Origin of the sequence: Burkholderia sp. 9777_1386, assembly GCF_015712265.1 — a bacterium.
Taxonomy (GTDB): Bacteria; Pseudomonadota; Gammaproteobacteria; order Burkholderiales; family Burkholderiaceae; genus Burkholderia; species Burkholderia cenocepacia.
Window position 1 is genome coordinate 57,035 of the sequence record NZ_JACCQB010000015.1, and the last position, 56,335, is coordinate 113,369.

The window sequence follows — 56,335 nt, forward strand, 5'->3', positions numbered from 1 at the left end:
CCGCGCCGGGATGATCGGCGCCCGCGCGCGGCGGTCGCCGCGAAGCCGGCGGCACCGATCAGCAGCGCGGCCACCGCGACCCACAGCGCAGGCGTAAACGACCCGAAGCGCGCGGCCAGCGGCGCCGCGACGAGCGGCCCGAGGATCTGCCCGACGCCATACGAGGCGGTCGCGTAACCCATCAGCCCGGCCGCGCGCTCGCCGTGCAGGCGCCGCGCCTCGCGCATCGCGAACAGCGTGATCGCGGTGAACGGCAGGCCGAGCAACGCGCTGCCGATCGAGAAGCCGGCCGCGTTCGGCCACACGATCCCGGCCGCGATGCCGAGCGCCTGCGTCGCGCAGCCGGCCGCCAGCAGCAGCCGGTTGTCCCAGTGGCCAGGTAGCCGCGCGGCGGTGATCGCGCCGACGATCAGCGCCGCGCCGAACATCGGCCAGAACAGGTCGGGCCACGGCGAACCGGCCGGCAGCGCGGCGCGCGCGATCACCGGCAGGAACGTCGCGGTGATGATGTAGCCGAAGCCCGGTGCGCCGTACAGCACGACGAGCCACGCGGCGTCCGCGCGACGGCTTCGCGGGGCGGCCCGCGCCGCCGGGGCGACCGGCGCACCGGTGGCCGCATGTGGCGCGGCAGCGGGCGACGTTGGCTGCGCGTGCGCCACGGCCGGCGCCGCACCGAACGTGCGCCAGATCGCGACCGACAGGACGGCCGACAACGCCGCGAAACCCAGCCAGCCCAGCGCCGCATGCTGGCCGGCCAGCGCACTGCCGATCAGCCCCGTCACCACGATGCCGACGCCCGGCCCCGCGTAGATCACCCCGCTCCATTCGGGCGCAGCCAGCTCGGCCAGACGCCGCAACCCCCATTGCGACATGAACACGAACGTCCATGCGCTGACGACGCCCGCGACGAAACGCACGACGAGCCACGCCGGCAGCCAGTGACCGATGCCCATCGCGGCGGTCAGCAGCACGGTCGCCGCGAGCCCGAAGCGCACCATCCGCGCCGGCGCGACGTGCAGCGCCGCGCAACTGGCCGCGCCGACGAAGTAGCCCGCATAGTTTGCGGACGCAAGCCAGCCGCCGGCTTTCAGGCCGATCGAGCCGTCCGCGAGCATCAGCGGCAACAGCGGCGTGAACGCGAAACGGCCGACGCCGAGCACGACGGCGAGCCCGACCATGCAGGCGAGCGCGGCCGCGCGGGCGCGGCGGTCGGCCTGGTCGGACGAAGGCACGCGGGCGGCGGCAGGCGGAGCATCGAAGCGGGACATGGCGGCATGGGCCGGCGCTTCGCGCGCGCCAGCCGGATCGGAAATCGGAATGGGTCCATCCTAGCTTGACCAACCATTCTCGAAAAATGAATAATTAAGAATCGACTCATCCCTCGGAGAGAATCATGGACCTGGCGGCGCTGGCGATTTTCCGGGCGGTCGTGCGCGAGAACGGCGTGACGCGCGCGGCGGCCAAGCTCAATCGCGTGCAGTCGAACGTCACGACGCGCATCAAGCAGCTGGAGGAGGAACTCGGCGCGGCGCTGTTCGTGCGCGACGGCCGCCGACTCGTGCTGACGCCGGCCGGGCAAACGCTGCTGCCGTACGCGGAGCGCCTGCTCGCGCTCGCCGACGAGGCGCGCGACGCGGTGCGCGAGGACACGCCGCGCGGGCGGCTGCGGCTCGGCACGATGGAAAGCACGGCCGCGAGCCGGCTGCCGACCATCCTCGCGCGCTATCACCACGCGTGGCCCGACGTGTCGCTCGAATTGCTGACGGGCACGACGGGCTGGCTGATCGACCGCGTGCGCGACTTCGAGGTCGACGCCGCGCTGTTCGCGCGCCCGCCCGAGCCGGACATGCTGCCCGACACGTTCGAGACCGTGCCGATCTTCCGCGAGGATCTCGTGCTGCTCACGCCGCGCGGCCATCCGCCGGTGCGCACGCCACGCGACGTGATCCTACCGACGCTGATCGCGTTCGAGCGCGGCTGCACGTATCGCAAGTACGTCGAGCAGTGGTACGCGGCGCACGGCGTGAAGCCGGCCCGCGTGCTCGAGCTCGGCTCGTATCACGCGATCGTCGCGTGCGTCGCGGCCGGCGCGGGCATCGCGGTCGCGCCGCGTTCGGTGCTCGATCTGCAGCCCGAGACCGGCAACATCGCCGCGCACAGGATTCCCGAACTCGGAGGGATCGACACGCTGCTCGCGTGGCGGCGGGGCTATGCGTCGGCGGCGCTCGCCGCGCTGCGCGATGCGCTCACCGACACCGCGCGGCAGCCCGGCGACGTGACGAAGCCGACGGTGACCGTACCGGCCTGACCCGTGCCCGCGCGTCGCCGCATCGATCGACACGCCTCGACCGCACAAACGAAACGACCCGACCGGCGCCTGCCGATCGGGTCGTTTTTCGATTCACGCGATGCCGTCAGGGCGACGGCATCGCATCGGTCATGCAACGATCAGAGCCGTTCCTCGACCCAGCCCTTCACGCCGGCCAGCGCGCCCGGCAGGTTCGCCGGCTCGGTGCCGCCTGCCTGCGCCATGTCCGGACGGCCGCCGCCCTTGCCGCCGACCTGCTGCGCGACGAAGTTCACGAGCTCGCCGGCCTTGACCTTCTTGCTCGCGTCCGGCGTGACGCCCGCGATCAGGCTGACCTTGCCGCCTTCGACGGCCGCGAGCACGATCGCCGCGCTCTTCAGCTTGTCCTTCAGCTTGTCGACCGTTTCGCGCAGCGTCTTCGCGTCGGCGCCGTCGAGCGTCGCGGCCAGCACGTACACGCCGCCGATCTCGACGGCCTGCTGCGCGAGCTCGTCGCCCTGGCTCGACGCGAGCTTCGACTTCAGCGCGCCCAGTTCCTTCTCGAGCGACTTCACCTGGTCCTGCACCTGCGCGATGCGCTGCGTGAGTTCCGACGGCTGCGCCTTCAGCGCCGCGGCCGCTTCGTTCACGCGTGCGTCGAGTTCCTGCACATAGCGCACCGCGTTGTCGCCGGTGATCGCCTCGACCCGGCGGATGCCGGCCGCGACGCCGCCTTCGACGACGATCTTGAACAGGCCGATGTCGCCGGTGCGGTGCACGTGCGTGCCGCCGCACAGTTCGCGCGAGAAGCCGAGGTCGAGCACGCGCACTTCGTCGCCGTACTTCTCGCCGAACAGCGCCATCGCGCCGCCCTTCACCGCTTCGTCGTACGGCATCACGCGCACGATGCCCGGCGCGTTCGCCAGGATCTCGTTGTTGACGATCTGCTCGACGCGACGGATTTCGTCGTCGGTCATCGGTGCGTTGTGCGCGAAGTCGAAGCGGGTCTTTTCCGCGTCGACGAGCGAACCCTTCTGCTGCACGTGTGCGCCGAGCACTTCGCGCAGCGCCTTGTGCATCAGGTGGGTGGCCGAGTGGTTGCGCTGCGTGCGCGCGCGGCGCTGCGCGTCGATTTCCGCGCGCAGCACGTCGCCGACCTTCAGCGTGCCCTGCTCCAGCGTGCCGTGATGGCCGATCACGTCGGCCTGCACCTTCAGCGTGTCGGCCACCGCGAAGCGCGTCGCGGCGTTCGCGAGCACGCCCTGGTCGCCGACCTGACCGCCCGATTCCGCGTAGAACGGTGTGTGGTCGAGCACGACGACCGCATCCTGGCCGGCCTTCACTTCGTTGACGGCCGAGCCGTCGACGTACAGCGCGACGACCTTCGCGTCGTCGAACGCGATTTCCTCGTAACCGTGGAAGGTGGTCTTCGCGCCCGAGTATTCGAGGCCCTGCGTGGCCTTGAACTTGCCGGCCGCGCGCGCCTGCTCGCGCTGACGCGCCATCGCGTCGTCGAACGCCGGCTCGTCGACCGTCATCCCGCGCTCACGGCACACGTCGGCCGTCAGGTCCAGCGGGAAGCCGTAGGTATCGTGCAGCTTGAACGCGAGTTCGCCGTCGAGCACCTTGCCGCCCTTCGCGTCGACGTCGGCCAGCGCGGCCTCGAGGATCGACATGCCGTGCTCGATCGTCTCGAAGAAGCGCTCCTCTTCCTGGCGCAGCACGTCGGTCACGCGCTGTTCGGCTTCCTTCAGCTCCGGGTAGGCGGTGCCCATCTCGGCGACGAGGTCGGCCACCAGCTTGTGGAAGAACGCGCCCTTGCGGCCCAGCTTGTAGCCGTGGCGGATCGCGCGGCGCACGATCCGGCGCAGCACGTAGCCGCGGCCTTCGTTGCCGGGGATCACGCCGTCGACGATCAGGAACGAGCACGCGCGGATGTGATCGGCGATCACCTTCAGCGAGTTGTTCGTGAGGTCGCTGATCTCGGTCACGCGCGCGGCGGCCTTGATCAGGTTCTGGAACAGGTCGATCTCGTAGTTGCTGTGCACGTGCTGCAGCACCGCGGCGAGACGCTCGAGGCCCATGCCGGTGTCGACCGACTGCTTCGGCAGGCGCGTCATGTTGCCCTGCGCGTCGCGGTTGAACTGCATGAACACGAGGTTCCAGATCTCGATGTAGCGGTCGCCGTCTTCCTCGGGCGACCCCGGCGGCCCGCCCCACACGTCCGGGCCGTGGTCGTAGAAGATCTCGGTACACGGACCGCACGGGCCGGTGTCGCCCATCGTCCAGAAGTTGTCCGATGCGTAGCGCGCGCCCTTGTTGTCGCCGATCCGGATGATCCGCTCGGTCGGCACGCCGACTTCCTTCGCCCAGATGTCGTATGCCTCGTCGTCTTCCTGGTAGACGGTGACCCACAGTTTTTCCTTCGGCAGCTGGTAGACCGTGGTCAGCAGCTCCCACGCGAACTTGATCGCGTCGTGCTTGAAGTAGTCGCCGAACGAGAAGTTGCCGAGCATCTCGAAGAACGTGTGGTGGCGCGCCGTGTAGCCGACGTTCTCGAGGTCGTTGTGCTTGCCGCCCGCGCGCACGCTGCGCTGCGCCGTCGTGGCGCGCGAGTACGGGCGCGGGTCCGTGCCGAGGAAGACGTCCTTGAACTGGACCATGCCCGAGTTCGTGAACATCAGCGTGGGGTCGTTACCGGGCACGAGGCTCGACGAGCGGACGATCGTGTGGCCCTTCGATTCGAAGAATTTGAGGAATTTCTCGCGGATTTCGGCAGCTTTCATGGCGTGCGGGGACAGTCTGGCAAAGACGGCTTCAAACGCCGGCGCCCCAGGCGGGGCGCGCGGCGGCATGGATTCGGAAACGATCGATTATACGATACAGACTGCCCGCCCAAGCGGCGGCGGCCCGCTGCGCCGGACGACCGGCCTGGGCCACCCGCGCGGCCGATTCGCCTTAAGATGCTCGGCATGCCAATCGGCCTTGCCCGGCAAGGCAGGCCAGCCATGAAAGGAGACGATTCGACGATGGGTGCCCTGAGCCATATCCGCGTGCTGGACCTCACCCGCGTGCTCGCGGGCCCGTGGTGCGCGCAGACCCTTGCCGATTTCGGCGCGGACGTGATCAAGGTCGAGCGCCCGGGCGCCGGCGACGACACGCGCCACTGGGGGCCGCCGTACCTGAAGGACGCGGACGGCGCGGATACCGCCGAGGCCGCGTACTACCTCGCGGCGAACCGCAACAAGCGCTCGGTGACGATCGACATCGCGACGCCCGAGGGCCAGCGGATCGTGCGCGAGCTCGCCGCGCAGAGCGACGTCGTGCTCGAGAACTACAAGGTCGGCCAGTTGAAGAAATACGGGCTCGACTACGACGCGCTGCGCGCGGTGAAGCCCGATCTCGTCTACTGCTCGGTCACCGGCTTCGGCCAGACCGGCCCGTACGCGCACCGCGCGGGCTACGACTTCATCGTGCAGGGAATCGGCGGCTTCATGAGCATCACCGGCGAGCGCGACGGCGAGCCGGGCGGCGGCCCGCAGAAGGCCGGCGTCGCGATCGCCGATCTCGCGACCGGCCTCTATTCGACGATCGCCGTGCTCGCCGCGCTCGCGCACCGCGACCGCACGGGCGAAGGCCAGTACATCGACATGGCGCTGCTCGACGTGCAGGTCGCGCTGCTCGCGAACATGAACACCAACTTCCTCGCGAGCGGCAAGCCGCCGGTGCGCTGGGGCAACGCGCATCCGAACATCGTGCCGTACCAGACGTTCCAGACGAGCGACGGCTGGATCATCGTCGCGGTCGGCAACGACGGACAGTTCCGCAAGTTCGTCGAGGCCGGCGGCCGGCCCGAGCTGGCCGACGACGAGCGCTTCGCGACGAACCCGTCGCGCGTGCGCCATCGCGACACGCTGGTGCCGATCCTCGCGGAAATGGTGAAGGCGCGCGGCAAGGCCGACTGGATCGGCGCGCTCGAAGCGGCCGGCGTGCCGTGCGGGCCGATCAACGATCTCGACGAGGTGTTCGACAACGAGCAGGTGGTCGCGCGCGGGATGCAGGTAGCGCTGCCGCACCCGTGCGGCGCGGACGTGAAGCTCGTGCGCAACCCGATCCGGATGAGCGCGACGCCGCCGGACGCACGCACCGCCCCGCCGCTGCTCGGCGCGCAGACGGAAGAGGTGCTGCGCGACATGCTCGGCTACGACGACGAGCGGATTGCCGCGCTGAAGGCGAAACAGGCGATCTGACGCGTCAGGCTCGCGCGGCGGCGAACGGCCCGGCTAGCGCGCGAGCGCGTCGAGCCAGCCGCGTGCGGCCGGCCAGTCGCCGAGCCCGCTGTCGGCGTTGATGTGGCCGCGCGGGCCGATGTCGCGGAACGCGCTGCCCCACGCATGCGCGCAGCCGCGTGCGAACGCGAGCGAACCGTACGGATCGTCGCTGCTCGCGACGACGCAGGTCGGAAACGGCAATCGCTCGTGCGGCACCGGGCCGAAACCGTGCGCGTCGACCGGGAACGCCGGCCCGGCGGGATCGGGCAATGCGACGAGCAGCGCGCCGCGCACTTTCGCGAGCGCGGCCGGGCGTGCGTAGCGGGTCGCCCACCAAGCGGTGGTCAGCGTGCCGAGGCTGTGGCCGGCGATCAGCACGGGCCCGCGCGCGGCTTCGACCGCCCGGTCGAGCGCGAGACACCAGCCATTGCGGAACGCACGGTCCCAGTCGGGCATCGCGACCCGCGAGAAGCGCGCGTCGGCGCGCTCCCAACGGCTCTGCCAGTGAAGCGGGCCCGAATTGGCGTAGCCCGGCAAGACGAAAACGACGGAGTCGGTCATGGAAGGGTTGGTCGACGAATGGAATCGTGTTGTAGCGTCGACGCAGTGTCGCACACCCGCCTCTCCCTGATGGTGCCTGTCGAAATCCGGGGGATGTGCGTGACGTTCGTGCGGGTCGTGATGCACTCAGGCAGGCGTCACGACCGGCCGGCATGCGTGGCGCCCGCGTCGCGGGCGCCTGCCGGCGGGGTCAGCGGACGCCGGCGCCGACCAGGCCGCCTGCCGCCGCGCCGGCCACCGTGCCGACCGGGCCGCCCGTGATCAGGTAGCCGAGCGCGCCGCCCGCGGCCGCGCCGATCCCGGCATTGCGTTGCGTATGCGTCATCGCGCATGCGCCGAGTTGTGACAGGGCCGCGACGATCACCGCGGTACGAACGAGAAAAGTGGTCTTCTTCATCATGATTATTGGCTTCCTCCCGCCACGCAAAAATTGCGAATGGCGGCATTGAATCGGTAAAGCCATCATAGGAAAACCCGAACGGCGCCGGCAATCCGATTTACGTCGTGTTACAGCCGACACACACTCGATATATTGCGGTACGCATCGCGAACGGACGGCGCCGGACCGGCAGGCCGCGCGGGACGGACCCCGGTCAGGTAGAATTACAGGATTAAACCGGCGCGACGCGCCGACACAACCTGACGCCAACCGCATGAGCACCGAACGCAACGACGCCCCCGCGGCTTCCAATTTCATCCGTAACATCATCGACGACGACAACCGCACCGGCAAATGGGGCGGCCGCGTCGAGACGCGCTTCCCGCCCGAGCCGAACGGCTATCTGCACATCGGTCACGCGAAGAGCATCTGCCTGAACTTCAGCGTCGCGCGCGACTACGGCGGCGTGTGCCACCTGCGCTTCGACGACACGAACCCGGAAAAGGAAAGCGTCGAATACGTCGACTCGATCGTCGACGCGGTGCGCTGGCTCGGCTTCGACTGGCGCAAGGACGCGGTCGATCATCAGTATTTCGCGAGCGACTACTACGACAAGCTGTACGAGTTCGCCGAGCTGCTGATCAAGCGTGGCAAGGCGTACGTCGACAGCCAGAGCGCCGACGAAATGCGCGCGAACCGCGGCTCGCTGACCGAGGGCGGCAAGCCGTCGCCGTTCCGCGAGCGCACGCCGGAAGAGAACCTCGACCTGTTCCGCCGGATGAAGGCCGGCGAGTTCAAGGAAGGCGAGCACGTGCTGCGCGCGAAGATCGACATGGCGTCGCCGAACATGAACATGCGCGACCCGGTGATCTACCGGATCCGCTACGCGCACCACTACCGCACCGGCGACGCATGGTGCGTGTATCCGATGTACGACTACACGCACTGCATCTCGGATGCGCTCGAAGGCATCACGCATTCGCTGTGCACGCTCGAATTCGAGGATCACCGCCCGCTGTACGACTGGGTGCTGAACGAACTCGCGGAAGCCGGCGTGTTCACGCGCCCGCTGCCGCAACAGATCGAATTCTCGCGGCTGAACCTCACGTACGCGATCACCAGCAAGCGCAAGCTGCTGCAGCTCGTCACCGAAGGCCACGTCGACGGCTGGGACGACCCGCGGATGCCGACGATCGTCGGCGTGCGCCGCCGCGGCTTCACGCCGGAGAGCATCCACCTGTTCTGCGAGCGGATCGGCGTGACGAAGATCGATTCGTGGATCGACATGAGCATCTTCGAAGGCGCGCTGCGCGACGACCTCGACGACAAGGCGGCGCGCACGGTCGCGGTGCTCGATCCGCTGAAGCTCGTGATCGACAACTATCCGGAAGACCTCGAGGAAGCGTGCACGGCGCCCGTGCATCCGCACCATCCGGACCGCGGCGTGCGCACGTTCCCGATCTCGCGCGAACTGTGGATCGAGCGCGAGGATTTCGTCGAAAATCCGCCGAAGGGCTATTTCCGCCTGTTCCCGGGCAACAAGGTCCGCCTGCGCTACGGCTACGTGATCGAATGCACGGGCTTCGACAAGGACGCCGACGGCAACGTGACGGCCGTGCACTGCAACTACTTCCCGGACAGCAAGTCGGGCACCGAAGGCGCGAACACGTACAAGGTCAAGGGCAACATCCACTGGGTCAGCGCGAAGCACGCGCAGCCGGCCGAAGTGCGGATCTACGACCGCCTGTTCAAGGAGCCGCACCCGGACGCGGGCGGCGCGAACTTCCTCGAGGCGCTGAACCCCGATTCGAAGAAGATCGTGCAGGCGTACCTCGAGCCGGGCAACGGCGACGTCGCGCCGGAAACGCGCCTGCAGTTCGAGCGCCACGGCTACTTCGTTGCAGACCGTGTCGATTCGAAGCCGGGCAAGCCGGTGTTCAACCGGATCGTCGGGCTGCGCGACAGCTGGGGCAAGCCGGCCTGACGGCGTGCTCCGCGCGGTAGCGCGCGGCCCGCAAGCCGCCGCTGCCTCGGCATGAAAAAAACCGGCTCCAGGGCCGGTTTTTTCATGGGCGCGTGCCGAAGAACGGCTGGCGAAAACGGAAGCCGCGGCGCCCGTTCACGCGCCCGACAACCGCCGATGCAAGTCCGCCAGCGACAGCTTCGTGCGAAACAGCCGCGCGAGACTGCGGCTCGCATAGGTGTCGATGTCGCCCGGCACGGTCCAGCGGTACGCGTCCATCTCGGGAATCATCGAGCCGTCGCGACGGCTCGGAAACAGCGACGTGCACGTGCAGTGCGCGGGATCGATTTCGCCGTCGGCCACCTGCACCGCGAACAGGTGCAGGTCCTTGTCGTGCCGGTACGCGAAGCGGCCGAGATCGAGCAACCGCGCCGGCGCGAACGCGATGCCGGTTTCCTCCCGCAGTTCGCGCAGCGCGGCGTCGGCCGGCGTCTCGCCCGGTTCGCCCTGCCCCTTCGGGATGTCCCAGTGCGTGGTGTCCGTCGCATGCGCGAGGAACACGCGACCGGCCGCATCGAGGATCACGACGCCGCACGATACCGTGCGCGGCGCGCCGCCCCGCTTCGTCATGCGCGTGCTCAGCGCTTCTGCAGCTGCCACTTGCCCGCGGCCGTCTTGCAATAGACGGGCTTGAGCGTCATCGTCTGGCCCTTCGCGGTGATTTCGGTCGCGACTTCGCGGCAGGTCTTGCCGTCCGTCTCGGTCGTGCTCGGCGTGAGCTTCGCGTCGATCTGCGTGCCGCGGCCGCTGCTCTGCCACGTCGTGGTTTCACCGTCCTTGCCTTCGTCGCGCGCCTGCACGACTGCCTTGGAAAGCGACGCGCGGTCGGTCTTGCTGAAATAGCTGATCGGCGTGTCGTTCAGGAAGTTCAGGTTGTTCTGCGCGTGGGCGGGCAGCATCGCGGCTGCGCACGCGGCGCCGGCCAGCACGCGCGTGACGACGGAAAGGGATGCACGCATCGACATGTTTTTCTCCTTGGATGTTCGATCGAAAGGCGCGGTGCATGCCGGCGAACCGGCACGCACCGCGCCCGTCAGCGAGCGAGCATAGCATGCGTGCTGCGATGAAGGCCTTCTAGGGCTTGGCGGCGACGGCCGTTTGCTGATATCCGTCAGTCAGCGTGCCCAGGAACGCGATCACGTCCTTGATCTCGGCCGCATTCAGCGCGGGCTGGTCGCCGCGCTTGCGGTCGAACGGCGCTTCGCGGTTGATGTTCGGCCAGTAGCGCTTCGGCAGGTCGTCGTAGATCTGCACCTTGCCGTGCACGACCGGGTAGAACTTCTCCGGATGGATGTCGCGTTCGACGTAGAAGCGCATCACGTCCTCGAGCGAGTGATACACGCCGTTGTGGAAGAACGTCTTGCGCAGCGCGACGTTGCGCAGCGACGGCGTGCGGAACAGCCCGCAGAATTCGTCGCGCCCCTTCAGGTCGGTGCGTTCGGGACCGCAGGCGCCGAGATCGTAAAAGCGCGGGTCGCGATTGACCGGCAGCGCGCGGTTGCGCGGCACCGCGATCGCGATCAGCCCGAAATCGCTGAACTGCGGCGGGCCGCCTTCGAGCGTGCGCTGGCTGATGTGGCAGCTCGCGCAATTGCCCTTCTTCTCGTCGTTGAACAGCTGCAGCCCGTGCAACTCGGCGGGTGTGAGCTGCGCGTGGCCGGCCAGATATGCGTCGTATTTGCTCGTGTACGGATCGAACAGCGCCGGCTGCTGCTGGAATGCATCGAGCGCGCGCAGCACCGCATCGAACGTCGCCCGGTCGTCGCCGAGTACCTGATCGCCGAACGCCTTGCGAAACGCGTCGGCATACGGCGCGGCGCGGACCGCCTTCGCGACCCGCGCAGGCGAGCTGCTCATCTCGAACGGCGACAGGAGCGGAATGCGCGCCTGCGCATCGCGCGTATCGACGCGGCCGTCCCAGGTCAGCCCGCCGGTCGGACCCGCGTCGACGCTTTCGTCACCTTCGTCCGGCGAATCGTGGAAGTGCTCGCTGAACGGCGGGATGCCGCGCAGGTACTTCAGCGACGGCACCGCGCGAAAGCCGGTACGGTGCATGTCGTCGCCGCCCAACTGCACCGACAGCGCGTTCGGCGGCCCGAACGCATGCTCGGCGCTATGGCACGACGCGCAAGCGAGCTTGCCGGACCCGGACAGCGACGGATCGAAGAACAGCTGCTTGCCGAGCGCCGTCATCTGCTTCACGCCCTCGAACACCTGCGCGCGCGTCTGCGGCTGGCAAGCCGGCGCGACCGCCGGGGCGGCCGGAGCAGCCTGCGCCGCCGGGACGACGGACGCGGCCGACGCGGTCGTGCCGGGCTGCGCGTCGCAACCGGCGAGCGCGGCGAGCGCGGCGAGCGCGCCAGCCACCGCGAGCGTCGCCGCGGCGGGGACCAGCGACCGCGCGAACGCGAAGGATTTCAGAAAGGTGTGCATCGTCGTTGTTCTGGTAGCGGTGGGCAATCGGCCGGAGCTTATGTCAGTTCCGTGACCGTTGGATGACGTTCAACCGACAGTCAATTGAAAGCGTCCCTACACCCGGCTGTCAAATCGGTTCCAGATAATGCGCGCAGCCGGGCGGTACCGCGAGGTTCGCGCGCCGGCCCTCCGCCACCCGGTTCCCACACGCGACCAACGACGAATGAGAGAGAACATCGCATGAAGAAGCACGCCTGGATTCGCTACACGCCGATCGCCCTTGCGGCCGCGCTCAGCCTGACCGCCTGCGGCGGCGACGACGTGACGCAGCAGGGCCTGTCGGCCGTCAAGAACGTCGTCGTGATCTACGCGGAAAACCGCAGCTTCGACAACCTGTACGGCAACTTCCCGGGCGCGAACGGTCTGCAGAACGCGACGGCCGCGAATTCGGTGCAGAAGGACCGCGACGGCTCGACGATGGCGACGCTGCCGAAGATCTGGGGCGGCCTGACCGCGACCGGCATCACGCCGGCGGTGACCGAGGCGATGACGGCGAACCTGCCGAACGCGCCGTTCGCGATCGACGATCCGAACGGCTTCAACCAGTCGATGAGCATCGCGACGCGCGACATCGTGCACCGCTTCTACCAGGACCAGATGCAGATCAACGGCGGCAAGAACGACATGTACGCCGCATGGACCGACGCGGGCGGCCTGACGATGGGCCACTACACGGCCGATCCGTCGAAGCTGCCGCTGTGGAAGATCGCGCAGCAGTACGTGCTCGCCGACAACTTCTTCATGGGCGCGTTCGGCGGCTCGTTCCTGAACCACCAGTACCTGATCTGCGCGTGCGCGCCGTACTACCCGAACGCCGACAAGAGCCCGGCGGCCGGCAAGATCGCCGTGCTGAACGCCGACGGCAAGTCGCTGAAGGTCGCGACGAACTCGCCGGCTTCCGCGCTGAGCGGGCCGCCGAAGTTCGTCAACGACGGCGCACTGACGCCGGACTTCTACGGCATCAACACGATGCAGCCAGCGTATCAGCCGAGCGGCAACAAGGCGGCCGCGGGCGGCGATCCGCTGCTGGCCGACCCGGCCAATCCGTCGACGATGCCGCCGCAGACGGCGACCAACATCGGCGACCTGATGACCAACGCGGGCGTGTCGTGGGCGTGGTATGGCGGCGCGTGGGGCCAGGCGCTGCAGGCGAGCCAGAACGGCACGTCGAACGTGATCTACGGCGCCGACCTGTCGACGCCGAACTTCCAGCCGCACCACCAACCGTTCAACTATTTCGCGAACCAGGCGCCGGGCACCGCGAGCCGCGCGCAGCACCTGCTCGACGGCGGCGCGAACGGCGCGGAGTTCATCAAGGCAATCGACGCGGGCACGCTGCCGCAGGTCGCGTTCTACAAGCCGCAAGGCAACCTGAACGAGCATCCGGGCTACACGGACGTCACGTCCGGCGACCAGCACATCGCCGATGTGATCGCGCACCTGCAGGCCAGCCCGCAGTGGAAGAACATGGTCGTGGTCGTCACGTACGACGAAAACGGCGGCTTCTGGGATCACGCCGCGCCGCCGACCGCCGACCGCTGGGGCCCGGGCACCCGCATTCCGGCGCTGATCGTGTCGCCGTTCGCGAAGAAGGGCTTCGTCGACCACACGCAGTACGACACGGGTTCGATCCTGCGCTTCATCACGCGCCGCTTCTCGCTGCCGCGCCTCGCCGGCCTGCAGCAACGCGACGACGCGCTGAAGGCGAACGGCGCCCAGCCGATGGGCGACCTGACGAACGCGCTCGCGCTGTCGCCGAACCTGTAATCGCATCGCGGCCACCGCGAACGAGCCGGCGGCGATGCCGGCTCCGAACGAACGAAGGGCGGCCTCCTGGCCGCCCTTGTTCATGGGTCCGCGTGACCGCGCGCTTGCCTTACCAGCCGTACTTCAGCTCGACGCCGACGTAGTCGGCGTTGTGCCCGCCCGCCTGCCGGATCGCATCGCCGACCTGGAAATGCACGGCCTCGAGCGCGCCGATCAGGTTCGCGGCGATCGTCCAGTCCGCACGCAGCTGCACGTACATCCCCGTCCACAACCCGCCCTTGCCCGCGGTGCCCGGCACGACCGCATTGCCCTGCTGGTAGACGGCGTCGCCGGTCGTCTCGCGCCACTGGAAGCCGAGCGCGCCGAGCAGCGACAGGTTCGGCGACGGCTTCAGCGTCACGGACGGCTTCACGTGGATCAGGTTCGAGTAGCCGGTGTAGCCGGCGAGCGTGAAGTAGTAGCCGTTCGGAAACAGCGGATTGAACGTGCCGACCCGGCCATCGCGCGGATGCCGGTCGCCCGACGCCGCGTCGACCTGCAGCGCGATGCGCGGCGACCACGGCGCGTCGAGCCGGTAGCCGGCGATCGAACCGACGGCCCATGCGGCGATCGTGTCGTTGCCGACCGTGCCCGTCTGCAGCATCGTTTCGAGGTCCCAGTCGAAGCGGCCGTGCGTGCCCGTGTAGCGGACGTCCCACACGTCGCGATGCTCGGGGCCGCTCGCGTCGAGGAAACGCCCGTGGCCGCGGTTGTAGCGCGACCAGTAGCCGGACAGATCGCCCGGCCCGACCGACTGCCGCTCGAAGCGCACGCCGCTGAACGTGAGATCGCGATTCGACACGTCGTCGAACGTGGACACGGTACGGTTCTGCACCGGCTGCGTCGCATACGCGATGAAGCGCCACTTCCGATACTCGTAGTCGACCCACACCGCATCGAACGCCTGCCGCACGTTCGGGCCGTCGCGCGCGGCGATGAAGCGCTGCAAGTCGAACGCCATCTCCTGACGGCCGACGCGGAACTTCAGCGTGCCGCCGCCGAGCGCGCCCGTGTAGGTCGCGAACGCCTGTTCGAGATCGAGCGGATTGCGGTCGACCGGCGCGATCGTGTTCTTGCCGAACGCGCGCGCATCCTGCAACTGCACGAAGAACTGCCAGTGCCGGCCGAGATGCGCATCGGCATGCACTTCGACGCGCTGGATCAGGTACGTATCCGATTGCGCGGCGCCGATGCCGAACAGCGGCGCGTCGTTGGTTTCGAGCCGCTCGCGCAGGTTCACGCCGAGCGACAGATAGGAGGACGGATCGTTGCCGAGCGCAATGGCTTTCAGCCCGTCGAGCGGCGCGCGCGGCACACAGGGATTCGCGAGCACCGACCAGTCTTCCTGCCAGCGGTTGAACAGGACGGCGGGACGCTTGGCCGGGCACGTCGATGCGCTGGTGGCCGCGAGCGCCGAGGCCGACGACGCGGTCGATGTCGGCGTCGACGCCGACGCGGCTGCCGTTTCCGCGAACGCCGCGTCGGCGCCCGAGAGCATCAATCCCGCGACGATCGACACGCGCGCGGCCCGCTCGAAGTGGCGGCCGCGGCGCCCGCTTCGCCGACGCTCGATCATGCGGGCTCCCGCGGGGTCGTGCCGGCCGCTGGCGACGCCGCCCCCAGCGCCAGCGCCGCCAGCGCACCGACGGGCGCGAGCAATGCAAGAAACCCGACGGCGCGAAACCCGAGCGCGCCGCATGCCGCGCCGAGCGCGAACGCGACGATCGCCGGCAGCATCTTCGCGAAGCGCGCCCGCGCCGTCGCACGCGCGCTGTCCGCCGTGCCGGGCGACAGCATGTCGACGGCATCGAGGATCGCCTGCGTCACGTTGCCCGTCATCACCGTGTTCGGCACGCCGCCCGCGCGCGCGATCACGCGCGGATGCGCATTCTGCACGCCCATCGCGAACGTGCCGACGATGCCGGCCACGAGCGCCGGCAGGCTGTCCGGTTGCGTGACGGGCGTCGCCCACACGCCGGCCGCGCAGAACCCGAGCAGCAGCACGGCCTGCACCGCGTGCAGCATGCGCGTGCCCTGCCAGGCCGGCCGCGCGGCCATCGACCGCGCGATCAGGCTGCTCGCGATCACGCCGCACACGAACGCAGGAAACACGCTGAGCTTCAGCACGACGCCCTGGCCGAAGCCCGCGATGCCCGCGCCGATCAGCACGAAGTTGCCGGTGACGTGCGCGGTGAACAGCCCGAACAGCGCGACGAAGCTCAGCGTGTCGACGAAGCCGGCCACCGCGGCAAGGATCGTATCCTCGTGCTTCATCGCGCCGCGCTCGCGTGGATCTCGGCGACGTAGCCGCCCGGAAACTGCACGAGCGCCGCGTCGCGGCCGTCCGACGTGAAGGCCGGCACGAGCACCGTCACGCCCGCGGCCTGTGCCTGCTTCAGCGTCGCGGCGAGATCGGCCACTTCGTAGCCGGTCATCTCGCGGCCGAACGGGTAAGGCAGGTGACCATCGGTCACGAGCACGGTCATCTTGCCGAAGCCCGATTCGATGCGAATGCGGCGGTACGTGTCGTTCGGCCGGCCGATTTCGATGCCCGGCGCCTTCAGGTCGTCGGACACCACCTTGCCCTTCGAGAACTTGACGAAATCGTGCACGAACTTGCGTACGCTCTGCGGCGACACGTACACGCGATTCTCGGGGATGGTCTGCAACGCGTCGTAGTGCGGCGCCTGGGTATGCCAGTAGAGCTGCATCTTCACGTCGCCCGCCCACGCGATGATCGCGTCGCGGCCGATCGGATCGGGGAACGTGTCGACGATCACGTCGGCGCCGTGCTCGCGCGCGGATTTCACCGCGACGTCCATGTCGGTCACGAGATAGCCGGTGCGCTCGGCACAGAACGGATACGGGATCGGGGTCTTGAAGCCGAACACCGAGATCGTGCCGACCGGCGTCAGCACCAGTTGCGACATCGTCTGGCTCGGCGTGGGCGTGACCTGGAACACGCCCTGCTTCGACTTCTTGCCGCCGAAGGTCGCGACGAAGCTGTCGGTGAAGCGGTCGAAGTCTTCCGGCGCGACGCACACGTGGGTCGTGTCGTACTGCGGACCGACCGCCACCGTCGGCGCGACCGCCGGCGGCACCGGCGGTTTCGCGAACGCCGCCGGCGCACCGGCAAGGCCGCCCGCGCACATCGCGGCGAGCAGCACTGAACGAATCGTTTTCATGAAAGGCTTTCCTGGTTGTTGCATCGTCATCGATTGGAGCGGCCATCATCGGCCGCGTGCGGTGCATCGGCGAGCCGGGTCGCGAGCACGAGTGCCGCGATCAGCCCGAGATGCTCGAAAAAGCTGTTGAGCGCCATGAAGTGCTCGGCGCCCGTCCGGTTCCAGAAATCGTTGGCCACGGCCATCGCGACCAGCGTCAGCATGCCGAGGCTGCCGGCGCCGAGCCACGTGAAGCGGTTGAACACCACGCACAGCGAGCCGGCGATCTCGACCGCGATCGCCAGCGCCGCCCACAGCGCAGCCGGCTGCAGGCCGAAATGCGCCTGCTCCGCCACCGCGCCGTGAAAATCCAGCGCCTTCGCGACGCCGCCGATCAGATATGCGGACACCAGCGCGAGCCGCGCGAGCGGCAGCACCTCCGGCTGCGCGAGCAGCGCGCGGACCCACGCCGGATTGCCGGCGCCGCCGCGGTGGGTCGGAGCCGCCATGTCAGACCGCCCAGCACGAACAGCCGAACGCGCCCCAGAAGCCCTTCGCGTCCGACGTCGGCAACGCGCGGCCCCATGCGCCCGCATGCGCATGCCCGTGCACGTTGCACGCGCTCGAACAGCCGCACGCCGCGGCGGCCGCTGCCGCGCGCTGCAACGGCGCGCCGTTGCGCTGCGTCGCGCCCCAGCCGCCATAGCCGCCGTACTCGCGCACCGGCGACCAGTCCGGCATCGCCGGCGGAATCGGCGCGTCGTGCGACGCGAACGGCCCCGCGCCCCACACGATCTTGCCGCCGACCACCGTCAGCAACGCGCTCGTGTCGACGATATCGTCCTCCGCGCAGGTGAAGAAATCGCGATCGGGGACCATCAGGTCGGCCAGTTGCCCGACCGCGATGCGCCCTTTCTTGCCCTCTTCGTTCGAGAACCACGTCACGTATTCGGTCCACATCCGCAGCGCGGTTTCGCGATCGAGCAGGTTGCGCTGCGGATACATCCTGAGGCCACCGACCGTCTTGCCCGTCACGAGCCACGCGAGCGACACCCACGGGTTGTACGACGCGACGCGTGTCGCGTCCGTGCCGGCCGACACCTTCAGCCCCTTGTCGAGCATCTTCGCGACGGGCGGCGTCGCCTCGGCGGCGCGCGCGCCGTAACGTTCCACGAAGTATTCGCCCTGGTACGCCATCCGGTGCTGCACCGCGATGCCGCCGCCGAGCGCGGCGATGCGGTCCATCGATTGCTCGGAGATGGTTTCCGCGTGATCGAAGAACCAGTTCAGCCCGTCGAGCGGGATGTCTTCGTTGACCTTCTCGAACACGTCGAGCGCGCGGCTGATCGTTTCGTCGTAGGTCGCGTGCATGCGCCAGGGCCAGCGGTTCTGCGCGAGCACGCGCACGACGCCTTCGAGATCGTCTTCCATCTGCGCGGGCAGGTCCGGGCGCGCGACGCGGAAATCCTCGAAGTCGGCCGCGGAAAACACCAGCATCTCGCCCGCGCCGTTGTGACGGAAATAGTCGGTGCCGTCGTGATACGTGACGCTCCTGGTCCAGTTCACGAAGTCTTCCTTCTCCGCGTTCGGCTTCTGCGTGAACAGGTTGTACGCGATCCGGATCGTCATCTCGCCCGTGTCGTGCAGCTTGCGGATCACTTCGTAATCGTCGGGATAATTCTGCGACCCGCCGCCCGCGTCGATCACGCCCGTCACGCCCAGCCGGTTCAGCTCGCGCATGAAGTGGCGCGTCGAGTTGTACTGATACTCGAACGGCAGCTTCGGGCCTTTCGCGAGTGTCGCGTAGAGGATCGTCGCGTTCGGGTTCGCGAGCAGCAGGCCGGTGGGGTTGCCCGCGTCGTCGCGCAGGATCGTGCCGCCCGGCGGCTCCGGCGTGTCCTTCGTGTAGCCGACCACCCGCAGCGCGGCCGCGTTCAGCAGCGCGCGGTCGTACAGGTGCAGGATGAACACCGGCGTGTCGGGTGCGACTGCATTGAGTTCGGCGATCGTCGGCAGCCGCTTCTCGGCGAACTGGTGCTCGGTGAAGCCGCCGACCACACGCACCCACTGCGGCGCGGGCGTGATCGCGACCTGGCGCTTGAGCATCTCCATCGCGACCGCGAGCGACCGCACGCCGTCCCAGCGCAGCTCCAGGTTGTAATTCAGGCCACCGCGAATCACGTGCGTATGGTTGTCGATCAGGCCCGGCAGCACGGTGCGGCCGTCGAGGTCGACGACCTTCGTCGCGCGGCCCGCGAGCGGCACGATCTCCGCATTGCCGCCGACCGCGACGAAGCGGCCGTCCTTGATCGCGACGGCGGTCGCGACCGGGTTCGCACGATCGAGCGTCGTGATGCGCCCGTTGTGCAGGATCAGATCGGGTTGGGTATCGGTTGCGCTCATGAAATGTCCTCGATGCGGTCAGAAGCCGAGCCAGTGACGAACCGGCGCGATGGCCTGCGCGCCGGCCAGCATGCCGGCGAGGCCCACCAGCGCGATCAGCGGCGGTGCCGGCGAGCGCACCCTGATCACGCTGTACACGACGCCGATCAGCGCGCCGGCGCCCAATGAAATTAGATAAGATTCCATAACGTTTTTTCTCCCGGCCGGATTAGAATCACCGGCATCGCGAGGCCGCCTGCGCGGCGCATCGCATCCGTTTCGCTTCCCTGCCATTCACGCCGACCATGCAACACCTTCCTGATCTCGAAGCCTGGGCCATCTTTGCGCGCGTCGCGGAGACCGGTTCGTTCGCGAAAGCCGCCGACCTGCTCGGCGTATCGCAACCCACCGTGTCGAAGGCGATCGCGCGCCTCGAAAAACGCCTCGGCGCGATGCTGCTGTACCGCACGTCGCGCAAGCTGTCGCTCACGCCGACCGGCGAACTGCTGCGCGACCGCGCGATCCGCCTGCTCGCCGATGCGGAGCTGATCGAGAACGAAGCGTCCGCGCAGGCGCTCGAGCCGCACGGCCTCGTGCGCGTGAATGCGCCGATGTCGTTCGGGCTGCGCCATCTGTCGCCGGTGCTGCCGGCGTTTCTCGAACGCTATCCGCGCGTCGACATCGATCTCGTGCTCACCGATCACATCGTCGACATCGTGTCGGGCGGCTTCGACGTCGCGATCCGCATCGCCGAGCTGAACGATTCGACGCTGCGTTCGCGCCGCCTCTGCGCGGTGCGCCGGCCGCTCGTCGCATCGCCCGCGTATCTCGACCGGCGCGGCCGCCCCACGCATCCGCGCGACATCGAACAGCACGTGTGCCTCACGTACACCAACTTGCCGACACCCGAGCACTGGCGCTTCCGCCATCCGGCGTCGGGCGACGAAGTCGGCGTGTCCGTCCACGGGCGCATCCGCACCAACAACGCGGACGTGATCCTCCCCGCGCTCGTCGGCGGTCACGGCCTGGCGCTGCAGCCCGAGTTCCTCGTGTGGGACGCGATGCAGCGCGGCGAGCTCGAGGAAGTGATGAGCGACTGGAAGATCGCGGACATCAACGTGAACCTCGTCACGCCGCCCGGCATGCTGCGCGCCGCGCGCGTGACGGTGCTGCTCGACTTCCTCGCGGAACGCTTCGCGCACGCGCCGTGGGCGCTGCCCGCCGCCTGAACGCGTGATGAGCGGTGGCAGGCGCTCGCCGCCTCCGGCGCGGCCAGCGCGGCCGCCGGCCCGTTACTTCGCGGGCACGGCCGGAATCGACTCGTGCGGCGTCGCGGTGCGCTGCGGCGCCTTGTGGACCATCGTGTACGCGTAGTCGACGCCCATCCCGTATGCGCCCGAGTGCTCCTTCGCGATCGCCATCACGGCGTCGTACGTGTCGCGGCGCGCCCAGTCGCGCTGCCACTCGAGCAGGACCTGCTGCCACGTGACCGGCACCACGCCGGCCTGCACCATGCGCTGCATCGCGAAATCGTGCGCGGCCTGCGACGTGCCGCCCGACGCGTCGGCGACCATGTAGATCTCGTAGTCGCCCTCGAGCATCGCGCACAGCGCGAACGTCGTATTGCAGACCTCGGTCCACAGCCCCGACACGATCACCTTCTTGCGACCGTTCGCGGCGAGCGCGTCGCGCACCTTCTGGTCGTCCCACGAATTCATCGACGTCCGTTCGAGCGTCTTCTGGTTCGGGAACACGTCGAGCAGCTCGGGATAGGTGTGGCCCGAGAAGCTGTCGCTTTCGACCGTCGTGATCGTGGTCGGGATGTCGAAGACCTTCGCGGCCTTCGCGAGCCCGACGACGTTGTTCTTCAGCGTCTGGCGATCGATCGACTGCACGCCGAACGCCATCTGCGGCTGCTGGTCGATGAAGATCAGCTGGCTGTTGTGCGGCGTCAGTACTTCAAGCTTCGGGTTGCTCATGGCGAATGGGGTCCTGTGAACGGAAAAAGGGGGGCCTGCCTCGACCGTGAAAACGGGAGGAGCCTGGTGTGCGTCGACGCCGGATCGTCATCCGGGCCGAAATATTTAAGCCGCAAACGCACGGCGCGAACACCCAAGAAATGGAATCGATCCGATTCCTGAACGAATGCCCGTTCGGGGCTGCCCGCCCTTTTTTTCTTCACGCAAACCCGCTACGCTTTCAAGTTCTTGACGGCATGCACCGCGCCGCCCGTCGGCCCTCACGGAAGCTCACCATGAAACCGTATTTCCTGTCGCTGATCGCCGGCCTCCTCGCGGGCGTCATCTACGGCGCACTCGGCGTGAATTCGCCGGCGCCGCCGCTCATCGCGCTCACCGGCCTGCTCGGCATGCTGGCCGGCGAACAGATCCTGCCCGTCGCGCGCCGGATGTTGTCCGGCCATCGGCTGAACACCGCATGGCGCGACGCACAGTGCAGCCAGCACATGTTCGGCGCGCTGCCGGGCGGCGCCGCGAACGACCGCAAGCCTTCGTGATCCACCCCATCGCCGCCGGCCGCGCATGACCAACGTCGAGCTGTTCCATTACCTGCTGCTGTTGATCTGCGGCGCGGGCGCCCTCACCTGGCTCGCCGAGCGGATTTCGATTCCGCCGGCCGTCGTGCTGCTGCTCGGCGGCTGCGTGGTCGCCGTCGCGGGCAAGCGCGTGCCCGACATGGACCCGGCGCTGCTGCTCGCGGCCGTGCTGCCGCCGCTGTTGATGTCGAGCGGGTTCTACACCGCGTGGAAGGAATTCCGGCAGGAACTCGCGTCGATCGCGTCGCTCGCGCTCGGCGCCGTGGCGTTCACGACCGTCGCGGTCGCGCTCGCCGTGCATGCGGCGAATCCCGCGCTGCCGTGGGCCGCGTGCTTCACGCTCGGCGCGATCGTGTCGCCGCCCGACGCGGTCGCCGCGAAGGCGATCCTGCAACGCCACCCGCTGCCCGCGCGGCTCGTCGCGGTGCTCGAGGGCGAAAGTCTCGTCAACGATGCGTCGGGCCTGCTGCTGTACCAGATGGCCGTGTCGGCCGCGCTCGCCGTGTCGATCACGGCGGCCAGTGCCACCGGCCTGTTCTTCTCGCTCACGCTGATCGGCATCGCGGTCGGCCTCGCGTGCGGCCACGCGATGTGCTGGGTGCTGCCGCGCCTGCGCGATCCGATGCTCGGCATCGTCGTGACGTTCGCGATGGCATGGGGCAGCTACGGGATCGCGGAAGCCGTCGACGGCTCGGGCGTGCTGTCGGTCGTCACCTGCGGGCTCGTGCTCGGCGTGCGCCAGCATCGGGTGTTCAACGCCGACATGCGGATCAAGGCGAAGGCGACGTGGGAGGCGATCGTGTTCGTGCTCGACGCGCTCGTGTTCATCCTGATCGGCCTCGCGCTGCATGCGATCCTCGCACGCGTGAACCACGAAGGCGCGGTGCTGATGGCCGGCCTGCGGGTCGCGCTGCCGGCGACGGCCGCCGCGATCGGTGCGCGCGTCGTGTGGGTGTTCGTCGCGATGTGGCTGCCGGGCCGCCTGCGTGCGCGGCGCGCGGGCCACACACCGTGGTCGTGGCGCGAAGCCGTCGTGCTCGGCTGGTCGGGCATGCGCGGCGTCGTGAGCCTCGCGGCCGCGATCGCGCTGCCCGCCAACTTCCCCGGCCGCGACCTGATCCTGTTCAGTACCTTCCTGCTGATCATCGCGACGCTCGTCGTGCAGGGCGGCACGCTCGCGCCGCTCATTCGCGTGCTGAAGCTGCGCCCGGCCGCGCGCCACACGATGTCCGAACATGCGGTGCGCGCGCACACGTTCGGCGCGGCGCTCGCCGAACTCGATACGCTCGGGCAGCACGGCTCGGCGCTCGAGCAGCCGTCGCTCGACCGCCTGCTCGCCGAATACCGCAACCGCGTCACGTTCAACGAACGCGCGCACCGGCAAGGCGCCGAACCGGCCGGCGTGCGCGCCCGCATGCTGCGCGTCGAACTCGAGCTCGTCGGCATATCGCGCCGCGCGCTGCTCGACCTGCATCGCGACGGCAAGGTCGACGACGCGGTACTGCACCGCATAGAATCGGAACTCGATTTCGAGGAGCTGCGGCTGCAGCGCCTGCTCGAACCGTAACGTCCGGCCTGCCCGGCCCGTCCCCTTTCCCACCTGGAACCGCAATGAGCGAACTGTCCGTCGAAGCGAGCATCGGCTCGGTCGATTACCTCGTCCACTTCACCGACGGCGTCCATCAGTGGCGCGCCGACGAACCCGCGTCGCTCGGCGGCGGCGATGCGGCGCCGACGCCCGTCGCGCTGCTGCTGTCGAGCCTCGGTGCCTGCACCGCGATCACGCTGAAGATGTATGCGCAACGAAAGGGCTGGCCGCTCGCCGAAGTGCACGTGAAGCTCGCGCACGAATCGGGCAGCGCAGGCAGCACGATCGTGCGCCGCATCACGCTCGACGGCGACCTGACCGACGAGCAGCGCGAACGCCTGCTGCAAATCGCGAACGCGTGCCCGGTCCACAAGATCCTCACGCATCCGATCACGATCGACACGGCGATCGCCTGATCGCTGCCCGCCACCGTCACGAGATTCCCGTCATGTCCGCCTCGATCAAGACCCTGCTCACGCCGCGCGAAAGCGACATCGGCAACCTCGTCGTGCGCCGCGTGCTGCCCGCGCGCGCCGCGCGCCTCGTCGGCCCGTTCATCTTCTTCGACGAAATGGGGCCCGCGGTGCTGCCGGCCGGCCGCGGCATCGACGTGCTGCCGCATCCGCACATCGGGCTCGCGACCGTCACCTACCTGTTCGACGGCTCGCTGATGCATCACGACAGCCTCGGCTTCCGGCAGAAGATCGTGCCGGGCGACGTGAACTGGATGACGGCCGGCCGCGGCATCGTGCATTCGGAGCGCTCGCCCGACGAGGATCGGCCGCGCGAGCAGCCGGTACACGGCATCCAGACCTGGGTCGCGCTGCCGGTCGAGCATGAAGACACCGCGCCCGCGTTCGTCCACCACGCGGCCGACACGCTGCCGTCGTTCACGCGCGACGGCGCGACCGTGCGCGTGATCGCGGGCACCGCGTTCGGACTCGCGTCGCCGGTCGCCGTGTTCTCGCCCACGCTTTATGCGGTTGCGGAATTCGCGTCGGGCGGACAGCTCGCGCTCGATGCGGAGCACGACGAACGCGGCGTATATCTCGTCGACGGCGACCTCACCGTCGACGGCACGCCGCTCGCCCCGGCGACGATGGCCGTGCTCGAACCGGGCGCGACGGTCGCGCTCGCGAGCGCGCACGGCGCACGCGCGATGCTGCTCGGCGGCGCCCACCTGCCGGGCGAGCGGTTCATCGAATGGAATTTCGTGTCGAGCGACCGCGCGAAGATCGACGCGGCGCGTGCCGCATGGGCCGATCAGACGTTCGGCAAGGTGCCGGGCGAAGAAGGCGAATGGACGCGCCAGCCGGAACGCCGGACGCAGTAAGCGGCGCGCCCCGCCCCACCGACGACGGCCGGCCGCCACGCCGGCCGTCGTGCGTTTACCGCTTCAGTCCCATCAGCTTCGCGAGCGTCGGCCAGCGATCGAGCGACGCATCGAACGCACGGCGCGCCTGTTCGTCGACATAGCGTTCGGGATCGAGCGCGGGCAGATGCCGCGCGAGGCCGATCACGTCGTTCGGTTGCGACAGGCGCTCGTCGTCGCCTTCGCCGGCGATCGTTACTGTTCGTCGATCCATACGCCATCCAGAGTTTTCACCGCGTAACCCGCGGCCGTCTGCATCGTCACCGTGCCCTCGTTCTCGCCGATCATCCGCGTGCGCGGCAAATCGGCCGCGTATTGCGCGAGCGTCGCGCCCGGCTTGAACGGGCTGTTCGACACGAGGTTCGACAGCAACTGCGCGAGCGCGAGGAAGCTGGTCGGCTGCTCGATCACGGTCGTCGCGCCGTGGTTGCCGGCGAAGCCGACGAGCCGCACGCCGACCGGCCCGTGCACGATGCGCGGCGTCGGAATCTCGCGCAGGCCCGCGACCTGGTTCTTGTCGCCGCGCAACGCGGCGCCGTGCTCGGGCACGAACACGATCACCGCGCGGCGGCCCGATTGCGCGATCAGGTCGGCGAGACGATCGAAATCGGTCATCATTTTCGTCGCGCGCTGCGGATACGAGTCGATGCTCGTCAGCGCGCTGCCGACGACGCGGTTGCCGTCGTGCAGGCTGATCGTGTTGTAGTACAGCGCGACCGGCCCCGGCACCGCCGCACGCTGCGCGTACCAGTTCGCGAGCGTCGCGTAGTCGTCCTTGATCGCCGAGCCGTCGAACGCGTGCATCGCGACGGGCGCCGCCGCGTTCGAGATCATCGGCGCATCGGCCACGCCGATGTTGTCGTGGATCACCTGCAGGAAGTTGTCGAAATGGCCGTCGTGGTTCAGCAGCGACTGCACGGTGTAGCCCGCGCCCGCCAGTTGCGAGAACAAATGGCACTGCTGCGGTGCGGGCTTGTACAGGTCCGCATGCGCTTCCTGCCCGCAGCTCGCGCGCAGCACGCGGATCGCCGCCGGGCCGCTATAGCTCGCGGCCGTGCTGAAGTTCGTGAACAGGTAGTCGAAGTGGCTCAGCATCGGGTGGTTGCGCACCTTCGCCGCATCGAGGTCGTCCCAAGACAGCGAGCAGATGTGCAACACGATCACGTCGAACTGCGCGGCCGGATCGCTGCCGAGATGGCCGAACGCGACCTGCCGCTGCGATTCCTGCGCGCGGAACGTCGCGAGCGCCGCGTTGTGGTCCTCGGGCTGGTCGACACGCGTGGCGCCCGCCACGTTCGCCTGCGGCTGGGCCGGCGCGACGACGCGCGCCATCAGCCCGCTGCCGGCCTGCCACAGCGGCATCACGATCAGCACGGCCAGCACGAACGTCGCGACGCGCAGCCAGCGATTGACGATGAAATAGACGATCAGCACGCCGACGATCGTCAGCGCCAGCACCGGCGGCAACAGACGCGGCAGCAGTTCCATCCAGTAGTCGAGGCGGAACGTGCTGACTTCGCGCGCGGCCTCCGCGAGACGGGCGAGCGGCGGCGCATGCAGCTCGCGCGCGAGCAGCGGCACCGCGATCGCGATCGCCACGACCTGCCGGACGATGCGCCACGCACGCGCGCGCAGCGGCGCGCTCGCCGCCAGCGCCACCGCGAATGCGAGGTTCGCGAGCCAGAACGGCTGCAGGTGCCCGGTCGCGAACAGCGCGAACTTCAGGATGAAATACAGATTCCAGAACGTCATCTAACCCACTCCATGATGCGCGCCGCGTCAGTCGCGCGCGCGATCGAGTTTCGGCGCGAGCATCGTCTGCACGCCGCGCGCCGCACCCTTCCACATTCGTACGTAACCGTCCAGCCCGATCCGCAGCACTTCCTTGAGCCCGCCGAGCGGCGTGTCGGGCCGCGCGCCTTCATGCCAGTCGAGCCACGCATCGGCGCGGCCGAACGTGCATTGCACGAGCTGGCGTTCCTGTTCGAGCGTCAGTTCGTCGAAGCTCACGCCGACATGGGTCGACGTCACGCGCGTCACGCGCACCGGGAACGGGAACGCGCGGTCGCCGCGCGTCACGCACACCGTCAGCGTGTCGCCGACGGCGAGCGGCAGCCCGGGCACCGCTTCGAGCCCGAGGCCGCCCGTCGAGTAGTCGCTCGTGAAGCACGCGGCGGTCGAGCCGTCGGCGAGCAGCAGCATCGCCGGCACGCGCATCGCGATCCGGTGCGTGACGCGCACCTGCCTGGTCTCGCGCGCGACGGCCAGCGCCGCGCCGAGCATCGCGAGGTTGTACACGGTCCAGCCGAGCGTGATCAGGATCGTCGACGCCTCGTCACCCTGGTCGGCCACGAGCCGCCACAGGCCGGCGGCGATCGCGAGCACGTTCAGCGCGAACAGCACGAGATACGGCTTCGACGTCGACCAGTCGACGTAACCTTCGTCGATCTTGCCGCCCTTGTCGGTCACGTTGAACTTGCCGTGCTTCGGGCTGAAGAACGCGACGGTGGTCGGCAGCGCGATGTACCACGCGAGCACCGATTCGTAGACCTCGGCCCAGAACGAATGCCGGTAGCGGCCCTGCATCCGCGAGTTCGCGATGTTCGCAAGCACGAGATACGGGATCACGTAGCTCGCGAGCGCCAGCGACGACGCGTTGATGAAGTACAGGTGGAAGAACAGGTACGCGAGCGGGATCGTCAGGAACACCAGCCGCGGAATCCCGTAGAAGAAATGCAGCATCGCGTTGCCGTAGCAGATCCGCTGGATCAGGCCGAGCCCGCGCCCGAGGAACGGGTTGTCGATGCGGAAGATCTGCGCCATCCCGCGCGCCCAGCGCGTGCGCTGCTTCACGTGGCCGGCAAGGCTTTCGGTCGCGAGGCCGGCCGCCTGCACGGTCGGCAGGTACGCCGACGTATAGCCGCGCCGGTGCAGCTTGAGCGCCGTATGCGCATCCTCGGTCACGGTCTCGACCGCGACGCCGCCGACCTCCTCCAGCGCGCTGCGCTTGAGCACCGCGCACGAGCCGCAGAAGAACGTCGCGTTCCACAGGTCGTTGCCGGACTGCACGAGGCCGTAGAACAGGTTGCCCTCGTTCGGGATCTCGCGGAACGTGCCGAGGTTGCGCTCGAACGGGTCTGGGGAGAAGAAATGGTGCGGCGTCTGCACGAGCGCGCACTTCGGATCGCGCAGGAACACGCCCATCGTCGTCTGCAGGAACGAGCGCGTCGGCACGTGATCGCAGTCGAAGATCGCGATGTACTCGCCGTGCGTCTTCGGCAGTGCGCGGTTGATGTTGCCGGCCTTCGCGTGAAGGTTGTCGTCGCGCGTCAGGTAATCGATGCCGGCCTCGGCCGCGAATGCCGCGAATTCCGGACGGCGGCCGTCGTCGAGCAGGTATACGCGCAGTTTCGCGCTCGGCCAGTCGATGCTCTGCGCGGCGAACACGGTCGGCTTCACGACCGACAGCGGCTCGTTGTAGGTCGGGATATAGACGTCGACGGTCGGCCAGTTGTCCGGATCGTCGGGCAGCGGCACGATCGGCCGGTCGAGCGGCCACGCGGTCTGCACGAAGCCGAGCAGCAGGATCATCCACGTATAGGCTTCGGCGCCATACAGCAGGTAACCGGCGACGGCTTCGACCGGGCTGCGGAAGTCGAGCGTCTGGGTCGTGCGCCACCACACGTAGCGCACCGCCGCGAGCAGCGCGAGCGACGCGAGCGCAAGGGTCGGCAAATGGCCCGGCAGGCGGCGCAGCGCGAGCGCGAGCACCGCGACGATCGCGAAGAACGCGAACTGCGCGCCGGGCATCAGCGGCGACATCCCGGCCGCGGCCCACAGCACGGCGCCGGCCACCAGCAGCAGCGGCGCGAGCCAGCGGCGCCGGCCGACGCCGTTCGCGCGCGCATCGAGCCAGCCGCCCCAGCGCGCCCACGGCAGACGCTCGAGCATCGCGTTGATGCGCCTGCCGAGCGCGCGCCCGGCCACGTAGACGGGCACCACGAACGTGTCGAACCACGCGAGCGGATCGCGCGCGGGACGGCCGTCGGCCACGCGCGGCGCGCGCACGATCGCGCGCCACAGCCATTCGCGCACGCTGAGCGGCTGCAGCACGCCCCAGTCGTGCGCGAGCCGCAGGAACGCGACACGCACCCAGCGGCGTACGTGATCGGGCCGGCCAGGCGGCGGCGCGTGGAAAAACAGCCGCACGAGCCAGTCCACCCGCGTGCGTTCCGCCGGCAGCCCGATGCCGCGCGCGCACCAGTCGGCCACGCGCCGGCCGAACGCACGCAGTCGCGCGCCGAACGCGGCCTTCATCGCCCCGCTCCGGTACGGCCCGCGACGGTCGCCGCGAGCCACGTGTCGACCCAGTTCGCGACGCCGTTCAGGTCGTGCGACGCCTGCGAATACGGCGCGTCGTCGAAGATCCAGCTGCCGCGCGCGAGCGCCTCGGGCACGGCCGCGTCGACGTGGATGCGCTGCTCGAGCATCGACGCCGGCCCCGCGACCGCACGCAGCATCGCCAGCGCGTCGCGCTGCATGTCGCGCGCCGGGTTCAGCCGGTTCACGACGATCTGCAGTTCGCCGCGGCCGGCCCGCAACGCGCCGAGCCGCGCGGCCGTCGTCGCGCACGCGACCGGCTCCGGCGGCACGACGACGAGCGTCAGGTCCGCGCAACGGATCGCCTGCGCGGCCTGCGGCGACGGATAACGGGCGGTGTCGACCAGCACGACGCCATCGGCCGGCAGCGCGATCTCGTCGAGCGCGCGCGGCAGCCACGCCGGATCGGCCACGAGCCGCGCATCGCACGCGGCGGCCTCCGCCGCATCGACTTGCCCGTACGGCACGAACAGCACGCCGTCGGCGTTGCGCCACGTGTGCGCGTGCCACGGTTCGGCGCCACCCAGCAGGCTGTGCGCGAGACCGTGTTCGGCCAGCGTATCGAGGCCGAGCGTCGCGCCCATCAGGTTCTGTGCATCGAATTCGACGGCGACGACCGGCCGGCCGCGGCGCGCGAGCAGTACCGCGAGCGCGGCGGCGAGCGTCGTGCGGCCCGCGCCGCCCGTCGTCGAGGTGAGGGCGATCGTTTTCATCGTGGCGCCTTGCTGTCGCGCTCGTTGAGTTCGCCGCCTTCGTTGCCGGCGCCCGGCAGCAGGCGGCCGCGCAGCGCGACCGGCACGAGTGCGCACGGCACCGCGTCGCGGCGGTCGATGCCGCGCGGCGCGTGGAAGCCGCGGCCGACGCCGAGGTGCTGCGCGACGATCCATACCGGCACCGCGATCACGATACCGACGATGAAGCCGATGACGAGTTCGGCGATCATGCGTCCTCCTGCTTGCGCAGCGGCATCGCGCTGCGGACGGCGCCGCGCGCACGCGCGGCGGGAATGACGGGGTCCGGCGTCGACGCGACGCCGGCCTCGACGGCGGCGGGCGTGGCCTGCTGCGGCACGCCCATCGCGTCGAGCGCGACCAGGGTATCGATCGCGTCGATCGCAGCGCTCACCTCGCCCGCGTCGGGCAACGCCGCACCGGGCTCGGCGGGCGCGGTCGATGCGCGCGCGGCGCCCGCCGGCTGCGGCGCCGCGAACAGGTCGCTGTAGTCGGCGATCGGCGCGCGCCGGTTCGCGGCCTTCAGCGTCTCGAGCTCGGTATCGATGCTGCCCTGCCCGAGGCACACGACGCGGTCGGACAGCGTATCGACCGGCACGTCGAAAATCCGCGCGAGCGCATCGTCGGCGTCGACCGGCTCGCACGCGAACAGGAACACGAACAGGTGCGCCGCATCGGCCGTCACGACGTCGCCTGCGCGACGCGGCCGGCAGTGCCGCAACGCATCGACGTGCGACACGCCCGGCAACAGCGTGAGCTTCGCGAGCGTATGCGGCAGCGCGAGCACGGCGCCGCGATCGAGCACCGCGCGAATCCGCTGGCAGAACGCGCCGACCGGCAGATAGCCGAGCACCGAATCGCCGAGCGCGGCCGCGAGCGCCGCGCGATAGTCGGCCGCGACGGGCCGCGCGTAGAGCTGGCCGCGCAGCGCATGCACGGCGGCCTGCATCCGCGAGACGGGCAAGTCGCGCGCGACGACCCGGTTCGCGCCGACGCTCAGCACGAGCACCTCGAACTGGTGGCGCAGCACCTCGCCGCGCTCGACGACCGCGATCTTCAGCGCGCCGCCGCACTGCCGGCGCAGCGCGTGCACGTCCGCGCAAAGCGCTTCGAGTTGCGCATGCGAGCGGAACACGAGTACCGCGGTCGCGGCCTGCGCGCTCGCGCACGCGGCGACGACGGCCGCATTGTCGTCGACGATCTCCCAGCCGTCCGGCACGCGGCTCGCGCCGTCGACCACCGCGCGGCTGACCACCACGCGATCCTCGTCACTCGCGAGCTTCATCCGGCGCGCCGGTTCGGTCGCGCCGCCGTCGACGCTCGCCGACAGCCGGCCGCCCGGCGCGAAGCGCAGCGGCCGCACCTCGCCGGCCGCGAGCGTGTCGCCCGCGCGCCAGAAATCGACGATCCACAGCAGCTCGCCATGCGTGCGCTGCAACTGCGCGACGCCCGAGCAGATGCCGTGAAAGCCGCTGCGCGGCGTGCGATCGGCATCGCGCACGAGCGGCGCATCGTCGGCGCGCGCGTCGCCGCCCGCGCGGGTCGCTTCGGGGTCGAGCAGCAGCACGAGCGCGATCCGGCGCGTGCGGCACCAGTCGGCCAGCGCGTGCGCTTCGTCCGCGAGCGCGACCGGATCGTCCCAGCTGAACCAGCGCTGCGCGCCTTCGACGAAATACAGCGAACGGGCATGCAGCCCGTAGCGCTTCATCGCGCGCAAGCCGCCGGTCAGCCGCGCGAACGGGCCCGGTGCCGCGCGACGCGGCGTGCCGCCGGCCGCACCGGCATCCACACCGTCGTCGGCCGGCCCGGCCGCCGGCGGCATCGCCAATACGTTCAGGTTGCGCGGCCAGCCGGCCGGCTGCGCGCCGCCCGCGAAGCCGAGCGAGGCCATCTGCGCGGCGACGCGCGCCGGATCGCGCGCCAGCACGACCGTGACGTCGCGCGTGCGCGCCTGGCGCGCGCTTTCCCACACGAGCGCATCGCAGCCCGGCGTGCCGGCGGCCGCGTAGATCGCATACAGGCCGCCGGCTTCCAGTTGCGTCCAGGTATCGGGCAGGCCGTCGATCGCGAGCCGGCTCAACGCGCCGGCGCGGCCGCCCGCCGGCCCCATGCGCAACGACGCGCGCAGGCGATCGACCAGGCTGGTGGCGCCGGGCGCGAGGCGGGTGGCATCGAATTCCGTAGTCACGGCGTTCCCCTAGTCCCTAGTAATCCGAATAAAGCCGCACCGGCGTCGGCGTGACGAGCCAGCTGCGCGGCGCGCGCGCATCGAACGCATAGCGCAGGTACACGAGCGCCGAGCTCGGCGCATAGTCGTGCGACCGGTCGATGTGCAACTGCGCGCCGACGCTCAGGTGCGGGTTCACGCGATACTCGACGATGCCGTTCACGCCGTAAGAAAACGACACACCGCGCGTCGAGCTGCCCGCATAGACGAACCCGGCCGCTACCTGCGCGGCGCGCTGGTCCGAGAACGTCGGGTAATACAGCGAATCCTTTTCGTAGCTGTTCGAGATCCCGCCGGTAACGGTCAGGTCCCACGACAGCGCATCGCGCCGCCCCGCCCATTCGATCGGCACGCCGAGCGACAGGTAGCGTTGCGGGCTGTAGTAGCCGCCCTGCCCGTACGTGTAGTAACGCAGGTTCTGCGCGTAGTGCCACGCATTGCCGACGAGCCCCGTGCTGAGCTTCATCGTCGCGCGCTCGTACACGGGCACCGTGAAACCGGTGCGCAGCGTGACTTCCGCGTTGCGTTCGACGTTGCGGCCGGACAGCACGCCCGCGCCGAGCTCCGCGAACAGGTTCGTGCGGCCGACGTCGACCGACGCACGCAGGTTCACGCCGTCGCGGCGCACGCCGCCCCACACCGCGCCGGTCCACGGGTCGCGCATCCCCGCGTACGACAGCACGCTGCTCGTTTCCGGCCTTCGCGACGCATTCACCGAGAAGCTCGCGGGGCCCGCGTCGAAGCGATAGCGCACGCCGCCGACCAGGTAATGCACGGGGAAGCCGAGCGGCGACGTGCCGAGATCGACGCGCCACGCGTCCGACAGATAGCCGGCGCCGAGCGCGACGCCCGTCGTCGACTGGTGCAGCGAACCCGGCGGATTCGCGAGCAGCGCGGCGGCCGGCTGATTCAGCTGGAATGGCGGCGGCAACCCGTTTTGCGCGCGGAGCGCCGCGTAGGTGCCGAACGTCTTCAGCGAATAGGCGTCCGGGTTGCTCGTGTCGAGCGTGCCTGGGTCGAGATGCACGGTGTCGATCTGCGCGAACACGTGCCCGTCGTAACGGACCGGCATCTGCATATAGATCGGCACCTGCTGCGCGCGATACGACGAGATGCCTTCGTCGCCCGATTTGTACGCGGGTATCCAGCCGGTCTCGATCTCGGGATTGCGCCGCTGCCGCAGATCCGCGAACGCGGCCTGCGCGGGCGTCAACCCGTCGCGGCCCGGGCTCACGCCCGTCGCGCGTTCCTGCGACTGCGACAGCCGGTACAGCGACGCCGCGTCGTCATAGCGCCCCTGCGCCTCGGCCACGCGTCCGGCCGCGACCGTCACGTCGGCGCGCGCCGGATACGCGGCCTGCAGCCGGTCGGTGACCTGCGCGGCTTCGTCCGGGCGGCGCAGCGCGTTCAGGCGGCGCACGGCCGACAGTTGCGTGTCGACGTCGTCGTCCGGCGTGCGCGCCAGCACGGCCTGCACGCGCGCGCGTGCGGCGGCACGGTTGCCGCTGTCCTCGTCGATTCTGGCGAGCGCGAGCTGCACATCGGCATCGTCCGGCGTGCGCGCCACGATCGGCGCGAGCGCATCGCGCGCGGCATCGTAATGGCCCTGCGCGCGTTCGAGATCGGCGAGTTCGAGCGCGTAACGCTTGTCCGCCCGGCCGGCCGGGCTCGCGCGGTCGAGCAGCGTGCGCGCCTGTGCGTAGTCCTGTCGCGCGATCGCGTCGTCGGTCTGCCGCAGCACGAGCCGCAGCGACTGATCCTCGAGCCGCGCGGTCTGCGCGGGCGTCAGCGACGAGTCGCGGCGCAGCGTGTCGAGCCACGCGGCGAGCGCGTCGTCGCGCCCCGCGCGGCCGAGCAGGTCGCCGTAGCGCAGCCGCACGTCCGCGTCGGCTTCGCGCGGATGCGCGGCGATCCAGTCGCGCAGCGGCGCGAGGCCGCGCTCGGGTTCGCCCGCGTCGATCCACTGCGCGCCGATCGCGGCGAGCATGTCGGGATCGTCCGGTGCGCTCGCCTGCGCGTGCGCGAGCGTGGCGGCGAATGCCGCGCGGTCGCCGCGTGCGTGCGCGCTGCGTGCGTCGGCCAGCGCGCTTTCGGCATCGAGCTTGCGCGCCAGTGCGCGCATCCCGTCCGAACGGTGCGCGTCGTCGACCGGCGCCAACACGGCTTGAGCGCCCGCGACATCGTCGAGCGAGTTGCGGTACAGCGCGTTCGCGTAGCGCATCTCGGGCGTATCGCGCTGCGCGAGCCCGTCGTCCATCACCGTGCGGCCGAGCTGCGGCAGCCCCATGTCGCGATAGAGGCGCGCGAGCGCGAAGCGCGTCCACGGCGCGTCGGGCGCCGCGCGCACGGCCGCCTCGTAGCGCTGCGCGGCCGGCCCGCGTGCGCCCTTGTCGGCCAGCGCGCGCGCCTCGTTCGCGAGCAGGTCGCCGCGCAGGCCGTCGAGCGCGCGGCGATCGTCGGCGCCCGTCACGCGCCCTTGGAGCGCGTCGAGCAACGGGCCGATCCGGTCCGCGCGGCCGGTGTTTTCGTACAGCGTGGCCGTGTCGCGCACGGCCGACAGGCTCGGCGAACGCGCGGCCAGCAAGCCGCGCAGCAACGGCTCCGCCTGCGCCCAGTCGCGCTGCGCGAGCAGCGCATCGGCGAGCTGCAACTTCGCGTCCGGGTTGTCCGGCTGCATCGCGAGCGCCGCCCGCGCGGCGCGCTCGGCCTCCTTCGGGCGCCCCGCACTGGCCGCTTCACGGCCTTGGGCGAGCACCCCCCAGAACTGCGCGGTACGCGCGAGGCTTTGCCATTTGCCGCGCTGGTCGGTCGCACGCGTCGCGGCCCGCGCGAACAGCACGCGCGCTTCGTCGTGCCGCCCCTCGCGCAGCCGCAGCAGGCCGAGCCCGCCCAGCGCATTGGCGTCGTCCGCCCGCGCCCGCGCGGCGCGCGCGAGCAGCGGATCGGCGGCGGCCAGATCGCCGCGCGCGAGTGCCTGCAGCCCGCGCTGTTGCGCGATGTAGTCGGGATCGCGTTCGAGCCGGCGCCGCGCGTCGCGCTGCCGATCGAGGCCGGCGGCGCGGTCGCGGAATTCGGTGTCGTCCGGCGCGAGCGCGAGATACGCGTGCAGCGCGTCGAGATACGCGGGATCGCTGCCGGCCGATTGCAGCACGCGCCGCCACAGCGCCATCGCTTCCGTGTGGTCCGCGTCGTTGCGCTGCGCGAGCGACGCGGCGATCCGGTTCGCTTCCGCGCGCGTGTCGTCGCGCTGGTTCAACAGCCGCGCGAGCGCGACCGATGCGCTCGTGTCGCCCGGATCGGCCGCGATCGCGCGGCGCAGTGCGGCGATCGCCGGCTCACGCCCGCCCGGCGCATTGGACACGATCTGGTAATACTCGGCGCCGAGCGCGCCCGCCGGTGCGCCGTTCGGAAACAGCGCGACGATCCGCCGTGCCGCCTCGTCGGCACGGCCGCTGCGCGCGAGCAGCCGGATCTGCGCCATCTCGCCGCGCCCGCTCGTCGCGACCCGGTATTCGTCGGCCACCCGCCGCGTGGCCGGCACATTCGGCGACTGCGCCTGCAGCCGCGCCAGCGACGCCTGCGCGCCTTTCGCATCGCCCAACCGCAGCAGCACGCGCACCTGTTCGGCCAGCAGCTCGGGATCCCCCGGCGCAATCAGCAGGCCCTTGCGCAGCGCATCGCGCGCGAGATCGTCGCGATGCTTGATGCCCCACATCCGCGCGGTGTCGAGTTCGCGCCGCGCATCGGCGGCGGCCGAGGTCGACGGTGTCGCCGAAGTCGCGGAGTTCGCGATCGCCGGGCCCGACGCCGCCGCGCACACCGACGACGCGAGCCATGCGAATCCCGCGACGTGCGGCGCGGCGCACTTCAGCGGGCGGCGCACGAACGGTCTCCCCAGCGGGTGTCGAGCGTGCCGTCCGCCCCGAACCGGTAGCGGCCGTCGCGCCAGCCGAGGCCGAACAGCGTCAGCACGCTGGTGTAGTAGCCGGGCGCCGACTGGCGCGCGAGCGTATCGACGCGGGCCGCCTGTGCATCCGCGAGCGCGTGCTGGCCGCGCGCGTCGAGAAACGGCACGGCCGCCGCGGAGAAGCCGCCGTTGCCGTCGTTCGGCCCCGCGACGCCCGTCGTCGTATCGACCCGCTCCGGCGGCGCGCCGTGCGCGGCGATGGCATCGGCGAACGGCGCGAACTTCGCGAGCAGCGGCGCGGCGAGCGGATCGGCACGGTCGAGCATGCCGGCCCACAGGTACACGCGGATCGCGTTGTACGCGCTCTGCGCATGCGTGTCCGGATCGGGCCCGAAACCCTTGCCCGCGCGATACAGCGCCCAGTCCGGCGAGAACCCCTTCGGCGCGGTGTCGAGCAGCACGCGCCCGGTACTGGACGCCAGCGCGGCCCAGCGACGGTCGTCGGGCAGCCGCGCGCCGAGCGCGCGAATCACCTGCGGCGGCGAATAGCTCGGGTTCACGCGCCATTGGCCGTCGGCCAGCTTGAACCCGGTCGGCCCCGGCAGCAGCGTGAGGCCGAGGCCCGGCACGGTCGCCGTCTCGGCGTCGAGCACGCGCTTCGCGAGCAGCGCGCCGCGGGCCGTATAGCTGCGCTCGCGCCACAGCCGTCCGGCCTCGACGAGTGCATACGCGATCCACAGGTCGGCGTCCGACGCAGGGTTCGCGTCGAGCACGCGCCACGCGCCGTCGGGCGCGCGGCCCCACAGCCACGCCGGCAGGTGCGCGCTCAGGTCGCCTTGCGCGAGGTTGTTCTCGGTCCATGCGAGGATCGTGTCGAACATGCGCCGGTCGTTCGCGACCAGCGCGAAGAACAGTCCATACGCCTGCCCCTCCGATACCGTGCGCGAATCGGCCGAGCCGACGTCGATCACGCGGCCGTCGGCCGAGATGAAATCTCGCTTGAACGCGTCCCAGCGCGGCCACGCCACGCTGCAGCCGGCGCCGGCCGCGTCGGCCGCGCCAGTCCCGGCGGCGTGCGCGCGCGTGGCCATGCCGGCCGCCGCGCACGTCACCGCCAGCGCCAGCGCGAACGTCGCGCCGACACGCCGCGCCGGCCGCGTTGCCCGTCGCTTCGTCATTGCCCGCGCCATCCGTTACATCCCCCGTCGACGCGCGGCGATGCGCTGCAGCACGCTGAACACGCCGAGCGCGAGCAGCAGCCCCGCGACGACGCCGACCGCGCCGAGCACGACCGGATGCCGCGCCGCCTCCGTCCACACGCGCGCATACCACGGCACGAAGCCGACCACGTAAGGCTCGCCGACCCGCAGGCTGTCGACCTGCCCCGGCCGCACCAGTGCGAGGTCGCCCTGCAGTTGCGACACGAGCCCGGCGTTCTCGAACACGTCGAGCAGATCGCCGAGGCGCGCCTGGTCGGTCGCCGTCAGCGCGACGACGCTGCGGCCGCGGCTGCCCGGCAGCTCGAAACCGGCGAGCGCCGCGAGCGGGCCCGTCTGTTCGATGTGCGCGCCGCCGTCGGCGAGGCCCACGCCGTTGCGCCAGCGCTCCTTCACCGTGAACGCGACGCGCGTCGCGCCGCCGCCGGCGCCGCCCTGCTCGCCGATCGCGAGCGGCAGCGCCGCGCGCCAGTGCGCGAGCAGCGGCGACGCCGGCGAGCCGTCGATCACGAGCAGATCCTTGTGCCCGGACAGCGCGGCGACGTCGCCGGGCCGCGCAACTTGCACGCGCAGCGCCGGGAAGCCGGTCCATTCGCCCATGTGGCCGAGCATCGTCAGGTAGGCCTCGAGCTCCTGCGGCGACGGCCGCTCGGGCAGCACGATGGCCGTCTGCGACAGGTCGGCGAAGCGCGTGAACGGGAAGCCGCTGTTCGCGAAGAACGCGAGGTTCGGCAATTGCGCGTAATGAACGAAGTGCGAGAAGTCGATCGTCGAATCCGGATCGATCGCCGCGCGCTGCGGCTCGGTGGCCGTGCTCGAACACAGGCCCGTCTTCTGCGAATCGAGCGAGAAGCGGAACTGCAGCTGGTTGCCGCTGCCGACGCGGAACGCGGGAATGTCGACGTCGCTCGTCACGCGCCCTTCCGGCACCGACAGCAGCGGCAGCTGCATGCGGCCGTGCGCGTCTTCGGCGTGGGCCGGCCCGAGCCGGTACGACTTCACGAGCTGATCGTTGATCTCGACCGCGAGCGTCGAGTTGTCCTGCACGGTCGGCGCCGTGTAGCGGTAGCGCAGCGTGATCGGCACGCCCGCGCCGTTCCACGAATGCAGATCGGCCGGCACGCGCAGGTTCAGCCGGATCGCGTCGGGCGTCGTGCCGCGCACTTCGAGCTGGCGCGGATCGTCGACGAGCTCGCGGAACGCGATCGGCCGGCTCACCGGCAGCCAGCGCGGTGCGTCGTACGGCTTGCGCGGCGCGCCCAGATCGACGTGCGCGACCGACGCCGCCGGCCCCGACAATGCCGCGCGGCCCAGCACGAGCGTCGCGACCGCGTCGTCGACCTCGGCCGCCGTGCGGCCCGTGACGACCAGCAGCTTGCGCCCCGGCGCGGCCGGGTTGTCGGCGACCGCGAGCAGCGGGCCGTTGACGGGGGGGAGCGCGAGACCGGCCGGCAGCGTCGCGGCCGTGCCGACCACGACGGCCTGGTCGTCGGCCGGCAACGCGGCCGACACCGGGAAACGCGCATGCCGGTAGTCGGCCAGCGCGCCGAACCACGACGCGAGCACGCCCGCACTGCGCAGCGTCGCCGAATCGGCCGTCGCCGGCAGCACGAACGGCAGCCGCACGCGGCCGTTGTCGCGCCGGTCGAAGAACGGTGCGGGCAGCAGCGCGAGATCGTTCGGCAGGCGCACCGGCGATTCGTCGAGGATCAGCTCGCTCGTCGGGCTCACGTCGGCCCACAGCGCCGAGTTCGACGGATCCTCGCAATGGTCGAGCGTGTAGTGCGCGATCAGGCGCAGGCCGATCTGGTTGAAATCGGAGAAGTAGCGCGGATCGATCGGGATCTCTTGCGTCACCGTGCGGCCCGCGCGCGCGGCGTCGAACGGGACGGTCGCGACCACCTCGCCGTTCACCGACACCTTCAGGTGCGACAGCGGAAAGACCAGCGACGGCGAATATGCGTAGGTCAGGCGCAACCGCGCGCCGGTGATCACGCGGTCGAGCCGCACGCCGGCGTTGATCGTGCGCGCGTCGTCGGCGCCGCGCAGGCGCAGCGGATCGAACGCGCCGAGCGACGCGAACGGCACATGCACGGTCGTCGCCGGCAGGCCGGCGGCCGGCGCGCTGGCCGCCGCCGGCGCGGCCACGGGCCCCGCGGCGGGCGCGACATCGGACGCCGCCGCGTGACCGGCAGCGGCCGTCGAAGCGGCGGCCGGCACCGCCGGCATCGGCGCGGCCGACAGCGCGGCCGCATGGAAAGCGCCGGTCATCGCGGTCGCGAGGACGAACAGCGACACGGCCGGCTTCATGCACCGCTCCGCTTCGTCACGATGGTCCCGTCCTTCTGCGCGTCGAAAGCGACGCGCGCAAAGCAGCTATGCCCGTAAGTGCACATCCCCTCTGCTTCCCCTCATTCATGGCCTGATTGCATTTATCGGAACGACGCGGCGGATTCTTCAATGATCGGTTCGCCGCGCGGCGGCGCGCCTGGCACCGGCGGCCGCCCATTCGTCACACTATCTCAAAAATAGAACAGAACTTACCGTGATTCGCGACTGAGAAGCGAAAAAAATCTCAATGCGGTCGGAAATGCTGCGCAGGAAGAGTGAATGGCAAGAATTGCGCCGTTGCTGCCGGATGGCCGGAACGGCGTCGTTCCGACGCACGGCGGCCGGCCGGGGCACCGGTGGCGGCCCGTTGCAGGCCGCCCGGAACGCGCTGCCGCGAGCGGCGCGTATGCTACCGCAAGCGCGCGTCGCGCGACGTATTTTCTTCGTGAAAAACTGACCTGGATCAATTCGTCGACGCCGCCATCCGCCACCGGGGCGGGCAACGGCGCGACGCAGGTCGAAATCGCGAAATCCGAGGCCGGCCCCTGCGAGCACGCTGACGCAGGGCCGGTTGCCGTCGATCGCGCGCGCTCCGGCTTCGCCCGCCCCCGGCCTCCGCGATGACGCGCATGCGCGACGCACGCGGCCCGCGCGCGGCCGGTCGGCGCATCGGTCGAACGACAGGGGCGCTACGGCCGGCTATCCGCACCGGCGGTGTGAAACGGTCGACCAACGGCGCCCATACGAAGAACGTACCGACCGCGCACCCGAACCAGACGCTGCAGGAAACCCATCGAACACGATCGCGGCGCACCGGCACCGCCCCTCGCTAACCGATCGGCGACACCGCGATCGCGATCCCGACGACGAGCCACTGCACGATCGCCACCAGCACGGCGGCCCGGCACAGCCCGACCGCACCGCGCACGCGCGCGTCGAGCGTGCGCCCGGCCTTCGCCGCGTCGATCCAGCCCAGATCGGCGAGCGCGCGATCGAGCGCCGCGAGCCCGTCGTCGACCGCCCCGTCGTCGCCCACCGTCCGCGCCAGCGCGGCAAACAACCGCCGGTCGATCTCGATACGAACCGCGTACCACAGCGCCGCGATCCCCGCCCCCGCGCTGACGGCGGCCAGCAGCACGCGGGCGAGCGTCGCCGGCGCCCAGCCCGCCGCGATCCAGCCACCCGCGCCGGCCGCGGCGAGCGCGGCCACGAGCGCCCATGCGCCCGCGTCGAGCGCGCCGCGCGCGGCGGCAATCCTGAACGGTGCCGACGGATCGCGCATCACACGCGCCCCGCATCGCGACGGCGATCGATCCACTGCTGCAGCACGGCCACGCCGTCATCCGACCACACCGCGTGCGGCCGGACCGCGCGCACCGCGACCAGCGCGTCGCGCGCATCGGCCAGCCCGCGCCGCGCGGCGAGCCACGCGGCCGCGCACAGCACGCTGCGGCCATAGCCGAGCGCGCAGCAGACCAGTACGTCGCGCCCCTCGCCGTGCAGGCGTTCGAGCGCCGCGACGGCCTGCGCGAGCTGCGCCGCGGTCGGGGCGACGAGATCGAGCTGCGGCACCGACGCATACGCGAGCGCTGCATCGGCCGCCGCCCAGCGCGGCATCTCGGCGGTCAGGTCGACCAGCGCGGTGAAGCCGTCGCGCCGGATGTCGCGCGTCGTCGGCGTCCGGCCGATCGACACACGCTCGTCGATCCGCACCGGCGCCGGCTGCCGGAACGTCCACAGCCGCGAATTGACGAACGCGCCGGCGATCGTCGGCGCGAGCAGCCAGCCGATGAAGACCGGTAACCGTCCGTGCACATCCTTCTGGAACGCGCCGGGCGCGCCACGTCGATAAGCCCATGCGACGCAGGCGAGCGCCAGCGCGACCCACCCTGCCGCCAGCGCCCAGCCCGGCGCGCGCGGCACGCACGCCAGCGCCGCGAGTGCGATCAGTGCGGCGCCGCACGCGTAGCGGCGCGCGAGCGCGCGGCCGGCCGCGGATGGCGACGCCTCGGCGCCCGGCAGTCGGCCCGCGGCATCGCGCAACGGAAACAGGAACAGTGCGAGACAGCCCACGGCCGCCCCGGTCGGCACGTCGATCGCGTGATGCTGGTAGGTCGTCAGCACCGACACGCCGATCGCCGCGAACCACAGATGCAGCACGACGCGGGCGAACGTGCCGCGCAGATGCTTCGCATAGACGGCCCACAGCACGACCAGCAACCCGATATGCAGCGACGGCGCCTGGTTGAACGGCTTGTCGAAACCCATCAGCAGCGTGAACAGCGCACCGGCCACGCCGCCCGCGTCGGGTCGCTCGAAGCCGAAGCGCAGCGGCCACGCGATGAAACACGCGACCGACACCAGCTGCACGGTCAGCAGCCGCTTCACGTGATCGAGCAGATCGTCGCGGCGCGTCCAGAAGAAGAACGACAGCGCATACAGCAGGTCGATCGACCAGTACGGCACGATCGTCCACGGCACGAACGGGATCGCCTGCTCCCAGCCGAACGCGAAGGTCGGCACCGCGGCGCGGCGCGCCGCGAGCCAGTTCGCGAAGCCGTAGGTCGAGAAGAACACCGCGCCCATCGCCGCGAGCCAGCCGAAGCGCAGCGCGAACGACGCGTCGCGCGCGCCGGCCGCCGGCTCGGTCAGCCCGCCGCCCGCGCCCGTGCCGCCGCCGAGCGCGCTCATGACGCGTCGACCCGCTGCGCGAGGCTCACCGTGAAGATGCCCATCTCGTCGATCCGCTGGTCGAGCTTGCGGAAGCCCGCCCGCGCGACGAGCTCGTCCATTTCGGCCTGCGAACGGCGTCGCATCACCCAGGTCGATTCGCCGCGGTGGTTGTTCAGCGCGCGGGCGATGAATTCGAGCTGCGGATGCCACGGCTGCCCCGTATAGACGAGATAGCCGCCCGGCGGCACGGCCTGCGCGAGCCCGCGCAGCGAACGCTCGATCAGCGCGTTCTCGCCGAACAGCTCGTACAGGCCCGACACGATCGCGAGCGTCGGCCGCGGCTCGAGCGTCGCGAGCGACGCCTCGTCGAACGCGTCGCCGCGCTCGAAGCGCGCGATCGGCTCGAGGCCGCGCTGCGCGATCAGCACGCGCCCGGCTTCGACGTTCGGCGGGCTGTAGTCGCGCAGCGTGATGTCGTCGGGCGCCGCGCCGTCGCGCTCGGCGGCCATTGCGATCGCGTCGAGCACGTAGCGCCCGTGGCCGGCCGCGATGTCGACGATCCGCACCGGCGAGCCGTGCCCGCGCAGGCGGCCGATCGCCGCGCCGATCAGTTCCTGCAGATGCACCTTGCGCTGGCGGATGCCGACCCAGCCGGGCGAATCGAGATACGTGCGGTCGATCAGCGCGCCGACGCCGAGCCGCCCCTGCGCGCGGTTGCGGTACACGTAGTCGAGCGTCGAGCCCGAATCGAAGCCGAGCCGCAGCCCGAGCGCGATGCCGTCCGACAGCGCGCCGCCGGCCTTCAGGCCGGCGCGCGTGAGCGCCCAGTACGCCCGCGCGAACACGTTGGCCGGCGGCCGGCCGAGCGCCGCATATTCGTCGTGGAACGCGCCGCGCCGGTCGGCATCGACGAGCGACACGCGCGGGCTCGGCGCATCGAATTCGCGCAGCACGAACGCGCGCAGCGGCGCGAGCGCCTGCGCACGGTCGCGCTCGCCGAGCGTGTCGTGGTAGAAGCCCGGCAGCACGATGCGCTCCTTGCGCGCCGAGCCGAGCCGTTCGAAGAAGCGGTCCTGCGGGCCGCGATGCACGACCCAGTCGGCGCCCGAAATCAGCAGTTGCGTGGGCACGGTGATCGCGGCCGCGTCGGCGACGATCCGCTGCGCGGTATCGTGCAGGTCGAGCAGCATGTTGACCGCGATCGGCCGCGTGATCAGCGGATCGGACGCGTAGCTCGCGATTCGCTCGGGATCGTGCGTGAGGAATTTCGGTTTCACGTAGCTGTTCACGTAGAACAGCCCGCGCAGCTTGTGCATCAGTCGCAGCCCGGGCCGCGCGAACGGCACGTAGAGCTTGATGTGGAACGCCGGCGACGCGACGACCAGCGCGCGGATCGGCGGCGCGTAGTCGTGCGCCCAGGTCGCCGCGAGCACCGCGCCGACGCTCTGGCCGACCACGGCCATCTCCTCGATCGCGATGCCGTGCGTGTCGCGGATATGCTCGACGAAGGTCTGCAGGTCGCGCACCGACGCGGCCGCGCTCGGGCTGTAGCCGCGCGCGCCCGGCGAGCGGCCGTGGCCGCGTGCGTCCCATGCAAAAAAGGCGAACTCCGGCAGGTCGAGCTCGTCGACGAGGTGCGCGACGCGCGCCGAATGTTCGTGGCCGCGGTGCAGCAGCACGATGGCGCCGCGGCAGCGCGCGCCTGTGGCAGGCCAGTGACGATAGAACAGCGTTTCGCCGTCGTGCGTGATGAAGTCGGCCTCACGGGCCGTGCGTGCGCTCATGCGATCTCTCTCGTTTCGTTATTCGAATGTGTGCGGCGCCGCCCTCCGGCGCCGGTCCGGCTTTCGCGTCGGCTGCCGTCAGCCGCCCGCTTCGGCGATGCCGGCCTGGACGCGCCGCACCACCGTCACGATCGACAGCACGATCAGCAGCCGCCACAGCCACGCGGCGACGCTGCCGACCGGCAAACCGAAGCCGATCCACAGCGCGAACGCGCCGAGTGCCAGCGCCCGGTCGCTCTTGCCGAACGGGCCGTCGTAGCGGCGCGTCGCGCCGACGAGCGGGCCGATCAGCCCCGCGCATTCGACGATCACCGCCGTCAGCGCGAACAGCCAGACGTCCGCCGGAGCGAACGCGGGAATGGCGAGGAACGGCAGCACCAGCGCGACATCGGAGACGATGTCGCCCAGCTCGTTCAGGTACGCGCCGAGCGTGCTCTTCTGCCCGTGCTCGCGCGCGAGCATCCCGTCGATCGCATTGAGCGCCATCCGCGCGAACAGCCACAGCGGAATCAGCAGGAACAGCGCGCGGGCGAACACGCCGAGCCCGGCGAGCGCGCCGACGACGATCGAGCCGCCGGCCGCGAACAGCGTGACCTGGTTGGCCGTGACGCCGCGTTCGGCGAGCGAATTCGCGAACGGGCGCAGACGATTCTGGAATTTGGGTTTGAGTGCGTAGAGGCTCATCGTTTCGTATTCGTTTTATTCGTGCGGCACGGTCGGATGCATTTCCCGCTGCGATGCCCCGGGCGGCGAAACGGCCTTGGCCGGCCTGGCTGGAACGGCCCTCATCGTCGCCGAGCCGCCCCGATGCGTCAAGCATGCGGCCGGCCGGCCGCGCGGCGCCAATCTGGCGTTTTTTGGCGAAACTCGCGATAATCCGCTGGCCCGAGCGCAGCGAGATCGATTCGAACTGCAGACGGGCACTCGTGCAACAGCCGATTATCACGCCGCCGACCGGCGCATTCGCCGCGACGCAACAGCGTGCGACGGCGAATCGTCCGATTATCGCGGACCTGCGACAGGCAGCCACGAATTTGAAAAAATTTAAACAAGAGCCGTCCGGCGCGCATCCTGCCGCGCCGGCATTCCGGGGTTCCGCCCGCCGCGCATGCGCAGCGGGCCGGGCATGCAGGCAGGAGGCAGCGCGCCGATGAACATCCTCAACGTCTGGCAGCGCGATTTCCTGCTGTCCATCGTGCGGCTCGTCGCCGGCGCGTATCCGGTCTGGCATCAGGCGCCGCCGTCCCCGACGCAGAAGATCTACTTCTCGAACCATACGAGCCACATCGACACGCTCGCGATCCTCGCCGCGCTGCCGCGCGACGTGCGTGCGGTCGTGCGGCCGGTCGCCGCGCGCGATTACTGGGACAGCAGCGACCTGAAGCGCCACATCGCGCAGAAGCTGCTGAACGTCGTGCTGATCGACCGTCATCGCGAATCCGGGGGCGACCCGCTCGATCCGGTGCGCGACGCGCTGCGGCAGGGTCACTCGATCATCATCTTCCCGGAAGGCACGCGCGGCGCCGACGTATTGCCGCAGCCGTTCAAGAGCGGGCTGTTCCATCTCGCGACCGAGTTCCCGGACGTGGCGCTCGCGCCCGTCTATCTCGAGAACCTGCAGCGCATCATGCCGAAGGGCGCGATCTGGCCCGTGCCGCTGATCTGCAAGGTGCATTTCGGCGCGAACGAAGCGCTCGGCGCTCAGGAAGACAAGCCGACGTTCCTCGCCCGCATGCGCGACGCGGTCATCGCGCTCGCGCCGCCGCAGCGGCCCGCCGGCTGAACGCGGCGCCCCCTTCTTCCTTTTCCGGACATCAACCATGCGAACCCTCTTCTGGGAACTGGTCGCGGGCGTCACGGGCGTGCTCGTCGTCGCGACCGTGATCGGCGCGATCCTCGGCGCGCGCAGCGGCGGCACGAGCGCGACCATCGTCAACCTGAACCAGCGCATCCGCGCGTGGTGGGCGATGATCGCGATCATGGCCGTCGCGATCGGCCTCGGCAACAACGTCACGTATCTGGTGTTCGCGCTGCTGTCGTACCTGACGCTGCGCGAATTCATCACGCTCACGCCGACCACCGCGAGCGACCACACGACGCTCTTCATCGCGTTCTTCGTCGCGATCCCCGTGCAGTACCTGCTGCTCGGCATCAACTGGTACGGGATGTACTCGATCTTCGTGCCGGTGCACCTGTTCTTCGCGATGTCGCTCGTGTCGGCGCTCACGCAGGACACGCGCGAATTCCTGAGCCGCAACGCGAAGATCAACTGGGCGCTGATGGTGTGCGTGTACGGGCTGAGCCACGCGCCGGCCGTGCTGATTCTCGACATCCCGCGCTACGCCGGGCAGAACGCGCTGCTGCTGTTCTTCTTCCTGTTCGTCGTGCAAATCAGCGACGTGCTGCAATACGTGGTCGGCAAGCTGTTCGGACGCCGCAAGATCGCGCCGCAGCTGTCGCCGTCGAAGACGATCGAGGGCTTCGTCGGCGGCGGCCTGCTGGCCACGCTGTGCGGCGCCTCGCTGTATCGCGTGACGCCGTTCAGCTTCGGCGCGGCGTTCGGGATCTCGCTCGCGATCGTGATCGCGGGCTTCGTCGGCGGGCTCGTGCTGTCGGCCGTCAAGCGCTCGCTCGGCACGAAGGACTGGGGCTCGATGATCGCCGGCCACGGCGGGATGCTCGATCGCGTCGATTCGATCTGCTTCGCCGCGCCGGTGTTCTTCCACCTCGTGCGCTATCTGTACGTGTGAGGCGCGGGCGGCGCCATGCCGCCCGTGCCTGCGCGAAGCATCAGTACCCTTCGCGCAATGCCTTCGGCACGACGTAGCGGCCCCGTGCCGCGTCGAACTTCACCGTATGGCGCGCGTGGATGGCCTTGCCGCCGCGCGTGCCCGTTTCCGTGACCGTCAGCGGATAGACGTCGCCGGCGCCGGCCAAGTCCGGCGCGATCTCGAAGCGCCGTTCCTCGCAACGCGCCCGCGCATTCGCACATTCGCTCGATTCGGCATTGTCGAGCGCCTCGTCGATGCGCGCCGCCGCCAGCACCAGCGCATTGCCGTACGGCAGCCAGATCGACCGGAAGGTTTGCGTATAGCCTTGCCGCATGTCCCCTTCGCCGATGACGAACCCGAACAGGTGCGGCCCGAGCCGCTCGATGCGCACCGTGCCGGGCTCGCCGCGCTGGCCCGACGCGATCTGCGTCCTCTTCACGATCGGCTCGAGCGTCTTGCCGTCGGCCGTCGGCTTCAGCACGTACAAATCAATCGCGCCGGTCGACGCGTCCGAATCCATGCCCGGCATTCCGTTCTGTACCGCAGCCTCGGTCTCGCCGCACATCGCGAGCAGCATGCGCGGGCCGTCCGCGGTCGCGACGCGCAGCGAACCGCACGGCGCATAGATGAAATCGTCGCCGTCTGCCTGCCAACCCTTGCGGTCGGCACGCCAGTTGCCGTACGTGTCGTGGACGAAGGTCTTCAACGAACGGTCAAGCTGGACCGGCTCGGCCGCATGAACGGGCGACGGCGCGGAGAGCGCCGTGAGTACCGCGAGTGCGCCAAGTGCGGCGAGCGAAGCCGCGAGCGGCTCGAGACGTGTGTTCCGGTGCGGGACGGTCATGACGAGGTTCGTTCTGGCCGGGAAGAAACGTTGCGGAAAGTTGCAAGTGTGCACGATCACGGTTGCCGTGGCGCGATGCCGGTGCCGCGCACCGGCCACGCCGCACGGCCTCGCCAATCGCGTCGGCCGGCGTTACGATCTCGTTCTTCACTCCAGGCTCCGTACGATGCGCGCGGGAATCGGCCGGCGAGGCCGTCGCGTCCACGCACGGCGCGGCGCCGCACGCGCCGTACGGCCGCCCCCCCGACATGGACACCCGCATGAACCTGACCTTGCAGGACGTCGCCTGGCACCGCTCGGTCGGGCGGCTCATCGAGACGCTCGACCAGCCGGGTTTCTGGCTGTCGCTGATCCGGCTGATCGAGGAATACGTCGCGGTCGACAGCTGGGTCGCGCTGACGTTCGGCGACGGCCGCCCGCAGGTGTTCGCCGAATGCGCGTACGAAGGCGGCGGCCCCGATCCGCTGTTTCGCGACTACGTGCAGGGACTGTACCTGCTGGACCCGTTCTACATCGCGAACCGCGACGCGCCGACGAGCGGCCTGTTCCGGCTGTCCGACGTCGCGCCCGAGTGCTTTCGCGACACCGAGTACTACACGCGCTATTTCACGCACAACGTCGTCGAGGACGAGGTGCAGTTCAACGTCGTGCTCGATGACACGCGCACGCTGTGCCTGTCGCTCGGCAGCAAGCGGCGCTTCAGCCCCGAACACGTGGCACTGCTCGACCTGGTACGGCCGTGGGTCGCCGCGCTGATGCGCCAGCGCCTCGCATACGAGCCCATGCTGGCCGAACCGGCTCCGTCGCGCCGGCCCGGCGCCGATGCCGGGAACGGCTTCGAGCACGCGATGGCACGGCTCGGCACGCCGCTCACCGCGCGCGAGCTCGACGTGATCCGGCTGATCCTGAGCGGACGCTCGAACAAGGAAGTCGCGAGCAAGCTGGACATCTCGGCCGAAACGGTCAAGGTGCACCGGCGCAACATCTACGTGAAGCTCACGATCAATTCGCAGTCTGAACTGTTTGCGCTGTTCCTGAAGGCGCAGACCGATACGTGACGATCGGGCGGCGTGACGCGCTCGCGGCCCGCATTGCGCCCCTCCCGTACCGCCGATACGCGCTATCGGCTGCGCCTTCTGTGCAAACGAACGGCACGCCCCTATCCTTGCGCGATCCGATCCGGTCTGCCCGTTCGACACGAAACGGGCGGCAGACGCTGGCCTGGGTTCTGATGGCACCTCCTCGTCAGTCAGGACCTGTTCGCCGACCCTTTCCGAAGGGTCGGCGTTTTTTTTCATGGCTGCCCGCACGTCGTTCACGAGATCAATACCCCCAACGGGTTAGCACGTCGGCGGGATGGGCAACGACAGGGTTCGGCGCATACTAGGACCTCGTTCCAACCGCTCCGCCGCCTGTCGCGACGGGCCACTGCCCCCGAAACCACCCATGAAGCTGAAGCTCGACATCGTGCAGCTCGCCGGCCGCGACGGCGACACGCCCACCAACCTGCGGCGCACGCTCGAAGCGATCGCGACCTGCGCACCCGGCACCGACCTCGTGATGTTCCCGGAAGCGCAGCTCACCGGCTTCCTCGATCCGTCGAATCTCGCCGAACTCGCCGAGCCGCTCGACGGCCCGAGCGTCGGTGCGGTGATCGCGGCCGCCCGCGCGCGCGACGTCGCGGTCGTGGTCGGGCTGATCGAGAACGATGGCGGCCGCTTCTACAACACGACCGTGTTCGTCACGCCGAACGGCATCGCGCTGCGCTACCGCAAGACGCACCTGTGGGTCGGCGAGCACGGCGTCGTGCTGCCCGGCGACCGCTACGCGACAGTCGAATGGCGCGGCGTGCGGATCGGCCTGCTGATCTGCTACGACAGCGAATTCCCGGAAACCGGCCGCGCGCTCGCCGCGCTCGGCGCGCAACTGATCCTCGTGACCGACGGCAACATGGAGCCATACCGCAACGTCCACCGCACGTCGGTGACGGCGCGCGCGATGGAGAACCAGGTGTTCGCGGCGGTCGCCAACCGCGTCGGCGGCGGCAGCCACGACGTCGTGTTCGCCGGCGGCAGCCTCGCGGTCGACCCGTTCGGCGACCTGATCTTCGAAGCCGGCAACACCGAATCGCGGCACGCGATCGAACTCGATTTCGATCAGCTCGCCGCGTCGCGGGCGGTGTACGACTATCGTCGGGATCAGCGCCTGCAGATCGCCGGCGAGCGCATCGCGCACGCGGACGGCCGTCGCGAACTGCTGATTCCGTAAGCACCTGCCGCGTCCCGGCCGCGACGCCGTCGTCACGCCGGGTCGGGCACCTCGATCGCGAGCAGCGCCGAACTGACCGACTTGCCGTGCGCGTCGAGCGCGAGCGAGCGCGTCACGCCGCCGCCGAGCGCATCGCGCAGCACGAAGTTGAACGCGCCGAGCGCCGGCAGTTCGTAGCGCACGACGTCGCCGTGCACGATGCCCGCGAGCCATGCCTTCACCGTTTCCGCATCCACATGCATGCGCAGATGGTCGTAATGACGCGGATCGCGGCAGATGACCGACACGTTCAGCGTATTGCCCTTGTCGCCGGTGCGCGCATGCGCGAGTTCACGCAGTTGCATCAGGCCTCCACGAATGAAAACGACGGCGTCACGGCCGCACGCGGCAGCAGCACCGACTGCACGGCGATCACCTCGCGCGTCGACTTGAACGCGCCGCCGCCGCCGGCCGGTCCGTTCGTATAGAGCGTCTCGACTTCGTTGCCGATCCGCGCGGCTTCGGCGGCGTTCGCCGCGCGGCCGGCCACCCGCACGCGCACCTCGGCCGGCTCGCCGCGCACGGCCGGCGTCGCGTCGCCATACAGCGCATCGACGCCGATCAGGTCGAAGCGCAGCTCGCGCGCCGCGACGCCGGTCAGCGCGAGCCGCTCTCGAACGATGTCGAGCGCCAGACGCGCCCGGGCGAGCGCGCCGGGGCCGCCGTACGAGATCTGGCCTTCGCCGATCCAGCCGTCGACATACGCGACCGACACCTTCAGCGTATCGGGCCGCGCGGTGCCGCGCCCGCCCGTCACGCGCACGCGATCGGCCGCTTCCTCGGCGACCGCCACGCGCGTGAAATCGGCCACGACGTCGGGTTGCAGATACCGTGCCGGGTCGTGAATCTCGTAGAGCAGCTGTTCCTTGCAGGTCGCCGCGCTCACGCGGCCGCCCGCATGCGGCACCTTCGTGATCACGACCGCGCCGTCGGCCGCGACCTCGCCGATCGGGAACCCGAGCCGCGCCAGATTCGGCACGTCCTTGTAGCCGGGATCGGCGAAATAGCCGCCCGTCACCTGCCCCGCGCATTCGAGCAGATGGCCGACGACGGTCGCCTGCCCGAGCCGGTCCCAGTCGTCCATCCGCCAGCCGAACGCATGGATCAGCGGCGCGGCGAACAGCGACGGATCGGCGACGCGCCCGGTCAGCACGACGTCCGCGCCGGCCGCGAGTGCGTCGACGATCGGCGCGGCGCCCAGATACGCGTTCGCGGACACGATGCGGTCGCGATACGCGGCGACTGCGTCGCCCGATTCCTCGAAGCGGAACGCCCCGCGCAGCACGACGTCGAGCACGTCGTCGCCTTCGACCGCCGCGACTTTCAGCCCCGCGATGCCGAGCGACTGCGCGATCCGCGCGGTACGCCGTGCGGCCGCGCGCGGGTTCGCCGCGCCCATGTTCGACACGATGCGCACGCGCCGGGCCGCCGCGACCGGCAGCACCGCGTGCATCCGCGCATCGAGCAGCGGATCGTAGCCGAGCGCCGGGTCGTTGCGCCGCGCCTGCTGCGCGATCGCGATCGTGCGCTCGGCCAGGCATTCGAAGACCAGGTAGTCGAGCTGCCCGTGTTCGGCCAGTTCGACCGCGGGCTCGATCCGGTCGCCCGAGTAGCCGGCGCCCGCGCCGATGCGCACGCGCCGTTCAGGTTGCTTTGCTGTCATGTCCGTACCGTCGTCCGGCGAAACGCCCGCCGGGAAGAATCAAAAGACGCCGAGCACGACGCACGCGATCGTCATCACGATCGACGCGCCGAACAACAGCGGAAACGTGAATTTCTGATGCTCGGCCAGCTCGATCCCGCACAGGCCGACGACGAGGAACGTCGCAGGCGTGAGCGGGCTGACCGGAAAGCCCGTCGTCATCTGGCCGAGCAACGCCGCCTGTCCGACCTGCACGGCCGGCACGCCGAGCTGGCCGGCCACTTCCGCGATCACGGGCAGCACGCCGAAGTAGAACGAATCGGGATCGAACAGCATGCTGAGCGGCATCGACGCGAGGCCGAGCGCCACCGGAATGTGGCCGGCCATCGACGGCGGCACGAAGCCGACCGCCGCCTGCGCCATCGCCTTCAGCATCCCGCTGCCCTGCATGATGCCGGTGAACACGCCGGCCGCGAGCAGGATGCCGGCCATCATCAGCGCGGCACGCGCATGCGCGTCGATGCGCTTTCGCTGCATGTCGACGTCGGGGTAATTCACCATCAGCGCGATGCACAGCCCGACCATGAACATGATCGCGGGCGGAATCTTCTCGCCCATCACGACCATCGTGCCGAGCACGACGAGCGTCAGCACGAGGTTGAACCAGAACAGGTGCGGCCGGCGCAACGCCTGCTCGTCGGCCGTCAGTTCGCGCTTGGGCAGCGGAATCGACGCGTCGTCGCGCGACAGGCCGAGCCGCTTCTCCTCGCGCCGCCCGAGCCAGTACGCGACGCCGAACACGAACACGAGCCCGATCGCCTGCACCGGAATCAGCGGATTGAACAGCGCCGACACCGGCAGGTGCAGCGACGCGGACGCCCGGATCATCGGCCCGGTCCACGGCAAGAAGTTGATGCCGGCGGCCATCGACACGGCGGCGGCCAGCACGCGCCGGTCCATCTTCAGCCGGTCGTACAGCGGCAGCACGGCCGGAATCGTCACGAGAAAGCAGACGGCACCCGAGCCGTCGAGGTGAATCAGCAGCGCGAGCAGCGTCGTGCCCATCACGATGCGCGTCGGCCGCGTGCCGACCGCGCGCAGGATCCGGTCGATGATCGGGTCGAGCGTGCCGGCGTCGGTGATCGTCCCGAAATAGAGGATCGCGAACACGAACATCCCGACCACGGGCGCGAGCCCCTTCAGCCCGTCGATGACGAACTTGCTGGTGTGCAGCCCGAAGCCGCCGAGCAGCGATGCGGCGATCGGCACGACGATCAGCGCGACGAGCGGCGACATCCGCTTCGACAGAATCGCGGCCAGCAGCACGACGATCGTGCCAAGCCCGAGTAACGGCAGCATCCGTGTCTCCTACCTTGTCTTTTGTTGGAGACGAGCGTAAGGTCGCCGCAGCGATAGCACAATTGAAATGATTTGATCGTAGCAATCACGAATCGTTATGGATCTGAATCTCCGCGACATTCGCGCGTTCGTCACCGTCGCGCACGCCGGCAACTTCACGCGCGCCGCCGCGCGGCTGCATCTGTCGCAGCCGGCGCTGACCGTGCAGATCCGCCGGCTCGAGGACATCGTCGGCGCGCGCCTGTTCGACCGCAACAGCCGCAGCGTCGCGCTCACGCAGACCGGGCGCGAGTTGCTGCCGCTGTTGCAGCGCTCGCTCGACGACATGGAACGCGTGCTGCGCGATGCGCGCGCGCTTGGCGAAGGCACGAGCGGCACGGTGCGGCTCGCGTGCCTGCCGACCTTCGCGTCCAGCGTGCTGCCGGAGTTGATCCAGTCGTTCCGGCGCGACGTGCCGCGCGCGGGCTTCGAGATCCGCGACGGCGTCGCGAGCCTCGTCACCGCGCTGGTGCGCAACGGGGAAGCCGATCTCGGGCTGACCGGCGGCGATACGTTCGATGCGTCGCTGGAGGTGCTGTATGCGGGCGCCGACCGGCTCGTCGCCGTGTGCCCGAAAAATCATCCGCTCGCGCGCAAGCGCCGCGTCGCCACCGCCGACGTCGCCGGCGTGCCGCTCGTGCTCACCGCGCAGGGCACGAGCGTGCGCAGCGTCGTCGATGCCGCGCTGCAAGCGGCCGGCTGCACGCCCGACATCGCGTGCGAGCCGACCTACATGATGACGGCCGTCGCGATGGTGCGCGGCGGCCTCGGCGTGACGATCCTGCCCGCGACCGCCCGCGAGGTGCGCGCCGAACCCGACCTGGTCGCGAAGCCGATCGACGATCCGGCGTTCGTGCGGCCGATCGCGCTCGTCGCGAAGCGCGGGCGCACACTGCCGCGTGTCGCGCAGGCGTTCGCCGACCTCATGCTGGCGGAATTGAAAAAGCGCACGTAAGCCGCGCGCCCCGACGCAGGAAAGGTCGTCGTTCGGCGCTTACTGCGCGTCCGGATCGACGTGCAGCGATTCGCCGATCGCATAGAAATTGCCGCCCGCGATGTAGTGCAGGCTGCGCAGCGCGGGATCGGCCGATTCGAAATACCAGTGGCCGTCGCGAAACACGCGCGTGTCGGACCACGCAGCCACCACCTCGCCGATGAACAGGTCGTAGGTCTGCTGGTTGTGCGGCTCCGGAATCAGCCTGCATGCGAGCCAGCCCGAGCAGCCGGCGACGAACGGCAGGTCGTGGCCGTCGACGTCGAACAGCGTGACGCCCGCTTCGCGCAGCTTGTCGGGGCGCTCCGCGAGGCTGTGGCTGCCGACCGCATGCGTGAGTTGCAGTTGCGCGGCTGTCGGCACCTGGATCACGAACGTGCCGCTGCGTTCGACGAGCTCGCGCGTCTTCGCGGATTTGTCGAGCACGACCGTCAGCTTCGGCGGCAGGAAGTCCAGCGCGCACGCCCAGGCGGCGGCCATCACGTTGTCGACGCCGTCGTGGCGGGCCGACACGAGCACGGTCGGGCCGTGATTGAGGAGACGGTAGGCCTTGTTCAGCGCCACCGGCGCGATGTGACTGTCCATACGGGTTCCTTGGAAAACGATGCGCACGGACCCATACCGTGCGGCGCGGTGCCGGCCGTCGCATCTGCGCGCGGCCGGGCCGAAGGCCGCATTCTCGCACCCAACGTCAATCGGCGCTGGCGCCGCCGCCGGTCACTTCGCGAACAACTGCCCGATGTCGCGAAACGCCTTGAATTCGAGTGCATTGCCGCACGGATCGAACAGGAACATCGTCGCCTGTTCGCCGACCTGCCCCTGGAACCGCACGTACGGCTCGATCACGAACGTCACGCCGAACCCGCGCAGCCGCTCGGCCAGCGCTTCCCAGCTCGGCCAGTCGAGCACGATCCCGAAATGCGGCACCGGCACGTCGTGGCCGTCGACCGCATTCGTATGCGCGCCTTCCTGCGACGCCGTTTTCGGATGCTCGTGAATCACGAGCTGATGCCCGTAAAAGTTGAAATCGACCCACTGCGCACTCGAGCGCCCCTCTTCCAGCCCGAACACGCGGCCGTAGAAATCGCGCGCGGCCGGCAGGTCGTAGACCGGAATCGCCAGGTGAAACGGGGAAAGACTCATGATGGCCTCGTGAAGAAACGCTCGCGTGGCGCGAGGACGGCATCATGGTAGACAAGGCCGAGCAAAAATTAAATCAATATATAGTTTTGCGATTCACAAATGGAATCGATGAATGATCCGCGAACTGAAAACCCTCGTCGCCGTCGCCCGGGAAGGCACCTTCGCCGCGGCCGGCAATCGTATCGGGCTCACGCAGGCGGCCGTCAGCGCGCAGATGCAGCGCCTCGAGGCCGAGCTCGGCTTCGCGCTGTTCGACCGGCAAGGGCGCTCGGCGCGGCTCAACGAGCGCGGCCATCACGTGCTCGACCAGGCGCAGGCGCTGATCGGCCTGTACGAGAACCTCAGCTCGAACGCACCCGGCTCGCCGGCCGCCGTGCGCGTGACGATCGGCGCGATCGCGTCGGTGCAGAGCGCGCTGCTGCCGGCCGCGCTGGCCGACTTCCATCGCCGGCACCCCGCGTGCCGCACGCGCGTGATCCCGGGGCTGTCGATCGAGCTGGTCAACCGGGTCGACGCGGGCGAGCTCGACATGGCCGCGATCATCCGCCCGCCGTTCGCGCTGCAGAGCGACCTGCACTGGACGACGCTCGTGCAGGAACCGTTCCGGCTGATCGTGCCGCGCGGCGTGAAGGGCAAGGACTGGGCCGCGCTGCTCGCGAACGAGCCGTTCGTGCGCTACGACCGCGCGTCGTTCGGCGGTCGCCAGGTCGACCGCTTTCTGCGCAAGATGCACATCGCGGTGCGCGACACCTGCGAACTCGACGAGCTCGACGCGATCGTCAAGCTGGTCGAGCACGGCGTCGGCGTCGCGATCGTGCCGCAAACCGCCGTGTATCGCCGCTGGCCGGCCGGCGTGCGCGCGATCGACCTCGGGCATCACACGTTCCATCGCGACATCGGGCTCGTGCATCGCGCGCGGCGCACGATCTCGGAACCCGCGCAAACGCTCGCGCAACTGATCGAGGCGGCATCGCGGCGGCGCGCGCCGCGGCCGGCCGCGTGATCGACACGTGGCGGCTCAGCGCCGCCCAGCCGCCCAGTCCACCGCCGCGTCGAACAGCGCGACGCCGGCCGGCGACAGGTTCGTGAACGTGTCGTTGTCGAGAAAGAACATCACGCGACGC

Annotated in this window: 51 protein-coding genes (2 of these 51 cut by a window edge); 17 read left to right on the plus strand and 34 right to left on the minus strand. The window is 69.9% G+C overall.

The window, feature by feature from the left end:
* Positions 1-1,268 carry the 5' portion of a YbfB/YjiJ family MFS transporter gene (locus H0X91_RS14285; protein ID WP_196433099.1) on the minus strand. The gene continues 4 nt to the left of window position 1, outside the view, so only the first 1,268 of its 1,272 coding nucleotides appear in the window; it begins with the start codon at positions 1,266-1,268; its stop codon lies beyond the left edge, outside the window.
* Between the two features lie 125 nt (positions 1,269-1,393).
* Between H0X91_RS14285 and H0X91_RS14290 the strand changes: the two genes are divergently transcribed.
* Positions 1,394-2,308: a LysR family transcriptional regulator gene (locus H0X91_RS14290; protein ID WP_062884590.1), complete on the plus strand. Its 915-nt coding sequence runs from the start codon at positions 1,394-1,396 to the stop codon at positions 2,306-2,308.
* Between the two features lie 140 nt (positions 2,309-2,448).
* Here the strand turns inward: H0X91_RS14290 and alaS are convergent, their stop codons facing one another.
* The gene (alaS, locus tag H0X91_RS14295) at positions 2,449-5,073 is read right to left on the minus strand and encodes an alanine--tRNA ligase (RefSeq protein WP_006497726.1); all 2,625 of its coding nucleotides are present in this window, start codon (positions 5,071-5,073) and stop codon (positions 2,449-2,451) included.
* 243 nt (positions 5,074-5,316) lie between these two features.
* Here alaS and H0X91_RS14300 point away from each other — a divergent pair, with 243 nt between their 5' ends.
* Positions 5,317-6,537 carry a CaiB/BaiF CoA transferase family protein gene (locus H0X91_RS14300; protein WP_034200686.1) on the plus strand — a complete coding sequence of 407 codons (1,221 nt, stop codon included), beginning with the start codon at positions 5,317-5,319 and terminating at the stop codon, positions 6,535-6,537.
* A 33-nt stretch (positions 6,538-6,570) separates the two neighbouring features.
* On the opposite strand, the gene H0X91_RS14305 is transcribed toward H0X91_RS14300, so the two are convergent.
* Both H0X91_RS14305 and H0X91_RS14310 read right to left on the minus strand, forming a co-directional pair.
* Positions 6,571-7,119 carry an RBBP9/YdeN family alpha/beta hydrolase gene (locus H0X91_RS14305; protein ID WP_006489670.1) on the minus strand — a complete coding sequence of 183 codons (549 nt, stop codon included), beginning with the start codon at positions 7,117-7,119 and terminating at the stop codon, positions 6,571-6,573.
* 190 nt (positions 7,120-7,309) lie between these two features.
* A complete protein-coding gene (locus H0X91_RS14310; protein WP_006497729.1) occupies positions 7,310-7,519 on the minus strand; it encodes an ornithine acetyltransferase in 210 nt (69 codons plus the stop codon).
* A gap of 253 nt (positions 7,520-7,772) precedes the next feature.
* On the opposite strand from H0X91_RS14310, the gene H0X91_RS14315 reads away from it, so the two are divergent.
* Positions 7,773-9,482: a glutamine--tRNA ligase/YqeY domain fusion protein gene (locus H0X91_RS14315; protein WP_006482253.1), complete on the plus strand. Its 1,710-nt coding sequence runs from the start codon at positions 7,773-7,775 to the stop codon at positions 9,480-9,482.
* Between the two features lie 135 nt (positions 9,483-9,617).
* Here H0X91_RS14315 and H0X91_RS14320 read toward each other — a convergent pair whose 3' ends face one another.
* The 3 genes from H0X91_RS14320 to H0X91_RS14330 all read right to left on the minus strand — a co-directional run bounded on the left by H0X91_RS14320 (position 9,618) and on the right by H0X91_RS14330 (position 11,954).
* Positions 9,618-10,091, minus strand: coding sequence for an NUDIX hydrolase (locus tag H0X91_RS14320; RefSeq protein WP_006482252.1), 474 nt, complete (start codon positions 10,089-10,091; stop codon positions 9,618-9,620).
* An 8-nt stretch (positions 10,092-10,099) separates the two neighbouring features.
* The gene (locus tag H0X91_RS14325; RefSeq protein WP_034200689.1) at positions 10,100-10,486 is read right to left on the minus strand and encodes a hypothetical protein; all 387 of its coding nucleotides are present in this window, start codon (positions 10,484-10,486) and stop codon (positions 10,100-10,102) included.
* Between the two features lie 109 nt (positions 10,487-10,595).
* On the minus strand, positions 10,596-11,954 hold the full coding sequence (locus tag H0X91_RS14330; protein ID WP_196433100.1) for a cytochrome-c peroxidase: 1,359 nt from the start codon (positions 11,952-11,954) through the stop codon (positions 10,596-10,598).
* Between the two features lie 222 nt (positions 11,955-12,176).
* Here H0X91_RS14330 and H0X91_RS14335 point away from each other — a divergent pair, with 222 nt between their 5' ends.
* Positions 12,177-13,763, plus strand: a complete 1,587-nt coding sequence (locus H0X91_RS14335; RefSeq protein WP_006490385.1) for an acid phosphatase — start codon at positions 12,177-12,179, stop codon at positions 13,761-13,763.
* 109 nt (positions 13,764-13,872) lie between these two features.
* Here the strand turns inward: H0X91_RS14335 and H0X91_RS14340 are convergent, their stop codons facing one another.
* Genes H0X91_RS14340 through H0X91_RS14365 form a run of 6 tightly spaced genes read right to left on the minus strand, consistent with a single transcriptional unit; the run spans position 13,873 to position 19,555 of the window.
* The gene (locus H0X91_RS14340; protein WP_062884593.1) at positions 13,873-15,378 is read right to left on the minus strand and encodes an alginate export family protein; all 1,506 of its coding nucleotides are present in this window, start codon (positions 15,376-15,378) and stop codon (positions 13,873-13,875) included.
* Complete coding sequence (locus H0X91_RS14345) at positions 15,375-16,076, minus strand: YoaK family protein (protein WP_006497734.1); 702 nt, start codon at positions 16,074-16,076, stop codon at positions 15,375-15,377. Before H0X91_RS14345 ends, H0X91_RS14340 begins: the two co-directional genes overlap by 4 nt.
* Positions 16,073-16,987, minus strand: a complete 915-nt coding sequence (locus tag H0X91_RS14350) for a hypothetical protein (protein ID WP_006482679.1) — start codon at positions 16,985-16,987, stop codon at positions 16,073-16,075. The genes H0X91_RS14345 and H0X91_RS14350 overlap by 4 nt, the downstream gene beginning before the upstream one ends.
* A 26-nt stretch (positions 16,988-17,013) precedes the next feature.
* Positions 17,014-17,475, minus strand: coding sequence for a DoxX family protein (locus H0X91_RS14355; RefSeq protein WP_196433101.1), 462 nt, complete (start codon positions 17,473-17,475; stop codon positions 17,014-17,016).
* A gap of 1 nt (position 17,476) precedes the next feature.
* Complete coding sequence (locus tag H0X91_RS14360; RefSeq protein ID WP_062884596.1) at positions 17,477-19,369, minus strand: amidohydrolase; 1,893 nt, start codon at positions 19,367-19,369, stop codon at positions 17,477-17,479.
* A gap of 18 nt (positions 19,370-19,387) precedes the next feature.
* Complete coding sequence (locus tag H0X91_RS14365) at positions 19,388-19,555, minus strand: DUF1427 family protein (protein WP_006493101.1); 168 nt, start codon at positions 19,553-19,555, stop codon at positions 19,388-19,390.
* Between the two features lie 98 nt (positions 19,556-19,653).
* Here H0X91_RS14365 and H0X91_RS14370 point away from each other — a divergent pair, with 98 nt between their 5' ends.
* Positions 19,654-20,577 carry a LysR family transcriptional regulator gene (locus tag H0X91_RS14370; protein ID WP_006482668.1) on the plus strand — a complete coding sequence of 308 codons (924 nt, stop codon included), beginning with the start codon at positions 19,654-19,656 and terminating at the stop codon, positions 20,575-20,577.
* Positions 20,578-20,640: 63 nt separating this feature from the next.
* Here H0X91_RS14370 and H0X91_RS14375 read toward each other — a convergent pair whose 3' ends face one another.
* Positions 20,641-21,327, minus strand: coding sequence for a hydrolase (locus H0X91_RS14375; RefSeq protein ID WP_006482670.1), 687 nt, complete (start codon positions 21,325-21,327; stop codon positions 20,641-20,643).
* Between the two features lie 275 nt (positions 21,328-21,602).
* Between H0X91_RS14375 and H0X91_RS14380 the strand changes: the two genes are divergently transcribed.
* The 4 genes from H0X91_RS14380 to H0X91_RS14395 are packed head-to-tail and all read left to right on the plus strand — an operon-like array spanning position 21,603 to position 24,823.
* Positions 21,603-21,863: a XapX domain-containing protein gene (locus tag H0X91_RS14380; protein ID WP_006482681.1), complete on the plus strand. Its 261-nt coding sequence runs from the start codon at positions 21,603-21,605 to the stop codon at positions 21,861-21,863.
* Between the two features lie 25 nt (positions 21,864-21,888).
* Positions 21,889-23,469, plus strand: a complete 1,581-nt coding sequence (locus tag H0X91_RS14385) for a cation:proton antiporter (protein WP_006482678.1) — start codon at positions 21,889-21,891, stop codon at positions 23,467-23,469.
* A gap of 44 nt (positions 23,470-23,513) precedes the next feature.
* The gene (locus tag H0X91_RS14390) at positions 23,514-23,906 is read left to right on the plus strand and encodes an OsmC family protein (RefSeq protein ID WP_006482674.1); all 393 of its coding nucleotides are present in this window, start codon (positions 23,514-23,516) and stop codon (positions 23,904-23,906) included.
* A gap of 32 nt (positions 23,907-23,938) precedes the next feature.
* Positions 23,939-24,823 carry a pirin family protein gene (locus tag H0X91_RS14395; protein WP_058901365.1) on the plus strand — a complete coding sequence of 295 codons (885 nt, stop codon included), beginning with the start codon at positions 23,939-23,941 and terminating at the stop codon, positions 24,821-24,823.
* 55 nt (positions 24,824-24,878) lie between these two features.
* Here the strand turns inward: H0X91_RS14395 and H0X91_RS14400 are convergent, their stop codons facing one another.
* From H0X91_RS14400 to bcsB, 9 genes are read right to left on the minus strand one after another with little or no spacing between them, the layout of a single operon-like run.
* A complete protein-coding gene (locus H0X91_RS14400) occupies positions 24,879-25,076 on the minus strand; it encodes a hypothetical protein (RefSeq protein WP_006482672.1) in 198 nt (65 codons plus the stop codon).
* Complete coding sequence (gene bcsG, locus H0X91_RS14405; protein WP_062884598.1) at positions 25,058-26,614, minus strand: cellulose biosynthesis protein BcsG; 1,557 nt, start codon at positions 26,612-26,614, stop codon at positions 25,058-25,060. Before bcsG ends, H0X91_RS14400 begins: the two co-directional genes overlap by 19 nt.
* 27 nt (positions 26,615-26,641) lie before the next feature.
* Positions 26,642-29,179 carry a UDP-forming cellulose synthase catalytic subunit gene (gene bcsA, locus H0X91_RS14410; protein ID WP_060263226.1) on the minus strand — a complete coding sequence of 846 codons (2,538 nt, stop codon included), beginning with the start codon at positions 29,177-29,179 and terminating at the stop codon, positions 26,642-26,644.
* Positions 29,176-29,955 carry a cellulose biosynthesis protein BcsQ gene (gene bcsQ, locus H0X91_RS14415; RefSeq protein ID WP_012492531.1) on the minus strand — a complete coding sequence of 260 codons (780 nt, stop codon included), beginning with the start codon at positions 29,953-29,955 and terminating at the stop codon, positions 29,176-29,178. Before bcsQ ends, bcsA begins: the two co-directional genes overlap by 4 nt.
* Positions 29,952-30,185, minus strand: coding sequence for a hypothetical protein (locus H0X91_RS14420; RefSeq protein ID WP_012492530.1), 234 nt, complete (start codon positions 30,183-30,185; stop codon positions 29,952-29,954). Before H0X91_RS14420 ends, bcsQ begins: the two co-directional genes overlap by 4 nt.
* The gene (bcsE, locus tag H0X91_RS14425) at positions 30,182-32,161 is read right to left on the minus strand and encodes a cellulose biosynthesis protein BcsE (RefSeq protein WP_058901361.1); all 1,980 of its coding nucleotides are present in this window, start codon (positions 32,159-32,161) and stop codon (positions 30,182-30,184) included. The genes H0X91_RS14420 and bcsE overlap by 4 nt, the downstream gene beginning before the upstream one ends.
* A gap of 16 nt (positions 32,162-32,177) precedes the next feature.
* Complete coding sequence (locus H0X91_RS14430) at positions 32,178-36,083, minus strand: cellulose synthase subunit BcsC-related outer membrane protein (protein WP_062884599.1); 3,906 nt, start codon at positions 36,081-36,083, stop codon at positions 32,178-32,180.
* A complete protein-coding gene (gene bcsZ / locus H0X91_RS14435) occupies positions 36,068-37,297 on the minus strand; it encodes a cellulose synthase complex periplasmic endoglucanase BcsZ (protein WP_034195702.1) in 1,230 nt (409 codons plus the stop codon). Before bcsZ ends, H0X91_RS14430 begins: the two co-directional genes overlap by 16 nt.
* Before the next feature lie 3 nt (positions 37,298-37,300).
* Positions 37,301-39,634: a cellulose biosynthesis cyclic di-GMP-binding regulatory protein BcsB gene (gene bcsB / locus H0X91_RS14440; protein ID WP_062884600.1), complete on the minus strand. Its 2,334-nt coding sequence runs from the start codon at positions 39,632-39,634 to the stop codon at positions 37,301-37,303.
* Positions 39,635-39,934: 300 nt separating this feature from the next.
* Here bcsB and H0X91_RS34975 point away from each other — a divergent pair, with 300 nt between their 5' ends.
* Positions 39,935-40,279, plus strand: a complete 345-nt coding sequence (locus H0X91_RS34975; RefSeq protein WP_230205684.1) for a hypothetical protein — start codon at positions 39,935-39,937, stop codon at positions 40,277-40,279.
* Positions 40,280-40,484: 205 nt separating this feature from the next.
* On the opposite strand, the gene H0X91_RS14450 is transcribed toward H0X91_RS34975, so the two are convergent.
* From H0X91_RS14450 to H0X91_RS14465, 4 genes are all read right to left on the minus strand, one after another.
* On the minus strand, positions 40,485-40,937 hold the full coding sequence (locus tag H0X91_RS14450) for a hypothetical protein (RefSeq protein ID WP_034200706.1): 453 nt from the start codon (positions 40,935-40,937) through the stop codon (positions 40,485-40,487).
* Positions 40,937-42,346 (minus strand): phosphatase PAP2/dual specificity phosphatase family protein, encoded by a 1,410-nt coding sequence (locus tag H0X91_RS14455; RefSeq protein WP_058901358.1) that lies wholly within the window; start codon positions 42,344-42,346, stop codon positions 40,937-40,939. Before H0X91_RS14455 ends, H0X91_RS14450 begins: the two co-directional genes overlap by 1 nt.
* Complete coding sequence (locus tag H0X91_RS14460) at positions 42,343-44,112, minus strand: bifunctional alpha/beta hydrolase/class I SAM-dependent methyltransferase (RefSeq protein WP_006497536.1); 1,770 nt, start codon at positions 44,110-44,112, stop codon at positions 42,343-42,345. Before H0X91_RS14460 ends, H0X91_RS14455 begins: the two co-directional genes overlap by 4 nt.
* Positions 44,113-44,190: 78 nt before the next feature.
* On the minus strand, positions 44,191-44,796 hold the full coding sequence (locus H0X91_RS14465) for a CDP-alcohol phosphatidyltransferase family protein (protein WP_006481852.1): 606 nt from the start codon (positions 44,794-44,796) through the stop codon (positions 44,191-44,193).
* Positions 44,797-44,872: 76 nt separating this feature from the next.
* Between H0X91_RS14465 and H0X91_RS14470 the strand changes: the two genes are divergently transcribed.
* The 3 genes from H0X91_RS14470 to H0X91_RS14480 all read left to right on the plus strand — a co-directional run bounded on the left by H0X91_RS14470 (position 44,873) and on the right by H0X91_RS14480 (position 46,862).
* A complete protein-coding gene (locus H0X91_RS14470) occupies positions 44,873-45,160 on the plus strand; it encodes a hypothetical protein (protein WP_153260034.1) in 288 nt (95 codons plus the stop codon).
* A gap of 102 nt (positions 45,161-45,262) precedes the next feature.
* On the plus strand, positions 45,263-45,895 hold the full coding sequence (locus H0X91_RS14475) for a lysophospholipid acyltransferase family protein (protein ID WP_006481857.1): 633 nt from the start codon (positions 45,263-45,265) through the stop codon (positions 45,893-45,895).
* A gap of 37 nt (positions 45,896-45,932) precedes the next feature.
* The gene (locus H0X91_RS14480) at positions 45,933-46,862 is read left to right on the plus strand and encodes a phosphatidate cytidylyltransferase (RefSeq protein ID WP_006481850.1); all 930 of its coding nucleotides are present in this window, start codon (positions 45,933-45,935) and stop codon (positions 46,860-46,862) included.
* Between the two features lie 40 nt (positions 46,863-46,902).
* Here the strand turns inward: H0X91_RS14480 and H0X91_RS14485 are convergent, their stop codons facing one another.
* Positions 46,903-47,727 (minus strand): hypothetical protein, encoded by an 825-nt coding sequence (locus tag H0X91_RS14485; protein ID WP_034200708.1) that lies wholly within the window; start codon positions 47,725-47,727, stop codon positions 46,903-46,905.
* Between the two features lie 260 nt (positions 47,728-47,987).
* Between H0X91_RS14485 and H0X91_RS14490 the strand changes: the two genes are divergently transcribed.
* Both H0X91_RS14490 and H0X91_RS14495 read left to right on the plus strand, forming a co-directional pair.
* Positions 47,988-48,785 carry a helix-turn-helix transcriptional regulator gene (locus H0X91_RS14490; protein ID WP_062884778.1) on the plus strand — a complete coding sequence of 266 codons (798 nt, stop codon included), beginning with the start codon at positions 47,988-47,990 and terminating at the stop codon, positions 48,783-48,785.
* Between the two features lie 388 nt (positions 48,786-49,173).
* The gene (locus H0X91_RS14495; protein ID WP_058901357.1) at positions 49,174-49,995 is read left to right on the plus strand and encodes a carbon-nitrogen hydrolase family protein; all 822 of its coding nucleotides are present in this window, start codon (positions 49,174-49,176) and stop codon (positions 49,993-49,995) included.
* A 32-nt stretch (positions 49,996-50,027) separates the two neighbouring features.
* Here the strand turns inward: H0X91_RS14495 and H0X91_RS14500 are convergent, their stop codons facing one another.
* The 3 genes from H0X91_RS14500 to H0X91_RS14510 are packed head-to-tail and all read right to left on the minus strand — an operon-like array spanning position 50,028 to position 53,035.
* Entirely contained in the window at positions 50,028-50,339 is a 312-nt protein-coding gene (locus H0X91_RS14500) for an AtuA-related protein (RefSeq protein ID WP_058901356.1), read from the minus strand.
* Positions 50,339-51,697, minus strand: coding sequence for an acyclic terpene utilization AtuA family protein (locus H0X91_RS14505; protein WP_058901355.1), 1,359 nt, complete (start codon positions 51,695-51,697; stop codon positions 50,339-50,341). The genes H0X91_RS14500 and H0X91_RS14505 overlap by 1 nt, the downstream gene beginning before the upstream one ends.
* Positions 51,698-51,736: 39 nt before the next feature.
* Entirely contained in the window at positions 51,737-53,035 is a 1,299-nt protein-coding gene (locus H0X91_RS14510; protein ID WP_006497544.1) for a CitMHS family transporter, read from the minus strand.
* A gap of 97 nt (positions 53,036-53,132) precedes the next feature.
* Here H0X91_RS14510 and H0X91_RS14515 point away from each other — a divergent pair, with 97 nt between their 5' ends.
* Positions 53,133-54,029, plus strand: coding sequence for a LysR family transcriptional regulator (locus tag H0X91_RS14515; RefSeq protein WP_062884601.1), 897 nt, complete (start codon positions 53,133-53,135; stop codon positions 54,027-54,029).
* Positions 54,030-54,068: 39 nt separating this feature from the next.
* On the opposite strand, the gene H0X91_RS14520 is transcribed toward H0X91_RS14515, so the two are convergent.
* Positions 54,069-54,653: a flavin reductase family protein gene (locus H0X91_RS14520; protein WP_006481567.1), complete on the minus strand. Its 585-nt coding sequence runs from the start codon at positions 54,651-54,653 to the stop codon at positions 54,069-54,071.
* 132 nt (positions 54,654-54,785) lie between these two features.
* Positions 54,786-55,211, minus strand: a complete 426-nt coding sequence (locus H0X91_RS14525; RefSeq protein WP_006497547.1) for a VOC family protein — start codon at positions 55,209-55,211, stop codon at positions 54,786-54,788.
* 112 nt (positions 55,212-55,323) lie between these two features.
* Between H0X91_RS14525 and H0X91_RS14530 the strand changes: the two genes are divergently transcribed.
* The gene (locus H0X91_RS14530; RefSeq protein WP_196433102.1) at positions 55,324-56,214 is read left to right on the plus strand and encodes a LysR family transcriptional regulator; all 891 of its coding nucleotides are present in this window, start codon (positions 55,324-55,326) and stop codon (positions 56,212-56,214) included.
* A 15-nt stretch (positions 56,215-56,229) separates the two neighbouring features.
* On the opposite strand, the gene H0X91_RS14535 is transcribed toward H0X91_RS14530, so the two are convergent.
* A protein-coding gene (locus H0X91_RS14535) for a hypothetical protein (protein WP_006481566.1) crosses the window boundary here: on the minus strand, positions 56,230-56,335 show its 3' end. 644 nt of this gene lie beyond the right edge of the window; 106 of the gene's 750 nt are visible here — the last part of the coding sequence; the start codon falls outside the window, past its right edge — the gene reads right to left on this strand; the stop codon is at positions 56,230-56,232.

Bases quoted from the DNA above. Each gene is read 5' to 3' on its own strand.
- H0X91_RS14290 (WP_062884590.1), top strand. From the start codon at position 1,394: ATGGACCTGGCGGCGCTGGCGATTTTCCGGGCGGTCGTGCGCGAGAAC.
- alaS (WP_006497726.1), bottom strand. From the start codon at position 5,073: ATGAAAGCTGCCGAAATCCGCGAGAAATTCCTCAAATTCTTCGAATCG.
- H0X91_RS14300 (WP_034200686.1), top strand. From the start codon at position 5,317: ATGGGTGCCCTGAGCCATATCCGCGTGCTGGACCTCACCCGCGTGCTC.
- H0X91_RS14305 (WP_006489670.1), bottom strand. From the start codon at position 7,119: ATGACCGACTCCGTCGTTTTCGTCTTGCCGGGCTACGCCAATTCGGGC.
- H0X91_RS14310 (WP_006497729.1), bottom strand. From the start codon at position 7,519: ATGATGAAGAAGACCACTTTTCTCGTTCGTACCGCGGTGATCGTCGCG.
- H0X91_RS14315 (WP_006482253.1), top strand. From the start codon at position 7,773: ATGAGCACCGAACGCAACGACGCCCCCGCGGCTTCCAATTTCATCCGT.
- H0X91_RS14320 (WP_006482252.1), bottom strand. From the start codon at position 10,091: ATGACGAAGCGGGGCGGCGCGCCGCGCACGGTATCGTGCGGCGTCGTG.
- H0X91_RS14325 (WP_034200689.1), bottom strand. From the start codon at position 10,486: ATGTCGATGCGTGCATCCCTTTCCGTCGTCACGCGCGTGCTGGCCGGC.
- H0X91_RS14330 (WP_196433100.1), bottom strand. From the start codon at position 11,954: ATGCACACCTTTCTGAAATCCTTCGCGTTCGCGCGGTCGCTGGTCCCC.
- H0X91_RS14335 (WP_006490385.1), top strand. From the start codon at position 12,177: ATGAAGAAGCACGCCTGGATTCGCTACACGCCGATCGCCCTTGCGGCC.
- H0X91_RS14340 (WP_062884593.1), bottom strand. From the start codon at position 15,378: ATGATCGAGCGTCGGCGAAGCGGGCGCCGCGGCCGCCACTTCGAGCGG.
- H0X91_RS14345 (WP_006497734.1), bottom strand. From the start codon at position 16,076: ATGAAGCACGAGGATACGATCCTTGCCGCGGTGGCCGGCTTCGTCGAC.
- H0X91_RS14350 (WP_006482679.1), bottom strand. From the start codon at position 16,987: ATGAAAACGATTCGTTCAGTGCTGCTCGCCGCGATGTGCGCGGGCGGC.
- H0X91_RS14355 (WP_196433101.1), bottom strand. From the start codon at position 17,475: ATGGCGGCTCCGACCCACCGCGGCGGCGCCGGCAATCCGGCGTGGGTC.
- H0X91_RS14360 (WP_062884596.1), bottom strand. From the start codon at position 19,369: ATGAGCGCAACCGATACCCAACCCGATCTGATCCTGCACAACGGGCGC.
- H0X91_RS14365 (WP_006493101.1), bottom strand. From the start codon at position 19,555: ATGGAATCTTATCTAATTTCATTGGGCGCCGGCGCGCTGATCGGCGTC.
- H0X91_RS14370 (WP_006482668.1), top strand. From the start codon at position 19,654: ATGCAACACCTTCCTGATCTCGAAGCCTGGGCCATCTTTGCGCGCGTC.
- H0X91_RS14375 (WP_006482670.1), bottom strand. From the start codon at position 21,327: ATGAGCAACCCGAAGCTTGAAGTACTGACGCCGCACAACAGCCAGCTG.
- H0X91_RS14380 (WP_006482681.1), top strand. From the start codon at position 21,603: ATGAAACCGTATTTCCTGTCGCTGATCGCCGGCCTCCTCGCGGGCGTC.
- H0X91_RS14385 (WP_006482678.1), top strand. From the start codon at position 21,889: ATGACCAACGTCGAGCTGTTCCATTACCTGCTGCTGTTGATCTGCGGC.
- H0X91_RS14390 (WP_006482674.1), top strand. From the start codon at position 23,514: ATGAGCGAACTGTCCGTCGAAGCGAGCATCGGCTCGGTCGATTACCTC.
- H0X91_RS14395 (WP_058901365.1), top strand. From the start codon at position 23,939: ATGTCCGCCTCGATCAAGACCCTGCTCACGCCGCGCGAAAGCGACATC.
- H0X91_RS14400 (WP_006482672.1), bottom strand. From the start codon at position 25,076: ATGGATCGACGAACAGTAACGATCGCCGGCGAAGGCGACGACGAGCGC.
- bcsG (WP_062884598.1), bottom strand. From the start codon at position 26,614: ATGACGTTCTGGAATCTGTATTTCATCCTGAAGTTCGCGCTGTTCGCG.
- bcsA (WP_060263226.1), bottom strand. From the start codon at position 29,179: ATGAAGGCCGCGTTCGGCGCGCGACTGCGTGCGTTCGGCCGGCGCGTG.
- bcsQ (WP_012492531.1), bottom strand. From the start codon at position 29,955: ATGAAAACGATCGCCCTCACCTCGACGACGGGCGGCGCGGGCCGCACG.
- H0X91_RS14420 (WP_012492530.1), bottom strand. From the start codon at position 30,185: ATGATCGCCGAACTCGTCATCGGCTTCATCGTCGGTATCGTGATCGCG.
- bcsZ (WP_034195702.1), bottom strand. From the start codon at position 37,297: ATGGCGCGGGCAATGACGAAGCGACGGGCAACGCGGCCGGCGCGGCGT.
- bcsB (WP_062884600.1), bottom strand. From the start codon at position 39,634: ATGAAGCCGGCCGTGTCGCTGTTCGTCCTCGCGACCGCGATGACCGGC.
- H0X91_RS34975 (WP_230205684.1), top strand. From the start codon at position 39,935: ATGGCAAGAATTGCGCCGTTGCTGCCGGATGGCCGGAACGGCGTCGTT.
- H0X91_RS14450 (WP_034200706.1), bottom strand. From the start codon at position 40,937: ATGCGCGATCCGTCGGCACCGTTCAGGATTGCCGCCGCGCGCGGCGCG.
- H0X91_RS14455 (WP_058901358.1), bottom strand. From the start codon at position 42,346: ATGAGCGCGCTCGGCGGCGGCACGGGCGCGGGCGGCGGGCTGACCGAG.
- H0X91_RS14460 (WP_006497536.1), bottom strand. From the start codon at position 44,112: ATGAGCGCACGCACGGCCCGTGAGGCCGACTTCATCACGCACGACGGC.
- H0X91_RS14465 (WP_006481852.1), bottom strand. From the start codon at position 44,796: ATGAGCCTCTACGCACTCAAACCCAAATTCCAGAATCGTCTGCGCCCG.
- H0X91_RS14475 (WP_006481857.1), top strand. From the start codon at position 45,263: ATGAACATCCTCAACGTCTGGCAGCGCGATTTCCTGCTGTCCATCGTG.
- H0X91_RS14480 (WP_006481850.1), top strand. From the start codon at position 45,933: ATGCGAACCCTCTTCTGGGAACTGGTCGCGGGCGTCACGGGCGTGCTC.
- H0X91_RS14485 (WP_034200708.1), bottom strand. From the start codon at position 47,727: ATGACCGTCCCGCACCGGAACACACGTCTCGAGCCGCTCGCGGCTTCG.
- H0X91_RS14490 (WP_062884778.1), top strand. From the start codon at position 47,988: ATGAACCTGACCTTGCAGGACGTCGCCTGGCACCGCTCGGTCGGGCGG.
- H0X91_RS14495 (WP_058901357.1), top strand. From the start codon at position 49,174: ATGAAGCTGAAGCTCGACATCGTGCAGCTCGCCGGCCGCGACGGCGAC.
- H0X91_RS14500 (WP_058901356.1), bottom strand. From the start codon at position 50,339: ATGCAACTGCGTGAACTCGCGCATGCGCGCACCGGCGACAAGGGCAAT.
- H0X91_RS14505 (WP_058901355.1), bottom strand. From the start codon at position 51,697: ATGACAGCAAAGCAACCTGAACGGCGCGTGCGCATCGGCGCGGGCGCC.
- H0X91_RS14510 (WP_006497544.1), bottom strand. From the start codon at position 53,035: ATGCTGCCGTTACTCGGGCTTGGCACGATCGTCGTGCTGCTGGCCGCG.
- H0X91_RS14515 (WP_062884601.1), top strand. From the start codon at position 53,133: ATGGATCTGAATCTCCGCGACATTCGCGCGTTCGTCACCGTCGCGCAC.
- H0X91_RS14520 (WP_006481567.1), bottom strand. From the start codon at position 54,653: ATGGACAGTCACATCGCGCCGGTGGCGCTGAACAAGGCCTACCGTCTC.
- H0X91_RS14525 (WP_006497547.1), bottom strand. From the start codon at position 55,211: ATGAGTCTTTCCCCGTTTCACCTGGCGATTCCGGTCTACGACCTGCCG.
- H0X91_RS14530 (WP_196433102.1), top strand. From the start codon at position 55,324: ATGATCCGCGAACTGAAAACCCTCGTCGCCGTCGCCCGGGAAGGCACC.